This window comes from Rhodococcus sp. 05-2256-B1, assembly GCF_002258465.1.
Lineage (GTDB): Bacteria > Actinomycetota > Actinomycetes > Mycobacteriales > Mycobacteriaceae > Rhodococcoides > Rhodococcoides fascians.
On record NZ_NOZA01000031.1, the window covers coordinates 288,358 to 346,028 of the forward strand.

A 57,671-nucleotide genomic window follows, 5' to 3' on the forward strand; every position below is an offset into this window, starting at 1 on the left:
CCGACGATGCCGTCCTCGACACCGATGTCGGCCAGAGTGATGGTCTGCACCGTCTTCTTCTTGGCGGCCATGATTCCCTTGAACGACGGGAACCGCGGCTCGTTGATCTTCTCGGTGACGCTCACGATGGCGGGCAGCGTGGCTTCGAGTCCGAAGATGCCCTCGTCGGTCTCGCGCTCGCCGGTGACCTTGCCGTCTGCGACGGACAGCTTGCGCAGCTGCGTCAGGGCCGGGATCTGCAGGTATTCGGCGATGATCGCCGGAACTGCGCCGGTACGGCCGTCGGTGGCCTCGTTACCCGCGATGATGAGATCGGCAGGCTCGTCGTTCTCGAACGCGACGTTGCCCAGTGCCGCAGCCAGGGCGTACCCGGTCTGGATGGCGTCGGAGCCGTGCAGGCTCGGGTCGTTGAGGTGTACCGCGCTGTCCGCGCCCATCGACAGAGCCTTGCGGATCGCGTCGGTGGCGCGATCGGGGCCTGCGGACAGAACCTTGACCTCACCGCCCTGAGCTTCCTTGATGAGCAGGGCTTCTTCGACGGCCCGCTCGTTGATCTCGTCGAGAACGGCGTCTGCAGCCTCGCGATCGAGGGTGTAGTCACCGTCGCTGAGCTTGCGCTCGGACCATGTGTCTGGAACCTGCTTGATCAAAACAACGATGTTCGTCATGGGTCTGCGTCGACCTCCTGGTCATGTTCTGCTGATCGTGAGTGTTCTAACGGTTGCTGCAAGTCGAACGGTTGGTGCAGTTCTACGTTCTGCTACGAGGTTACCCCACCGTAGTTACTGGTGGGTAACTTACCTCCCTGCCCGATCGACCATACATCCGCACCCCGACTGTTATGGAGACCACGTTGGCTTACCTCATCGCCGGAGGCACTAACCTTCCGTCGGTGAACGATTCATCGGCTCGGACACCGGCACCGGAACCACTCCCCCTCACCGGCGAGCGGACTGTGCCCGGCATCGCCGAGGAGAACTACTGGTTCCGCCGTCACGAGGTGGTCTACCGCGCCCTCACAGAGCGGTGCCGCGACCGCACAGTGCTCGAAGCCGGATCGGGAGAAGGCTACGGAGCCAACATGATTGCCGAGGTTGCGGCCTGCGTCGTCGGCCTCGACTACGACGTCTCGGCCGCGACGCACGTCCACGCGCGCTACCCCGCGGTGACGATGGTGCGCGGCAATCTCGACCGCCTTCCGTTCGCGGATTCCTCGGTCGGTGTCGTCGTCAACTTCCAGGTCATCGAACACCTCTGGGATCAAGGAGCGTTCCTGGCCGAAGTGCACCGCGTCCTCGAGCCCGGCGGCACGCTGCTGATCAGCACACCCAACCGCATCACCTTCTCGCCCGGACGCGACACTCCCCTCAACCCCTTCCACACCCGCGAACTCGACGCGGCAGAACTGACCGAGTTGCTCGTCGCCGCCCGCCTCGAGGTCACCGAACTCACCGGAGTCCGGCACGGCAGCACGCTGGCCGCCCTCGACGCCAAACACGGCGGATCCTTCATCGACGCGCAGATCGAACGAGCACTCGCCGGTGAACCCTGGCCTGCCGAACTCGCAGAGGACGTCGCCGCGATCACCATCGCCGACTTCGACATCGCGGCCGATCGAATCGACGACAGCCTCGACCTGGTCGCCGTCGCCCGCAAGAGCTCGGCTGCGGTGATCGGGTGACATCCGGTGCCACCGTGCCGGGCATGTTCTCCCTCGTTCTGCACTCCCACCTGCCCTGGTTGGCCAATCACGGCAGGTGGCCCGTCGGCGAGGAATGGCTGTACCAGTCCTGGGCCGACTGCTACCTCCCACTGACCGCGGCACTGGAACGGCTGGCCGACGACGGTTACACCGACGTCCTCTCGCTCGGCGTCACCCCGGTACTCGCGGCCCAGCTCGACGATCCGCATTGCCTGGCCGGCATGCACCATTGGCTCGGAAACTGGCAGCTACGCGCGCACGAGGCAACCGACCCCACGCTCTCGATACGTGAACACCGGGCATCCGCCGCGGCTCTGGACCGCTTCGAGACGCGATGGCGACACGGCGGCTCGGCAGTACTTCGTCCACTGATCGACACGGGCATCGTCGAACTGCTGGGTGGGCCGCTCGCGCACCCGTTCCAACCGTTGCTCGACGAAAGACTGCGGCGGTTCTCCCTGAGCGAGGGCCTACGCGACGCCGCCGCCCGATGGGGTTTAACGCCCCGCGGTATCTGGGCACCGGAATGCGGATTCACCCCCGGTATGGAAACCGAATACGCGGCCGCAGGTGTCTCGCACTTCATGGTCGACGGCCCTGCCATGCGGGGCGACACCTCCCTCGGCCGGCCCGTGTGGGATTCGGACGTCGTCGCGTTCGGGCGCGACCTCCCGGTCAGCTACCGCGTCTGGTCACCGAAGTCCGGCTACCCGGGCCACGGTGCCTACCGGGATTTCCACACCTACGACCACGCGACCGGACTCAAACCGGCCCGGGTGACCGGCCGCACCGTCGACTCGAACGACAAGGCTCCCTACGAACCCGAGCGTGCCGCGGCAGCAGTGGACCGTCACGTCGCCGACTTCGTCGACGTGGTGCGTCGGCGCTTGATCTCCGAATCCGAGCGGATCGGCCGCGATGCCGTGGTGGTGGCCGCGTTCGACACCGAACTGTTCGGACACTGGTGGCACGAGGGGCCACAGTGGCTCGAAAAGTTGATGCGCGCCCTGCCCGCCGCGGGAGTCACCGTCGGAACGTTGAACGATGCCCGGGAACGGGGATACGTCGGAGCCCCACTCGAACTGCAGGATTCTTCCTGGGGATCGGGCAAGGACTGGCGCGTGTGGGCGGGCGACGACGTCGCCGACCTGGTGAAGCTCAACGCCGAGGTGTCCCGGATCGCGCTCGATGCCGTCGACGCCTCCCGTGCCGTCCGAAGCCGGGCGGGTGGCCCCGAACTGCGCAATCGAGTCGACGATCAGATTCTGCGTGAGACACTCATGGCCGTGGCCAGCGACTGGGCGTTCATGGTCAGCAAGGACTCCGCGGCCGGATACGCCCGAGAGCGAGCTCACGTCCACGCACATGCGCTGCGTGAAATCGCTGCCGCGCAGCAGCACCCGGCCCGAGCCGAAGAATTGGCGCGGCAATGGAATCACGCAGACGGACTGTTCGCGGCGCTGGACGCACGCAGACTGCCCGATGCACGCCGAGAAGGCCCAGGGGGGGCGTAGATGAGAGTTCTGATGGTGTCGTGGGAGTACCCACCCGTGGTGGTCGGCGGGCTGGGTCGCCACGTTCATCACCTCGCGACCGAGCTGGTGCGTTGCGGGCACGAGGTCGTCGTTCTCTCTCGCCGACCCACCGGCACCGACGCGTCCACCCATCCCACGTCCCACCACATCGAGGACGGCGTACTGGTGGTCGCCGTCGCCGAGGATCCGGCGCACTTCGTGTTCGGAGAGGACATGCTCGCGTGGACTCTGGCGATGGGGCACGCCATGGTGCGGGCAGGGGTCGCCCTCGGTAAACCCGGCCTCGGCGACGGCTGGCAGCCCGATGTAGTCCACGCCCACGACTGGCTCGTCGCACACCCGGCCATCGCTCTGGCCGAGTTCTACGACGTGCCGCTGGTCTCGACCATCCATGCCACCGAGGCCGGACGCCACAGCGGCTGGATCTCGGGCACCGTCAACCGCCAGGTCCATTCGATCGAATGGTGGCTCGCGAACGATTCCGACGCGATCATCGCGTGCTCGGCGTCGATGAAGGACGAGGTCACAGCCCTGTTCGACGTCGCCGAGTCGGCGGTCTCGGTCATTCACAACGGCATCGACGGATCCGCGTGGAGTTTCCGACGCCGACAGCCCCGCTCCGAGCCCGCGAAATTGCTCTTCGTCGGTCGTCTGGAATACGAGAAGGGCATCCAGGACGCCATAGCCGCTCTGCCACGCGTCAGACGAAGTCACCCCGGCACCACGCTGCACATCGCCGGCGAAGGCACTCAGTTCGGGTGGCTGGCAGGTCTGGCACGCACCCACCGCGTCGCCAGGTCGGTGTCGTTCCTCGGCAACCTGAACCACTCCGATCTGCTCGGATGGCTGCACGGCGCCGACGCCATCGTCCTTCCCAGCCGGTACGAACCCTTCGGCATCATCGCCCTCGAGGCCGCGGCAGCAGGCATTCCGTTGGTGGCATCGACGGCCGGCGGACTCGGCGAGGCGATCGTCGACGGCGTCACCGGGCTGTCCTTCGCTCCGGGTGATGTGGCCGCGCTGACGGCGGCGGTGCGGCGGGTGTTGGACAACGCCGATGCGGCGCAGGAGAGAGCCGTCGCCGCTCGTGAACGTCTCACCGTCGACTTCGACTGGAAGCACGTCGCGGAGTCGACGGCTCGGGTGTACCTCGAAGCCAAGCGCAAGGTTCGCCATCCGCTGGGTCGCCCGCACATCGTCGAACGCGCCCTGCCCGATCGCAGCTGACCCCATGTGAGTGGAACCTCGTAGTCCACTACGAGGTTCCACTCACATGGGTCTCAGCTCTCCCGCGCCGCCTCGCCCTGACCGAGAGCTTTCTTGCGCGCGATGTCTTCGAGTGCCGCGATGTACTTCGCTCGCTCGGCTGCGCCGGCCTCCCAGGCCGTCTTGCGATTGCGGACGACTTTGGCCGGGGCACCGACGGCGATGCTGTAGTCCGGAATCTCACCCTTGACGACGGCATGGGCACCGAGGACGCAGCCTCGCCCGATTCTGGTTTCCCGCAGGATCGTCACCTTGGCGGCGATCCAGGTGTCGGGTCCGATTCGTACCGGGCCCTTGACGATGCCCTGGTCCTTGATGGGCATGTTCACGTCGTCCATCCGGTGGTCGAAATCGCAGATGTAGCACCAGTCGGCGACGAGCGTCGACGCGCCGATCTCGATGTCGAGGTAGGTGTTGACGACGTTGTCCTTGCCGAACACCACTTTGTCTCCGATGCGGAGCGAACCCTCGTGGCACCGGATGGCATTGCCGTCGCCGATGTGGACCCACCGGCCGATCTCGAGGCGAGACAGTTCAGGGGTGGAGTGAATCTCGACGTTCTTGCCGAGGAAAACCATGCCCCGCAGGATCACGTGCGGGTTCGCGAGCTTGAACTTGGCCAGACGGTAGTACCGAACCAGGTACCAGGGGGTGTAGGCCTTGTTGGCGAGCACCCAGTCGAGGGACGCCCGCGTGAGAAACCGCGCCTGCTCGCTGTCGCGTCGTCTCGACCCACGCCAGCGTGTTCGCAGTGGCGCGTTCCACATACTCGTCATGGACGTTCACCCTAGTTTCTCGCTCGCCCGCTCTCTGCCGGCACCCGTCAGCGGGCTAGTGTTGTCTCTCGACCGATGCCCGGGCATCGGCGCAGCAGGCCGAGCGACCGCCGATCGAAAGGGCACAACGGACATCATGGGGAGTGCTCGAATGCGTGTCGGGTTCGGTGCAGGTTCGACGTCCGGAGCAGGCAAGGGTCTGACTGCAGTGGCTGCGACGGTCCTGTTGACCCTTGCCGGGTGCAGCACGGAACCTGCTGCCATCGAACCGCTCTCGCCCGACTCCTGGCCCGCGGCGCACGCGAACCTTCGCAACAGTGGCTCGACGGACGTATCGGTCGGTGCTCCACTGACGCTGGACTGGACTCGACCCACCGGCGGCACCGTGACATCACCGGTATCGATCGGCTCGAACGGTCAGATGTTCGTCACTGCCGCAACCGAATCGGGTTGCAATCTGTTCTCGTTCGAGATCGAGTCCGCCCGCAAACGCTGGTGCAACCGGATCGGCCCTTCCGTGGTGACCGCCACCCCCACCGTCGATTCTGCGATCAACGTCTACATCGGCGACGAAGGCGGGCTGAACTCGTACAACGATCACGGGCAATTACGTTGGCGTACACCGGTATACGGTGTTCCGAAATCCGCCCAGTTCTTGGGCGACGGCAGCGTGCTGTCGATCACCCAGATGGGTCAGGTCAGTGTCCTCGATTCCCAGAACGGCCAACTGCGAGTACCCATTCTCGATCTCGTTCCGGCCCCGGACTTCTTGACCGACCCCGATGCGGACTTCGAGCCGATGGACACCGGACTCGCCCAGTGCAGTTCGGGCGAATCCGAATGCGCTGTGCCCGCCGCGCCCGCGGTGGACCGCGACAGCGACGCCATCTACCTGACCCTGTGGCGACCGGGTTCGATTGCGCCGCAACTGGTCTCGCTGCAGTACTCCCGCGACGGCGCACCTGGCCTCGTCGAACGGTGGTCCTCGGAGCTCCTCCCTGCAGGCGTCGCGTCGAGCCCGGTGCTCTCCGAGGACGGATCGACGGTCTACATCGCCGACGTCGACGGGCGACTGACCGCATTCGACACCTCGGACGGGAAACAGAAGTGGACCGAGGGCACGGGACTCGGAATCGGAGGCAGTCCATCGATCGCCTCGGACGGCACCATCGTCCCGGCCGGCGGCGACGGCACCCTGATGGGACTTCGAGACAACGGCGACTCGGCCGAGCGCGTGTGGGTTCGCGACGACGTCGAACAGGCCGGGGCAGCAGCTCAATCCGCGGACGGGCGCGGCCACACCGTCGTTCGCGACGGCGACGGACTGGCTCTGCTCACGTTCGACGCGGCGACGGGCGACAGCATCGATTCGCAGCCCCTACCCGATGTCGTCGGCACCACCGTGGGCACGTCCGTCGGTCCCGACGGGCAGGTCGTCACGGCGAGCTACCTGGGCGAGATCTTCACCTACACCGGCTGACGGACCGCGCCCGGCTCGCAGACGAACGCCACGGCCGAGCGCTCGATGCGAGTGATGACGACCGACAGCGAGACCCGGCCCCGCAGCTTGAGTTTGGGCCTGAGCAACGCGGGATCCACATCGACTCCGCGCACCAGGATCTCCACCGCGCCACACCCCAGTCGATTCAGTTGCTGCCGAAGCACTTTCTCCGAGAATTTCGACTGTTCGAGGATTCGGAAACCACGCACTCCGACGGGTACGGCGTCGCCCGTCAGGTACGCGATCCTCGGATCCAATTGCCAGAGGCCGAATTTGGCACCGTAGTGCCGCACCAGTCCGGCCCGCACGACCGCACCGTCCGGATCCACGATGTATTCACCGGGCGGCCGAACGGGAATCTCGTCCGACTCGGCGTCGGTGATCTCGAGCGCACTTCCGTCGGATCGCAGGACCGCGGCACGACGCCGAATTTCGCTGTCGCCGAGACCTTCCGACCATAGGCACGCCTCGCGTACTCCCCCGTCGAGGGAGACCACCTCGATCTCACCGGACCAATCGAGGGCATCGAAATCCAGCCCGGGAGCGCATTTGACGACCAGATCTCGCCCCCGATACGCGTCGAGGAGATCCGGCAACGGAGGTTCGAGCGCTGCGGGATCGTGCCGTCGACGACCACCGACGCGTCGTCCGGGATCGGCCACGATCACGGTGCCCCGTGTCGTCGGGGTCAGTGCGTCGGCGCGCAGTACCGTCGCGGAAGGCACGTTGTGGGCAGCCATGCGCACCCGAATCGGGTCCAGGTCACTTCCCACCGCAAGTTCGGTCGTGTCGACCAACGCCGCCAGCTCGCTGCCGATGGAACAGGTGACATCGTGCACCCGCCGTCCGGCCAGGCGGTCCGCGCGCCTGCGAGCGACGGTCGTCGGCGTCGCCTGCTGCACCGCGTCGTCGGTGACGAGCCAGCCGTCGGACCCCAGCAGCTTCGCCCGTGCTTTCCGCCGCACCGTCACCGTCTCGACGAGGGCCGCAACGTGCTCGGGGTAGCGGGCACGTACCGAGGCGATATCGCGCAGCGAAGTTCGCGCATCGAGCTCGAGTCGGTCGACTGCACCGAGTGCCTCGGCACCGGCCTCGCTTCGCAGGAAGTCGAGGTCGGTGCCGGTGAAGTCATAGCCCACGGTTGGGACCGATCGATGGAGCGTCGGCCGTACGGCCGACGGTGGTGGAACGAATCAAGCGCGGGGCGCGGGCTTGGTTCCGGTGATCATCACGTTGTAGAACATGCCTCGCGGTACCACGTGCTGCAAGACCTTCTCGTCGACCCAGCTCAGCGTCTTCCACCCGTTGAACGCGAACTTGGCCCAGTTCCAGCCGAGCTTGCCTGCCGGAACGGCAGCCTCGAACGTGCGCACCGGCCACCCGAGCAGAGCGGCAGCGAATTCTTCGGTGTTCGCCTGAACGGCCTCGGCACCCGCCGACAACGCGATGTTCTCGAGGTCGGTCGGATCGAACGTGTGCAGGTCCACGACGGCCTCGAGTGCTGCAGCTCGCGAGGACTCGTCGAGTTCTTCCTGTGGTTTGCGCCAATCCGCCAGGAACGGCAGCTTGGTGGCACGAGTGGTCGCTTCCCAGGTGATACGGCCCAGCCAGCGAGCGTAGAAGTTACCCACCGTGGTCGGCTCGCCTGCGAAGACGAAGCGTCCACCGGGCTTGAGAACGCGCAGAACTTCTCGAAGAGACTGCTCGACGTCCGGGATGTGGTGGAGCACGGCGTGACCGACCACCAGATCGAAGGTGTCGTCGTCGTACGGAATCGTTTCTGCGTCGGCCACCCGGCCGTCCACATCGAGTCCAAGGTGCTCGGCGTTGCGCAGCGCGACCTTGACCATTCCGGGTGAGAGGTCGGTGACCGAGCCCTTGTCGGCAATCCCGGCCTGCATCAGGTTGAGCAAGAAGAAACCTGTGCCACAACCCAATTCGAGCGCACGACCGTACGGCAGAGCCGCTCGAGCCGATGCGTCACCGGACACCGCCTGGTCGAACCTGCCTCGGGCGTAATCGATGCAGCGCTCGTCGTAGGAGATCGACCACTTGTCGTCGTAGGTCTCGGCTTCCCAGTCGTGGTAGAGCACCTGCGCCAGTTTGGTGTCCGACCGCGCTGCCTCGACCTGCTCGGCCGTGGCGTGCGGATTCGGTGCCGGATCGACCTCGCGGTCTCGCGCCTCGGCCGAGACGAGAGGCGTCACAGAAGCAGTCGGTCGATTCGCACCGTCGTGGGGGCTTGCAGTCATGAGGCGAGCCTACTATCCGGTAGCCATGGAACAAGTTCGTCCACCGACCTCGATGCTCAACGCCCGGTGAAAGCGGCCTTACCCGGTCCGTTCGCGATGAAGGATTCCATCCCGACGGTGCGGTCCTCGGTGGCGAACAGGGCCGCGAACTGCTGTGCCTCGACGCGCAGTCCGTTGGTCAGGTCGACGTCCAACCCCTGATCTATGGACGCCTTGGCCGCAGCCAGAGCGCGTGACGCTCCGGTCGTGAACTGCCCCGCCCATGCGCGTGCCGCGTTGTACACCTCGTCCGGCGCGACCACCTCGTCCACCAAACCGATGTGCAGGGCCTCCTCGGCTCCGACGAAACGGCCGGTGAAGACCATGTCCTTGGCGCGACTGGGCCCGATCAGACGGGCCAGGCGCTGCGTGCCGCCGCCCCCGGGAATGACTCCGAGCAGCACCTCGGGAACGCCGAGCTTGGCATTGTCTCCGGCGATGCGTCGGTCCGCGCCGAGCGCGACCTCGAGTCCACCGCCCAGTGCGTATCCGGTCACTGCGGCCACGACCGGTTTGGGAATCGTGCTGAGCGAGCCGAGGGCGGACTGCAGTTCCGCCGCGATATCGGTCATCTCGATGACGGACATTGCCGCCATTTCCTTGATGTCGGCACCGGCCGCGAACACCTTTTCGCCGCCGTAGACGATGACCGCTCTGACGTCGGAGTTCACGGTGGCCTCGCGTGCCGCAGCCCGGATCTCCTCCTGCACCTGACGATTGAGCGCGTTCATCGGTGGGCGATCCAAGCGAATGGTGCCGATACCGTCGGATACGTCGAGAGTCACGAACTCAGCCATGGCCGAAGGCTACCGCGCCCGAGTTCAGCGATCCGACCAGGGATGGACCGTGCCCGCGTAGTACGCGTCCTCGCCGTCGAACTCCACTCGGACGGTGCCGTTCTCCCGGGTCAGGACGGGCAGGACCGCCGCGATCGTCTGCTCGTGATCGAGAACGTCGGCCACCGTGTCGAATCGGCCGAGCGCATCGAGCTGGCTCCACGTCGGTGGCAGCAGGACGGTGGTCCCCGAACGCCAGTCCGTCAACGCGTCCTCGGCCGAACGCCAGCTCACCGACGCGGCCTCGCTGGTCTCACCGTCGGCGTTCTGACCCTCGGGGAGCACGGCAACGAAGAACCTCGTGTCGTACCGTCGGGATTCACCGATCGGGGTGATCCAGTGCGACCACGGCCGCAGCAGATCTGCTCGCAGAACCAGATCGTGGTCGGTGAGAAACTGGGCGAACGACAGCTCCCGGCGTTCCAGTCGACCGCGTTCCGCAGAGAACGGGGCGGTGTCGGCGACCACCGAATCCGCCGTCGGACCGGCCAACAACACGCCGCACTCCTCGAACGTCTCGCGTGCCGCTGCGCACACCAGCGCCTGCGCCTTCCACTCGTCGGTGCCGAACCGGTCGGCCCACCACGACGGCGGCGGACCTGCCCACTCGATGTCCGCGGCCGCATCCGACGGATCCACGCCGCCACCGGGAAATACCGTCATGCCGCCCGCGAACGCCATCCCGCCGACGCGTTCGAGAAGGAACACCTCGATGCCGGGTTGTGATCGGCCGTCACGGATCAGGATGACGGTCGACGCATCACGTGCTGGAACGGGATCGGCGGCGGTGCTCGAGCTCATCTCCGCAACGTACCGCTGAGCCGGTGCGCCCGGGCACGGGGTCCGCTCTAGCGGCGGTGCGCCCCGGCAGCGCGCGTGCGCCGCGCGAAGTAGCGACCGTCGACGCGATCGAGGGTGATCGACTGGCTGAATGCCTCGGTCAGGTTCTCCGCCGTGATGACGTCGTCGACCAGGCCTTGCGCAACCACGCCGCCCTCCTTGAGGAGTAGTGCGTGGCTGAAGCCGGGCGGGATTTCTTCCACGTGGTGGGTGATCAGCACGGTCGCGGGAGCGTCGGGGTCGGCGGCCAGATCGGCCAACCGGGCTACCAGTTCCTCGCGGCCACCGAGATCGAGGCCGGCAGCGGGCTCGTCCAGCAACAGCAGTTCGGGGTCGGTCATCAGGGCACGGGCGATCAGTACACGCTTGCGCTCACCCTCCGACAGGGTGCCGTAGGTCCGCGTCGCCAGATGTTCGGCCCCGAGGCTCTCGAGCATCTCGACGGCCCGTTCGGTGTCGATCGCGTCGTACTTCTCCCGCCAGCGCCCCAACACGGAGTAGCCGGCGGACACGACCAGATCGGAGACCAGTTCGTCGGCAGGGATTCGGTGCGCCAACGAGGACGACGACAAGCCGATTCGAGGACGCAGTTCCGAGACATCGGTTCTGCCCATCACCTCACCGAGGACGTGAGCGACACCGGACGTGGGATGGATCTCGGCGGCAGCGATACGGAGCAGCGACGTCTTACCTGCACCGTTGGGCCCGAGCACGACCCACCGTTCGTCCAGTTCCACCTTCCAGGTGACGGGACCCACCAACGTCACGCCACCTCGGCGGACTACGACATCGGTGAAATCTACGAGCAGGTCGGGATCCGGTTCAGACACGGCTCCTATCCTCCCGCACACTCCCCGCGCAGACACGGCAGGATGTGCACGCGTGTCGCCCATTGACGATGTACCTCGCACCTCCCGCCGTCCCGTCGACGGGGTCACTCGCGTGAACCCGCCCGGGCAGCCGTTCCCTCTGGGTGCCACTGCACATCCCACTGGTACGCAATTCGCAGTCCACGCTCCCGGTGCGGATGGCGTCGAGGTATGTCTGATCGACCCGGACGGCGGCGAGCGGCGCGTGGAGTTGACCAACCGGACTTTCGGCATCAGACATGCCTTCGTCCCTGACGTCGGGCCAGGCGTGCGGTACGGCTTTCGCGCGCACGGCACCTGGGATCCCCACTCGGGCCGACGATTCAACGGGGCCAAGATCCTGCTCGACCCGTCCGCCCGCCAGGTGTCCGGTGACTTCGGGGATCCCGCGGCCCTGTTGGCCTACGAGGACGACCCGTTCGGAGCCCCCAGCAGTCGCGATTCCCTCGGCCACCTCCCGCTCGGCGTCGTCCGCGGACCGTCGGACAACGGCGACCGGCCGGTGAGGCCTGCCGTTCCCTGGGACAGAACCGTGCTCTACGAATTGCACGTCGGGTCGTTCACCGCGCGCCACAACGGCGTACCCGAACACCTCCGTGGCACCTACCTCGGGCTCGCGCAACCGGCCGTACTCGAACACCTGGCTCGAACGGGCATCACGTCGGTCGAATTGCTGCCGGTCCACACCACGTTCACCGAACCCGGGGTACGCGCTCGAGGGATGCGAAACCATTGGGGCTACTCCACGGGCGCGTATTTCGCTCCCGATCCGCGTTTCGCCGCCGTACGAGGCAACGAAGTGGACGAGTTCCGGACGATGGTCGACGCGTTGCACAGCGCAGGGATCGAAGTGATCCTCGACGTGGTCTACAACCACACGTGCGAATCCGCGGTCGACGGGCCGTCGATCAGTTGGCGGGGTCTCGACGCGCCGGGGTACTACCTGCTCGACGGTCGCGGATCCGACGTCGACCTGACCGGTTGCGGCAACACACTCGATTCGGCGTCTCCCGCCGTGGTCCGCATGGTGTGCGACAGCCTGCGGTACTGGGTGCAGGACATGGGCGTGGACGGATTCCGATTCGACCTGGCCAGTACGCTCGGCCGACCGGGCGGTTGGCGATTCGATTCTCGTGCACCGCTGTTGACGGCGATCGGTACCGATCCGGTGCTGTCGGGCGTCAAGTTGATCGCCGAACCCTGGGATGCGACCGGTGCCGGATATCAGGTGGGCAACTTCGGGGTCATGTGGTCCGAGTGGAACGACCGCTACCGAGATACCGTGCGAGGATTCTGGGCCGGCCATCACGGAGTGCGCGAATTGGCTTCCCGCCTAGCCGGTTCCGAGGACCTCTATGCCGGCAGCGGTCGACTGCCGTGGGCGTCGATCAATTTCGTCACCGCACACGACGGATTCACCGCACACGATCTGGTCTCGTACGAACGAAAGCACAACGAAGCCAACGGCGAAGAGAACAGAGACGGCACCGACAACAACTCCTCGGTCAACTACGGCGTCGAGGGTCCGACCGACGATCCCTCCGTCCTCGACGACCGTGGGCGACACGTCCGTGCTCTGCTTGCCACCCTGACGCTGTCGACCGGAACACCGATGCTGCTCGCAGGTGACGAACTCGGCCACAGCCAGGGCGGAAACAACAACGCGTACTGCGTATCTCACGATGCACCGGCATCCGACGCCTGGGCAGTCGACTGGGACAGCGCGGATCAGAACATGATTCGATTCGTGGCGCGCCTGCTGCGCGTACGTGCGAGCGCCCCGACACTGCGTCAGCAGGAGTTCTTCACCGGCCGGGCGACGCCGACCGGTCGACCGGACCTCGTCTGGTTCGATTCCGCCGGAATCGAATTCGATCACGACAGATGGAATGACGATTCGGTGCGCACGATCTCCGCCTGGGTCGACGGGTCCGACGTGCGTTCCTACGCCTCCGACGGCGGGCAGGTGGACGACGCGAGTTCGTTGCTGATCTTGCATTCCGGCGGTCCCGCCGAGATCACGCTGGCCTGCCCCAGTTGGTCGTCGTCTCGATTCGTGCCCGTCCTCGATTCCTCTCGCGTGGACGGCGTCCCACCCGATACCACTGCACTGGAGGCAGGTTCGAAGATTTCGGTGACCGGCTCGACCGTTCTCGTGTTCCGCAGCGCCGGTAGGTGAGTCATGAACAGCTGCACGAGCGGTCCTACCCCGAGCGCGTAGAGCACCGTACCCACACCGAGAGTTCCGCCGAGCAGCCAGCCGGTGAGTACCACTGTCAGTTCGATTCCCGTGCGAGTGAGGCGAATCGACCATCCGGTGCGCGCCACCAACCCGGTCATCAAACCGTCTCGGGGGCCCGGGCCCATTCCCGCACCGATGTAGAGCGCCGTGGCGAAGGCATTGACGACGATGCCCGACACCATCGCCAGTGTCCGAACGATCGGCCCGTCCAGATGGGGCAGGATCGCCGACGTCGTATCCACGGCGACAGCGATGACGATCACGTTGCTCACGGTCCCCAAACCCGGACGCTGCCGCAGCGGTATCCACATCAGGAGCACCGCCACGCCGGTGATGGCAGTGATGGTTCCGAAGCTGAGCGACAGGTGCCGCGACAGACCTTGGTGGAACACATCCCAGGGGTTGACGCCGAGCCCACCGGCGATCATCAGCGACATGGACGCGCCGTACAGCCACAGGCCGACGTAGAGCGCCGTCAGGCGAGACGGGAGACGACGGCCGGCGACGCGTAGCGGTGAGAAAGGCATGGTGTCAGTGTCCGGCCACTGGATACCTCGTTCGATAGCCAGTTGCGCGACAGTGGACCCCCGGCCGATGCTGCGTTACATCCGGACAGCGATCACGGTCGTCGAACCGGGAGCCACTTCGGTGAAACCAGCATCTCGGACTGCGACGGCGCGACCCGCGCGGACCTCGTCCAGCGCGTGCGTCCACTGCTCCGGATCCGCCGATCGAACCGAACAGGCGAAACCGGAATCGGCCCAGGCTCGACAGTCGTCGAGGCTCATCGCACCGGCCAGCAACATCGACGCATGACCCACCTGCGCCGCGGCCTTGCCCACCGTCATCGACAGGGACGCGTCGATCCACAGCACCGGCCCGGCGCTCGGCGGTGACTCTTCTTCGGCCGGTACGTCGGTGCCGCCGATCTGAAGACGCTTGATGCGCGGATCCAGATCGCCGACGCGGCCCGGCACGAAAGCACGGGCCGAAGCGTTCCCGACCTCGACCGTGACACCCGGAACTTCCTGCGCTGCAGTCCATTGCGCGCCGCGGGCACGGCGGGCCACCTTCCTGATCCGCGCCGAGGTCCACGCAACGAAAGGCTCGTGCCACGAGGCGTCGACACCGACCCGTGGGTCGAGGCACAGCGCCACGACGGCTCGGGCGGCGGCTTCGAGTAGGTCGTTGCGCACCGGCGGGTCGGCCTTGGGTATGTGCAGCACCATGGGCATGGCCAGAACCTCAGACGGGTCCTCGGGATCCTCGGCACCGCCGTAGCCGCGGGCCAATTCGGCGTGACGCGAGGCGAACGTGTTGGCGTCCGAGAACTGCTCGGGTTCAGCCGTATCGGACGTCGACTCGACACGGTCCCGATCGACGGAGTCGCCGACGGCGGGGGCGTCGGTCATGGGATCGGGACGCGGCGGACTCCCCCGTCGACGGCATCCGCGGCTTCGATCTCGTTTCGGGTGACCCCGAGAATGAACAGGACGGCATCCAAGTAAGGGTGCGAGATCGCAGCATCGGCGATCTCGCGAAGCGCGGGCTTGGCGTTGAACGCAACGCCGAGCCCGGCCGCGGTGAGCATGTCGATGTCGTTGGCACCGTCGCCGACCGCGACCGTCTGCTCCATCGGCACTCCGGCTTGGGCGGCGAACTCCCGCAGTGCGGTCGCCTTCGCAGCGCGGTCGACGACGTCGCCGATGACTCGACCCGTCAACTTCCCGTCGACGATCTCGAGTGTGTTGGCCTTCACGTAGTCGAGTTCGAGTTCGTGAGCCAGTCCCTCGATCACCTGGCGGAATCCGCCCGAGACGACACCGCAGGCGAAACCGAGACGCCGAAGCGTCCGGATGGTCGTTCGAGCCCCCGCCGTCAGCTCCAAGCTGTCGGCGACGTCGTCGATGACGGATGCGTCCAGGCCGGCCAGCGCTGCGACACGCTGTTCCAACGACTCGGCGAAGTCGATCTCCCCGCGCATCGCCGCCTCGGTGACGGCACGTACCTCGTCTTCGCGCCCGGCCCGGGCGGCAAGCATCTCGATGACCTCGCCCTGGACCAACGTCGAGTCCACGTCGAATACGATGAGTCGTTTCGACCTCCGTGCGATGCCGGCTCGCTCCACTGCGATGTCGACGCCGATTCCCGCTGCGATCGCGGCGAGGCCGGTGCGTAGCTGGAGGTCTGCCTCAGGCGAGGTGTCGGTGGCGGTGACCTGAAGTTCGAGGCCCGTCACCGGGTAGTCCGCGATCCCACGGATGGAATCGATGTTGGTCCCCTGCCGGGCCAATTCTCTCGAGATGGTGCTGAATGCTCGCGCGGTGACCGGACGGCCGAGCACGACGACGACATGCGTGGCCAGTGTGCGTCCACCGTTCTGTGCCGCGTCGATCTCGACATCGACATGGACGCCCACGGTGGCCATCGCGTCTTCGAGTTCTTCCTGGAGCGCCTCGGGATCGCGTGGACAGGTCAGCAACACACCGAGGGTCAGCCTGTTGCGGATGACCACCTGCTCCACGTCGAGCAGGCTGACGTCGTGCCGCGACAGGGCCGCGAACAGCACCGATGTGACACCTGGTTTGTCGGGTCCCGTCACCGTTACCAACACCGCAGTGTCGCTCGATCTCACCGAATCTCCCTTTCGCACTGTCCCCCCATTACTGGTGTGCCCTGCTCGTGTCCCGCGACTGCCGCCGAACGGGCCGGACGCGCAGGGAAGATTGTCGCAAGCGAAGAGCCCCGCCCGGTAGCCGGGAGGGGCTCTCGCTGTGCTGTGGACTACCGGGGATCCGGGTCGCCCGAACCTTCGTGATCGCTGGTCGCGATCGGAGCCCGGCGGGCCTGTTCGAGTACCGCGGTGGTCTTGCCACCATGAGCACCAGGACCGACGTGCGCTTCGGACCGCATCCGCTCGACCATGTGCGGGTAGTGCAGCTCGAACGCCGGACGCTCGGAACGAATCCGGGGCAGCTCGGTGAAGTTGTGCCTCGGGGGCGGGCACGAGGTGGCCCACTCCAGCGAGTTTCCGTAACCCCACGGATCGTCGACTGTGACGACCTCACCGTATCGGTACGACTTGAACACGTTCCAGACGAACGGCAGTGTCGAGGCACCGAGGATGAACGCACCGATGGTCGAGATGATGTTCAGTTCGGTGAAGCCGTCGGACGGCAGGTAGTCGGCGTAGCGACGCGGCATGCCTTCGTTACCGAGCCAGTGCTGCACCAGGAACGTGGCGTGGAATCCGAAGAACGTCAGCCAGAAGTGCCACTTGCCCAGAGCCTCGTCCATCATCCGGCCCGTCATCTTCGGGAACCAGAAGTAGATTCCTGCGTAGGTCGCGAACACCACGGTGCCGAACACCACGTAGTGGAAGTGGGCGACGACGAAGTACGTGTCGGTGACCTGGAAGTCGATGGGAGGCGAAGCCAACAGCACACCGGTCAGTCCGCCGAACACGAACGTGATGAGGAAGCCGATCGAGAACAGCATGGGCGTTTCGAGCGTGACCTGTCCGCGCCACATCGTGCCGACCCAGTTGAAGATCTTCACACCGGTCGGAACAGCGATGAGGAATGTCATGAACGAGAAGAACGGCAGCAGTACCGCGCCGGTGGCGTACATGTGGTGGGCCCACACGGCGATCGACAGTGCAGCGATGGCGATCGTCGCGTAGATCAGACCCGAGTAACCGAAGATCGGCTTGCGGGAGAACACCGGGAACACCTCGGACACGATTCCGAAGAACGGCAACGCGATGATGTAGACCTCGGGGTGCCCGAAGAACCAGAACAGGTGCTGCCACAGCAGCACTCCGCCCGTTGCCGGGTCGAAGAGATGCGCGCCCAGGTGGCGGTCGGCGGCAAGGCCGAGCAGTGCGGCGGTCAGCAGCGGGAACGCCAGCAGGATAAGAATCGACGTGACCAGGATGTTCCAGGTGAAGATGGGCATCCGGAACATCGTCATACCGGGGGCGCGGAGGCAGATCACCGTGGTGATCATGTTGACGCCACCGAGGATGGTTCCCAGACCGGCGACGGCGAGGCCCATGATCCACAGGTCGGCACCGACACCGGGCGAGTGCAGAGCAGAGGTGAGAGGCGTGTACGCCGTCCATCCGAAGTCGGCTGCGCCACCCGGGGTGATGAAGCCGGCCGTGGTGATCAGCGCACCGAACAGGTACAGCCAGTAGGAGAACGCGTTGAGACGCGGGAACGCCACGTCCGGCGCACCGATTTGCAGCGGAAGAATGTAGTTGGCAAAGCCGAACACGATCGGCGTTGCGTACAGCAGCAACATGATGGTGCCGTGCATCGTGAACAGCTGGTTGTACTGCTCGTTGGACAGGAACTGCATCCCCGGCACGGCCAACTCGGCGCGCATCAACAGCGCCATCAGTCCACCGACGAGGAAGAAGGCGAACGACGTCGCGATGTACATGATCCCGAGAACCTTGGGATCGGTTGTGGTCACCGCCTTGTGGATGAACGAACCCTTCGGTCCCATCCGCGGCGGGAAAGGCCGAGCAGCATCCACCGCGGGAGCGGGCCTAGGCGCTAGGGCAGTCACAGATCCTCCTGATTGCGCGTCCGACCCCGAATCACGAGGCGACGTCACTAGTCGTGCGCTACTCGAATCGTAGACCGTCGGACCGACGCTTGCCGAACCGGTCCTACCGTGTGTCGTATTGGATTCGATCGAACCATGGTTCGGGGTGCGATCTGCCTGCGCCGTCGGCCTTTACGAGCCCTCCGACACACCCCGGAACACCGTGCGAGCAGATGGCCGAGAAGGGTCCGCGGCAGTGCTCTGCGCGAGGCGATTTCCGTTACTGTGTGAGACCACCCGACCCGCAGAAAGAAGTTCCGCGTTGCCACTTCGACCACGACTCCCCCGCCGGTTCGCGCCACACACCACGGGCACGGCGGCCGCTGTCTGTCTGATGGCAGCCGTGGCGTTGACCGGATGCTCCGACTCCGCGACCGAGGACGACGCATCCACCATCGTTCGCAGTACGACGAACATTGCCGGAGCGGGGGTGGTCGGTAACAACCGGGACACCGTCGGACTGTGTCCCGCACTTGCCCCACTCGACCCGACTGGAGTCGAGGGCGATACGCGCCCCGTCGGGCACGCCGAGGGCATCAGTGCCATCCCGGCCGATCCACAGCGCATCGTCGTCCTCGACGCTGCAGGCCTCGACGCCAGCTGCGCGGTCGGGATCTGGGAACGCGTCGTCGGCGCGGCCACGCTCGACCCCGACTTCCGGGGAGACGGAGACCAGCCGCTGTACCTGGGTACCGGCCTGGCGTCGGTTCCGTCGGTCGGCCCGGTCGGTGCCCCCGACCTCGATGCGATCGCCGCCCTCGCCCCGGACCTGATCCTGGGGGCCGATTCTCTCGGATCCGATACCTACGATTCGCTGACTGCCATCGCGCCGACCGTGTTCACCGCGACCGGACAGGGATGGAAAGACACTTTTCTGCAGTCCGCAGCCGCCTTGGGTCGAGGCCAGGCAGGATTCGACCAGCTCGCGTCGTTCTCCGCGGATGCCGAACGCGTCGGTCGCGAGATCGATGCAACCCAGACGCAGGCGTCGGTCATCCGATTCGATGCCGATTCCGTCGAGGTCGACGGCCAAGATTCGTTCGCCGGCCAGGTGCTCGCCGAGGTCGGCGTGGCACGGCCACAGAATCAGCGTGACACCGGTTTCTCGGTCGAGCCCGGCAACCTGGAGCCCGTCGAGGGCGACATCGTCTACGTGCGATTCGCGGGTCCGGACGGCGAGACCTTCGGCCGTGAGGTGATGGACGGCGACGCGTGGCACGCTCTCGGCTCGGTCACCGACGGGCGGGTGTTCGCGGTGAACGACACGGTCTGGTCGGGCAGCGGGGTCGTCGCGGCGCGGGCCGTTCTGGCCGACCTGTCCGCTTCTCTGAACGCCTACGTGTCCTGACGCGATGCCTATCCCGGACTTCGTTCAGGCGCTGCGCAGCGTCGTCGGCACGTCCCCGCTGTGGCTGTCCGGCGTCAGCGCAGTCGTTCTCGACGACGATCGGCGCGTGCTGCTGACTCTGCGGGCAGACAACAACACCTGGGCCGTGGTGTCCGGAATCCTCGAACCCGGCGAGGAACCTGCACCCGCCGCGCTGCGTGAGATCGGTGAGGAGACCGGTGTGGACGCCACGATCGTGCGCCTGACGAGCGTCGACGTGACGGAGCCCATCACGTACCCCAACGGCGACGTCGCGCAGTATCTGGACATCACGTTCCTCGCTCGCTACACCGGCGGCACTCCTCATGTCGCCGACGACGAGAACCTCGATGTGGCCTGGTTCGAGCTCGATGGCCTACCCGAAAACCTCACGGCCACTTCGCGATTGCGAATCGAGAAAGCCATCGCCGACGACCCGTCGGCATGGTTTCGACGCTGACTCCCCTGCCGCACCGAGTACACAGCTCCACCGAACCGTCCCTGTTTCGATTCGTAATGTGATATCACTTTACTATCAACATCGAGAGGGAGGTTCTCATGTCCGCACCCGCTACCGTCGCCGAGAAGCCGACGGGTACACCGACCACGACCATCGCCGAGCGCACCGGCTGGGATCTGCCGGGCTGGTCGATGCTCGGCGTCGGTCTCGCGCTGTTTCTCGGCGGAATCGCCGCGTTCGCTCTCGGACTGGTCTTCTCCGTGGTGGGGCTCACGGTCGTCGGAGTCGTCCTGTTCGTGCTCTCGCTGCCGGCACTCATGGGATTGACTCTGGTGCAACCGAATCAAGCTCGCGTTCTGCAGCTACTCGGCAGTTCGTACAGCGGGACGCTGCGTACACCGGGGCTGCGCTGGACCAATCCGTTGACGTACCGCAGGGCCATCTCGACGCGAATTCGCAACCACGAGACCGGTCAATCGAAGGTCAACGACGCCGACGGCAATCCGATCGAGATCTCCGCCATCGTCGTCTGGCAGGTTGCCGATACCGCCCTGGCGTCGTTCCAGGTCGACGACTACGAGGAGTTCGTGGCCGTCCAGACCGAATCTGCCGTTCGGCATATCGCCGGTAGCTACCCGTACGACGCCGAAGGGCGAATGTCGTTGCGCGAGAACGCCGACGAGATCACCGCGGCCATGTCGGAGGAAGTACACGCGCGGGTGAGATCGGCCGGCGTCGAGGTGATCGAGACCCGCATCAACCGTCTTGCCTATGCTCCGGAGATCGCGCAGGCCATGCTGCGACGCCAGCAGGCCGGAGCTGTCATCGCGGCGCGTCAGCAGATCGTCGAAGGTGCGGTGGGAATGGTGGAGATGGCACTCTCGAAGCTCGAGGAGAAGCACGTCGTGGAACTCGACGAGGAGCGGAAAGCGGCGATGGTGTCGAACCTGCTCGTGGTGTTGTGCAGCGATCGCGATACCCAGCCCGTCGTCAACACCGGATCGCTGTACCAGTGAGCCATGGCCGTCGAGCGTAAGAAAATTCTGCTTCGGCTGGACCCAGCGGTGCACGACGCTCTTGCCCGCTGGGCCTCCGACGAGCTCCGAAGCACCAACGCTCAGATCGAGTTCCTACTGCGTCGAGCACTGAGCGAGCAGGGCCGAATGCCGAAGGAGGCCAAAGACATTCGCGCGCCGGGCCGCCCACCGAAGGAGTGAGCGGCCCGGCGCAAGGATGGGTTTCTAGAAGTCCCAGTCCTCGTCTTCGGTGTTGACGGCCTTTCCGATGACGTACGAGGAGCCCGACCCGGAGAAGAAGTCGTGATTCTCGTCGGCGTTGGGTGACAGAGCCGACAGAATTGCCGGGTTCACATCCGTCTCGTCCTTGGGGAACAGACCCTCGTAGCCGAGGTTGTTCAGTGCCTTGTTGGCGTTGTAGCGCAGGAACTTCTTGACGTCCTCGGTCAGACCGATCTCGTCGTACAGATCCTGGGTGTACTCGACCTCGTTGTCGTACAGCTCGAACAGCAACTCGAAGGTGTAGTTCTTCAGTTCCTCACGCCGCTCCTCGCTGACCTTCTCGAGACCCTTCTGGTACTTGTATCCGATGTAGTACCCGTGCACGGCCTCGTCACGAATGATCAGCCGGATGAGGTCTGCCGTGTTGGTGAGCTTGGCCCGCGAGGACCAGTACATCGGCAAGTAGAAGCCTGAGTAGAAGAGGAACGACTCGAGCAGAGTCGACGCCACCTTGCGCTTGAGCGGGTCGTCACCGTGATAGAAGTTCAGCACGATCTCGGCCTTGCGCTGAAGGTTGACGTTCTCCTCGGACCAGCGGAACGCATCGTCGATGTCGCGGGTGGAGCTGAGGGTGGAGAAGATGGAGCTGTAGCTCTTCGCGTGCACCGACTCCATGAACGCGATGTTGGTGTACACCGCCTCCTCGTGCGGAGTGATCGCGTCGGGAATGAGGCTGACTGCACCGACGGTGCCCTGAATGGTGTCGAGCAGCGTCAGTCCGGTGAACACGCGCATCGTCAGCTGCTTCTCGACGGCGGTCAGAGTTGCCCACGACGGGATGTCGTTGGACACCGGCACCTTCTCGGGCAGCCAGAAATTACTGGTGAGACGCTCCCAGACTTCGGAGTCCTTGTCGTCCTGGACCCGATTCCAGTTGATCGCGGTGACACGATCGATGAGCTTTGGCCGTGCGTTTGCCGCAGGTGTATGCGGGGTCTTGTCCGTGACTGTCATACCTATCCCCATTTGAGTGTCAAAGCGCGGGTTTTACCCAGTCGATCACAAGTGTGCCGAGCGAGTATCGGCGCCGCCCCGATTACGCTAAACCGATGGAGCAACCTACCTCGCACTAGGCCCAAGTTACACGAGTGTAGTTCCTGCCGGGTACCCAACTTGCTGATTTTGTCCCCCAAAACCTTTGTCGCACAAAAAAAGTGGCGGCGGACAATGTCCACCGCCACTTTTTGGCACCCTACAGAGACTGATCAAGCCCGCGGGCTAAGGATGCGCGGAGATCTCTACTTTTTACGTCGAATGGTCTCGGTCTGCGTGGTCCGCGGTGACTTCTTCGCGGCCGACGCCGGCAGGAACTGGCCGGTGACCGAGCTTCGAACGATCTTTGAGGTCTTCTTTGTCATAACTTCACCTCCTTCGGGGTCTTAAACCCCGCGGAGCCTCGCGCACGTCGCGAAGACGCTTCGTATACGCTCGGTATCCCGACATCAATTGGGACCTCGCTCTGCGGGGTATGAAGAGCCGGTCCGTGTCAGCGGATCGGCTCTTCGCGTTCCCCAACGATGGTTCGCCAGGGAAGCCTCGTTTACAGCATGCAGGAGACGCAGCCCTCGACCTCGGTGCCCTCGAGGGCCATCTGACGCAGACGGATGTAGTACAGCGTCTTGATGCCCTTGCGCCATGCGTAGATCTGCGCGCGGTTGATGTCTCGGGTGGTGGCGGTGTCCTTGAAGAACAGCGTCAAAGACAGGCCCTGATCGACGTGTTGCGTTGCGGCAGCGTAGGTGTCGATGATCTTCTCGTAGCCGATCTCGTACGCGTCCTGGTAGTAATCCAGGTTGTCGTTGTCGAGGTACGGTGCCGGGTAGTAGACGCGGCCGATCTTGCCTTCCTTGCGGATCTCGATCTTCGACGCCACCGGGTGAATCGACGAGGTGGAGTTGTTGATGTACGAGATCGAGCCGGTCGGCGGAACGGCCTGCAGGTTCTGGTTGTAAATTCCGTACTCCTGCACCGACGCCTTCAGTGCGGCCCAGTCGGCCTGGGTCGGGATGGCGACGTCGGAGTCGGCGAACAACTTCGCGACCTTCGGTGTCGCAGGCTCCCACACCTGGTCGGTGTACTTGTCGAAGAACTCACCCGACGCGTACTTGGAATCCGGGAAACCCTTGAAGTACTGGCCGCGAGCCTTCGCCAGCTGGTTCGACGCCTGGATGGCGTGGAACAGCACCGTGTAGAAGTAGATGTTGGTGAAGTCGATTCCCTCGGTCGAGCCGTAGTGAATGCGCTCGCGGGCGAGGTAGCCGTGCAGGTTCATCTGACCCAGGCCGATCGCGTGAGAGTCGTTGTTGCCCTGCTCGATCGACGGTACCGAGAAGATGTGGGTCTGATCCGACACCGCAGTCAGACCACGGATCGCCACCGCGATGGTCTTACCGAAATCGGGCGAATCCATCGTCTTGGCAATGTTCAGCGAGCCCAGGTTGCACGAGATGTCCTTGCCCACATGGCTGTACGAGAGGTCGTCGTTGAACGTCGACGGCGTCGAGACCTGGAGAATCTCCGAGCACAGGTTGGAGTGAGTGATCTTGCCCTTCACCGGGTTCGCACGATTGACGGTGTCCTCGTACATGATGTATGGGTAGCCGGACTCGAACTGCAGCTCGGCGAGAGTCTGGAAGAATTCACGCGACTTGATCTTGGTCTTGCGAATCCTCTTGTCGTCGACCATCTCGTAGTACTTCTCCGAGACATTGATGTCGGCGAACGGCACTCCGTAGATGCGCTCGACGTCGTACGGCGAGAACAGGTACATGTCCTCGTTCTTCTTCGCCAGCTCGAACGTGATGTCCGGGATGACGATTCCGAGGGACAGCGTCTTGATGCGGATCTTTTCGTCGGCGTTCTCACGCTTGGTGTCGAGGAACTTGTACACATCGGGGTGGTGCGCGTGCAGGTACACCGCGCCCGCGCCCTGGCGTGCCCCGAGCTGGTTGGCGTACGAGAACGAATCCTCGAGCAGCTTCATGATCGGGATGACACCGGACGACTGGTTCTCGATCCGCTTGATCGGCGCACCTGCTTCGCGAATGTTGCTCAGCAACAATGCAACTCCGCCGCCGCGCTTGGACAGCTGCAACGCGGAGTTGATGGATCGTCCGATGGACTCCATGTTGTCTTCGATGCGGAGCAGGAAGCACGAGACGGGCTCGCCGCGCTGCTTCTTGCCCGAGTTGAGGAAGGTGGGCGTCGCGGGCTGGAATCGGCCGGCGATGATCTCGTCCACGAGATCGGTGGCCAGGGCTTCGTCACCGGCCGCCAGCGTCAATGCCACCATGCACACACGGTCCTCGAAGCGTTCGAGGTAGCGCTTACCGTCGAACGTCTTGAGCGTGTAGGAGGTGTAGTATTTGAACGCACCGAGGAAGGTCGGGAATCGAAACTTCTTCGAGTACGCGTGGTTGATCAGGAACTTCACGAACTCACGTGAGTACTGGTCCAGAACCTCGGGCTCGTAGTAGTTCTCCTCGACGAGGTAGTCCAGCTTCTCGTCCAGGTCGTGGAAGAACACGGTGTTCTGGTTGACGTGCTGCAGGAAGTACTGATTGGCAGCTTCGCGGTCCTTCTCGAACTGGATCTCACCGTTGGGCCCGTAGAGATTGAGCATCGCGTTGAGCGCGTGATAGTCCATGTCACCGTCGCTGCGAACGGTCGCGGGTGCGGGTGCTGCGTCGGTGATGGTCGGTGCCACGGCGGTGCTCCTACTGGTCTGTGGTGGTTGATGCTCAGTGCGTGTGGGCAGCGCGACGGACTTCCCGTTCCCAGAAGTCTTCGAGTCCCTCGCGGACTCGCACTACGTCCTCGGGGGTGCCCATCAATTCGAAGCGGTAGAGATACGGAACCGCGCATTTCTGCGAGATGACGTCTCCGGCAAAGCAGAAGGAGTCACCGAAATTGGTGTTTCCGGCAGCGATGACGGCTCTGATCAACGATCGATTGTGCTTGTCGTTGAGAAACTTGATCACACGCTTGGGGACGTAGTTGGTGTCGCGACCGGCGTACGTCGTTCCTCCGCCGTACGTCGGCACGATCAGGACGTAGGGAGAGTCGACGCGAAACGTGCCGTCCGGATCTCGTAAGGGAATGCGCGTCGCGGGGATATCCAACTTCGATACGAAACGGTGCGTGTTCTCCGACGCGCTGGAGAAGTAGACGAGTGAGTTCGAGGACTGCTGGTGTGAACTCACCGCTCACTCACCTTCTCGATCTGTTCAAGCAGCGTTCGCCGCGAGGGTCTTGATGCGATCCGGGCGGAAACCGGACCAGTGGTCGTCACCGGCGACGACGACGGGGGCCTGCAGGTAACCGAGCGCCATGACGTAGTCACGTGCCTCGGGGTCCTGCGAGATGTCGATGACGGAATACTCGATACCCGCTTTGTCGAGGGCGCGGTAGGTGGCATTGCACTGGACGCAGGCGGGCTTGGTGTAAACGGTGATGCTCATGGTGTCCCTCTTTCCGTTGTCGCCGTCGGGTGCACCGATGGCGACGATGTGCTCTGCGTGTGGCACCGAGAACATCTCCCGCTCAGGGCGACTGCGACCTGCTCGAACCCACGTCGTTCGGGCTCTTCGAGTTGTGGTCTCTCGGCGGGTCAAACACTACACCTAGTGTCCCCCATCTGCCTAGAACACGAGATGTTGCGAACAACATGCGTGGTATTCGCTGGTCACGGCCGTGCGACCGACGCTCGTCCACCCCACATCGGCGTGTCGGACGTCACAAAACGAGGTGTCTTTCGTCACTACCGACCGTCGCCCCGACAGTGACGTTCCCCTACGACATCCGCGCACGACGACGGCCCCTCGGAATTGCTCCGAGGGGCCGTCACGTGGATCACGCGAGTGTCAGCGTTGACGCGCCTTGAACCGCGGCTCCTTCTTGTTGATCACGAACACGACCCCATGGCGGCGAACCACCTGGGCGCCGGGCTTGCTCTTGAGCGATTTCAGAGAATTTCTCACCTTCATGAGACCAGGCTACATGAAAACGATTCCCGATACCATCAAGCGGTCACGCGCTGACGAGTTCCTTCGACGCCTTGACCAACTCGGCCACGACGTGGCCGATCTCACCGGACACCTCGGCGTTCTCACGCGGGTGAGCGGTCCCGAACTTGTCGATGGTGCCGCCGATGGAGAGCTGGACGTCCTCGAGTACGGATCCGCCGGCGATGCGGACGGCCTTGCTCGTGTCCTCGTGGGCCCACTTGGCACCGTTGCCGCTCGGCGATGCGCTGATGACCACGACCGGCTTGCCCACCATGGCACCGGCACCGTAGGGACGTGAGAGCCAGTCGATGGCGTTCTTCAGCACGGCCGGAATGGTGCCGTTGTATTCGGGCGTGACCAACAGCAGCGCAGAAGCCTTCTCGGCAGCGGCGCGCAGAGCGAGGGCGGCCGCAGGCACGGAGCCATCGACGTCGATGTCCTCGTTGTAGAAGGGAACGTCGCCCAGCCCGTCGTAGACCACGATCTCGGCATCGGCCGGTGCGACGGTGACTGCAGTCTCGGCAATCTGCTTGTTCACCGATTCGGCGCGCAGGCTTCCGACGAGAACGAGTACGTGTGCGTCTGACATGAAATCTTCCTTCGAAAGTTCGGATGACGTGATCGTCGTGTCAATTCATACCATCCAAGCGGACCGCGGTCCACTTGTATTCCTCAGCGAGGTACCCTGAACAGGTGACCGGTCCGATGCTGCCCGTAGTAGGCGAAGACTCCGAACGCTGTGACGCTGCCCGCAACCGCCGGCTGCTCCTCGACGCCGCGACGGAGCTGGTGGCGACCCTCGGTGCCGACGCCGTCACCATGGAGGCCGTGGCAACGAGGGCCGGCGTCGGCAAAGGCACCGTGTTCCGGCGCTTCGGCAACCGCGCCGGGTTGATGCGAGCCCTGTTGGATCACACCGAGAAGATGTTGCAGAGCTCGTTCATGTTCGGCGAACCGCCGCTCGGGCCCGGTGCCGATCCCATCGACCGCCTCGTCGCGTTCGGTCGGGCACGGCTGGAGTTCGTCAGGGTTCAGGGTGAGGTGCTGCGGGCCGCGGAAAGCTCGGCCGACGCTCGGTATTCGGCTCCGGCGCACATGGTCAATTTCACACACGTTCTGTCTTTGCTCCGTGCAGCCGGCGTGGAGGGAGACCTGGAACTTCTCACCTATTGGCTGCTCACACCCCTGGAAGCCACGTTGGTGCTGCACCAGTACCGAGACCTCGGAATGACGATGGATCGTCTGGCCGACGGGTGGGAAGATCTGGTGCGCAGAGCAACTCGCGTCCCATAGCGGTTGTCGGTCACGTCGCGAGGATCGACAGTGCCGCCGAATGCAAGGCAGTTCCGTACGAACGGCCGTGTCCGGCCGCATGTACGGCCAGAGGATGCAACTGGTGGAGGGCGGTCCGGTCGCGCCACCCCGTCCGCAGCGGGTGCACGGACTCGTAGCCGTCGACCATGGCGTCCAGATGAGGACAGCCGAACAGTGCCGCCATCGCCAGATCCGTTTCGCGATGGCCGCCGTGTGCCGCGGGATCGATGAGCACGACACCCGCATCGGTCCAGAAGACGTTGCCGTTCCACAGGTCTCCGTGGATTCGACTGGGCGGTTCACCGTCGTCGAACTCGCCGTCCGCCACCCGTCCGCACGCCGCCTCGACGGTCGCCGCCTCGGACTGCGTCACGTTTCCGGCGTCGACCGCGATCCGCAGATACGGCAGCACTCGCTCGGCGGCGTAGAACGAACCCCACGTGGCGTGGACAGTGTTGGTCATGGGCCGCGAGCCGATGAACAACTGCCCGGGAAACGGTGTGCCGTCCGGGCGATTCGGCGGAGCCCCGAATCCGGCCGCGCCGCCGTCGTGCATCCGGGCCAGTGCGCGCCCGAATCGACGGGCCGCGATCTCGGTGGGACGCGCGGCCGTCAACCGCTCGAGTTCGATGAACGTCGGTCCGCGATCGAGAACACCGACGACAGGCACCCCTGTCTCACCGAGCCACGCGAGTCCCGTCGCCTCGGCCTCGAAGAAGTCCGGGTGCGCGCGGGTATCTCGCTTGACGAAGGTATCCGTGGATCCGCTCACGTCGAACGACACTACGCATCCTTCTCGACCCGAACGCGTACCCGCACTCGTCATTAGGATGATCGGATGGGACACATCAACTCGGAATTGCGCTCCGGAATCATGCGTGAGCTGGCGGTACAGTCGACCATCGATCCGGTGACGGAGGTCCGCAGGCGCGTGGACTTCCTCAAGGACTACCTCGCGTCGACACCGGCCTCCGGTTTCGTACTCGGGATCAGCGGCGGACAGGACAGCACGCTCACCGGCAAGCTCGCACAACGGGCGGTGACCGAACTACGTGCCGACGGGCACGAGGCCGAATTCGTCGCCGTACGGCTCCCCTACGGTGTGCAGGCCGACGAGGACGACGCGGCGATCGCACTGAAGTTCATCGATCCCGACCGCACGGTGACGGTGAACATCAAGGAGGCCTCCGATGCCGCAGCCGCTGCGACCGCCGAGGCTCTGGGAACCGGCGAGGTCCGAGATTTCGTGCGCGGCAACATCAAAGCACGTCAACGCATGGTCGCCCAGTACGCGATCGCCGGCGAACTCGGCTATGTGGTCGTCGGCACCGATCACGCGGCCGAGGCGGTCACCGGCTTCTTCACCAAGTTCGGCGACGGCGGGGTGGATTTGACACCTCTGACCGGCCTGACCAAGCGACAAGGCGCTGCGCTGCTGCGCGAGCTCGGTGCGCCCGAAAGTACCTGGCGCAAAGTCCCCACCGCGGATCTCGAAGACGATCGACCGGCTCTGCCCGACGAGGAAGCACTCGGCGTCACATACCAGCAGATCGACGACTACCTCGAAGGCAAGGACGTCACCGAGGAAGTGGCCGACAAACTCGAGAAGATGTTCGCCGCGACGCGGCACAAGCGAACCGTTCCAGTGACACCGTTCGACGATTGGTGGAAGAACGGTCACTGACCGACCTTCGTCGGCGGCGATCGGTGACGATCAGCCGCCGGCGAACGGCGGCAGTACGTCGACTCTGCTGCCTACGGACCGCCCCAGATCGCGGGTCAACTCGTCTCCGACCAGATACGCCGACACCCGCAGAATCGGTTCCATCGGGGCTCCGTACCGAGAACGGATGGCCTCGCGCAATTCTCCCAGCGTCGCACCGGCCGGCAGAGTGAGGTGTTCCGACTCGCAGCCGGACGCGTCGACGGCGGCTGCGAAGTACCGCACCTCCACCTGCATCGTTCGACTATCGGTCGTGCTGGGCTGTGTCTCAACCACCGATTGCTCCCATACTGCGGGTCGGTGGCACGAAGCCCTCGGCGTCGATGCCGTGCCCGGCCCATTTGTTCCACATGGCTCCGCGCCATACTGCTGCCAGCTCGTCATCGGTGGCACCGCCCCGCAGCGCCGCGCGAAGATCCGTCTCGTCGTCGCTGAACAGGCAGGACCTGATGGTCCCCTCGGCGGTGAGCCTCGTGCGATCACAGTCGCCGCAGAACGAGCGCGTGACGGACGCGATGATTCCCACGGTTGCCTCCGTGCCGTCCACGCTCCATTCCTCGGCGGGAGCGGACGGATCGGCGCGACCCACTTCACGAAGATCGAAAGCAGTGGACAGCTCGTCGAGCAACGTCTGGGCGTCGATCATGTTGTTGCGGGCCCATTCGTGATCGGCGTCGAGTGGCATCTGCTCGATGAATCGAAGCGCGACCCCCTCGTCCAGACACCACCGGAGCAGATCCACGGAGCCGGAGAGCGTATCTCGCATCAGTACGGCATTGACCTTCACCGGACCGATGCCCGCCTTCTTGGCCGCTCGGATACCGGCCAGCACCGACGGCAGACGATCGCGTCGAGTCAAGCGCGCGAACTGTTCACGATCGACCGAGTCCAACGACACGTTGACGCGCGTCAGACCGGCCTCGGCGAGGGCCTGCGCACGATGTTCCAGACCGACGGCATTGGTGGTCATGGACAACGGAACGCCGTCCGCCACAGCGGAGCACGAACGAAGGATCTCGTCCAGGTCTCGGCGCATCAGAGGCTCACCGCCGGTGAAACGCACGTCGCGTATTCCCAACAGGCGCACGGCAACCGAGACGACCCGAGCGATCTCGCCAGCGGTCAGTAGGTCGGCTGCGGGGATTGCCGGCAGCCCCTCCTCCGGCATGCAATACGTGCACCGCAGCGAGCACTTCTCGGTGATCGAGATGCGCAGATCGCGTGCCACCCGCCCGAAGCGATCGATCAGATGCGGCACGTCGGGACGATCGTCCACCGGGCCGAACGACGACCCCGAGGAAGCTGCGCCTATACGTGGGATCCCGAGGGACGTGACACTGTCCACCGTCACCTCACACCTCGAATCCGTCTGTTCCTGCATGTCTCACATCGGCTTGTCTACCCAGTATGCCGCAGCCCACACGCGCCCGTCGTGTCGGCGTGCCTAGGATTGGCAGCCATGACGGCTGAGCACACTCGAGCGATCACCGGACCTGCACTGTGAGCGCCGTATCCGTCGAGGAGCACGCAGCAGCGATCGAGTGGCTGCTCGCAGACTTGGGCACCCGAGCAGCTCAACGAGTGCCGCTGACCGACGCACTGGGGCGGGTGGCATTCCACGACGTGACCTCCCCCGTCGATCTACCTCTGTTCCGGAATTCGCAGATGGACGGTTATGCGGTCGATTCTCGCTCGGTGCAGTCTGCGCCCGTGACGCTTCCGGTATCGACGATCATCGCTGCCGGACCCACCCGACCCTCGACGCTCACGCCCGGTAGCGCAGCCAAGATCATGACCGGTGCACCGATACCCGACGGAGCGGACGCCATCGTCCCCGTGGAGGACACCACGGTGACCACCGCAGGTGCGGTGACCGTCGAACGAGCCCGCGTCGCAGGCGAATTCGTGCGCGAACAGGGTAGCGACGTACGCGCGGGAACGATCCTGATCGACGCGGGCAGAGTGCTCGAGCCCCGGCACATCTCGGTTCTCGCGGCCGTCGGACTGGCCACCGTCGACGTACGGTCGCGTCCTCGTGTGGCCGTGGTGACCACCGGAGCAGAGTTGGCCGACGCAGGCGAGACGCTCTCGCCCGGTCAGATCTTCGACTCGAACGGCATCACTCTTGCCGCGCACCTGCGCGCGAGCGGTGCCGACGTGGTTACCGTCGCACGCAGCACCGACGATCCGGAACGCTTCCGAAGCATCCTCACCTCCGCAGCCGCATCGGCGGAGCTCATCATCACCTCCGGTGGAGTGTCGATGGGCGACTTCGAGGTGGTCAAGGACGTTCTCGCGCCGCTGGGTGGACAGTTCGGATCGGTTCGGATGCAACCGGGTGGACCGCAGGGCATCACGATGTTCGACGGCACTCCGGTCCTGAGTTTCCCCGGCAACCCCGTCAGCACCGTGGTGTCGTACATCATGTTCGCGCGCAACATCGTTCGGCGATCTGCCGGCCTGCCACCGGTCTTGTCGGGCCCTGCGACTCTGTTCCAGTCGATCACCTCGCCGCCGGGCAGGCGTCAACTGCTCCGCGGGAAATTGCGTGACGACGGCCGGGTCGAACTGGTCGCCGGACCGGGGTCCCACCTGGTGGCCGCACTGGCGTGGGCCGACGTGCTCATCGACATCGCCGCCGAGACGACCGAACTCGCCGCAGGATCACCCGTGGAGGTATGGCCGCTGTGACCACCGAAGTTCCGCAGAACCCCCTGTCGCACCTCGACGACGAGGGCCGCGCCCGCATGGTCGATGTGGCGCACAAGAAAGAGACCTCCCGAACCGCTGTGGCGGCAGGCGAGTTCGTCACCACGCCCGAGGTCATCGGGTTGGTGCAGGCGGACGGCATGCCGAAGGCCGATGTCCTGGCGACCGCTCGGATCGCCGGTATCTCGGCTGCCAAGCGCACGTCCGATCTGATTCCGCTGTGCCATCAACTCGCGCTCTCGTCGGTCAAGATCTCCTTCGGATTCACCGACACCTCCATCACGGTCGAAGCCACCGCGCGCACGACCGGTAGGACCGGCGTCGAGATGGAAGCCCTCACCGCCGTCGCGGTTGCCGGGCTGACCCTGCACGACATGGTCAAGGCAGTCGACCCGGGTGCGACGATGAACGGCGTCCGGCTGATCACCAAAGACGGTGGTAAGCATGGACATTGGCAGCGTGATGCGAAGGCGACCGCCCCCGACGACGACGCTCGGCCGTCGGAGGGGACGAAGTCGGCGGTCGTGCTCGTGGCCTCCACCGGCGGTGCTCGCGGAACCCGCCCGGACACCACCGGCCCGTCCATCGCATCCTGGCTGACCGATCGGGGCTTCGCGGTGCGCGGCCCGCTGGTGTACGCCGATGCCGACATCGAGGCCGGACTGCGCGACTCGCTACGCGGCGAGCCGTCGCTGATCATCTCGACCGGCGGAACCGGCGTCTCCCCTACCGATGCAACTCCGGAGGCCACGGCGGCACTGCTCGACATCGAGATGCCAGGAATAGCAGACCAGATCCGCGCCAAGGGAACCTCCGCGACGCCGCACGCGGTGCTGAGTCGCGGAGTGTCCGGGTTGATCGGACGTACCCTCGTCGTCAATTTGCCCGGATCACCGGGAGGCGTGAAAGACGGCTTGGCCGTTCTCGATCCGCTCCTCGATCATGTACTCGCCCAGATCTCAGGAGGAGGACCCCACGATGACTGAACTCGTCGCCCGCATCTCGAACGAGCCGCTGACGACCGCCGAGGTAGAGGCCGCGGTACAGGATTCGCACCACGGTGCCGTGGTGCTGTTCAGCGGAATCGTTCGTGACCACGACGGTGGCCACGCCGTGGAAACTCTCGAATACCGCGCCCACCCCGATGCGGAACGCTTCTTGAGCCGATGCTGCTCGGAGGTCTCGTCCGAAACCGGTCTTGCGGTCGCTGCCGTGCATCGCGTCGGGGACTTGCGGGTCGGCGATCTCGCGCTCGTGGCCGCAGTCGGATCGGCTCATCGCGCCGAGGCGTTCGAGGCGTGCGCCCGACTGGTCGAACGCATCAAGGCCGAGGTACCCATCTGGAAACGGCAGGGCTTCGAAGGCGGGCGCACCGAATGGGTCGGACTGTAGAAGACCTACGCCGGCTCGAGGTATCGATGGACCGGCAACATGGCCGAGGCGTCGACTGCGTCGTCAGGGCCGCGCACGCAGGCCCGCAGTCGATGTTCGACCGCGTCCGCATCGAGTTCGGTGCCGATCAGCACCAGTGATGTCTGCTGGGCTTCACCCCGTGACCACGCTGCACTCTCGAACCGGATGTGTCGCCCTACCGTCTGCACGATGAACTTCTGCTGGTGTCCCGGCAGGTCGAAATGCACGACACCCTTGATGCGGTAGAGGTTTCCGGTCGGGTTCTCCAGAAATTCGATCAGCCGACGCGGCTCCATCGCTGCTGTGCTGACGAACTCGGTATGCGAGTACTGCGCATGCAGGTGTCGGTGGTGTCCGTGCTCGTGGCAGCTGTCGTCGTCGAGGTGCTCACGCAGAAGTTCGTCGAAGGACAACTGCACGGGTAGTGCGGATTCGACCGGCCCGTTCTGGGGCCGGTCGAACAACAACAGAGGATCGACGCGTCCGAACGACACAGCTGCGACAGGGACGTCGCCGACAATGGACCGAACCGTCGACACCACCGCAGAGCGCTCCGAATCCTCGACGGCGTCGGACTTGTTCAGTACCACCAGATCCGCCAATTGCAGATGCTGATCGATTTCGGGATGCAGGGTGCGGGTAACCGCGAATTCGACCGCGTCGACGACTCCCACCAATCCGCCGTACACGATGAACTCGTTCTCACTGCCGCGCACCATTCGAATGAGATTCCGTGGCTCCGCCAATCCGCTGGCCTCCACCACGATCACGTCTATGGCCGAACGGCGGTGTGCCAGCGTATCGAACATCGCGTCCATGTCACTGATGTCCACCGCACAGCAGATGCATCCGTTGCCCAGTGACACCATCGAATCGACCTGTCCTGCAACGAGCATGGAATCGATGTTGATCGCACCGAAATCGTTGACCACGACGCCGATCCGAATTCCCGCATCGTTGCGCAACAGATGATTGAGCAGAGTGGTCTTGCCGGCACCCAGAAAGCCGGCAACGATTACCACCGGAATTCGTCGACGCGCCACGCCGGTCGAGACTACCGGGCGGCGAGAATTCGATTCAGGAGGCCTCGAGCGAAGGTGGAGACGCTGCTGACGTTCTCGTCGGTCACCAATCCCTTCAACCCGTCGACACCGAACGATTCGACATACGGCGAGACGCTTTCGAGTAGTCGAGACAAGGCACTACGACCCGCTACGGACGTCGACGTAGCGGCGGGGACAGTCGCGCTCGTCGGCGTCGGCGCAGAGGCGGTGGGAACTGCGACGTCCGGCGACGAGGCAGCCTCGGCTCCGAGAAGATAGTCGATGATGCCGGTGGAGATGGCGATCGCATGCTTCACCTGACCGTCCGAGCCCTCGAGCACCGCCGCGTCGTCCGGGTTGGAACCATTGCCCATCTCGACGAACACCAACGGAACAGTCGTCAGTGCGGGCCCCGCGACGTCGGATCGTTCCTGGATCCCGTCGACAACGCCCGAGTAATTGGCGGGATCGAACCCGGCGCGAACGTAGGAATCTCTCATCAGCTTCGAGGCCGAGCGCCCGCCCTCGGACTGAGCCGCATCGGCCGCCGCATTCGGAATCGGCAGTGTCGGCACGATCAGATGGAATCCGTGCTTGTCGGTGTCGGTCGTCGTGCTCGTCGAGTCCGCATGAATGCTGACGGCCACATCGGCTCCGGACGCGCTGGCAGCGCGAGCCCGATCGTCGACGCACCCGCCCCATCCGGCGTCGTCGACGCGGCTGGTCTTCACCGTCGCACCGAGACTCTCCAGACTGGACCGAACCAGCTCCGAGACCTTCCAGTTGATGGTGTGCTCCGGCACCCCGTCCACCGTGGTCATGCCCGTGGTCTGGCAATCCTTGGTACCGCCGCGCCCGTCGTCGACCTGCCGTTGCAGATTCTCCGAGTGAGCTGTGCCCTGGTGACCCGGATCGAGGAAGACCGTCTTTCCCGTCAACTCTCGTCCGGCCGATTCCGTGCCGGGTGTCGCCGACGGCGCGGTGGCGGGCGTGGACGGGTCGGCCGATGCCGGTGCGCCGACGAGCGCTCCAGCACCCAGTAGACCTGCGCACATCAGCGTCACCGCAGCCGACCCGGCTGTTCGTGAAGATTTCATCGACTCGTGGGCGCTCCGGTGGAGCCGGTCGCGCCACTCCCCTCTCGGCACCTCGGACGCCGTCGAGCCACGCGGTTCCCATTGGCATCAGGAGCTACCGTGCGTCACAACAGACACTTGCTGCTCGAGTGAACCAGAAATCGAACCATTCGAGTCCCTGATCGAATTTCGTTAGCCAAAGGAGTGCATTTCGTGATCGATTCGTTGCGATCTGCCCAGCCTTCTCATGTTTCCCACGACGGCGACACGAGTGCCGCGAAACTCCGAAATCGGCCGCCGGCTCGAACCGACCCCGAGAACGAATTTCCTATCAATACCGGACAGTTTGTCTTTGTTCACCGCAACAGCGATCCCTCGCACTGCGCACACACTTAATGCCTGCGCCACGTCGGTTTCGACGAATACATCTGCAGATTCTGTGGCAATGCTGCGAAACCGGTAACAATCGATCGGCCAGCATGGATATACACATTGTTCGGCCGTATAGTCGACACAGTTCGATCTGGACATCCCCCCGCATCATTCCCTGCACCATTGGAGAGCTTCAGCATGGCCAGAAAAGTCTATGTGCAACTAGTCGATGACATCGACGAAAAACCGATCGAATCCGGTGGCGAACACATAACCTATTCGGTCAACGGAGTCAGCTACGAAATCGATCTGAGCGACAAGAACGCCAAAGAATTCCACCGCAAGCTCGACTATTACATCGAGCACTCGACGAAGGTGGGTGGAAAGCGACAGAAGAAGTCGACTTCCCCGGCTACCGGGGCGAAGCGCGACGCCAATCAGACCAAAGCCATCAGAGAATGGGCGAAGGCGAACGGCCACAACATTTCTGCGCGCGGAAGAATACCCGCCGAAGTGGAGCAGGCGTTCGACGCAGCTCACTGACTCCCGCCTTCCGAATCGGCGTCTCAGGACTCACGCTGCAGACGCCGATTCGGTGGCCGAAGCCATAGACACAACAAAAGCGCCGCCCGATGGGCGGCGCTTTTGCTTTCTCGGTGGAGCTAAGGGGACTCGAACCCCTGACCCCCACACTGCCAGTGTGGTGCGCTACCAGCTGCGCCATAGCCCCGAGTACTGCGTGCTCCCGCTCATGCGGTTGCTCGAACGAAGTTACACCATGGCTCGCGGCAGCAACAAATCAGCTGGTGCGGCCCGTACTCGATGCTCCGGTACGGGCCCCCGCGCTCGACCCCGATCAGCCGACCGTAGCCAACCATTCCGAGTCGCCCAGCGCGTCGACCACCTGTCCGTCCACCAGAACACCCGGAGTTCCGCGTGCGCCCGATGCGGCCAAGGCGTCCCGACCGGTCGTCGCGTCCGCCACCGCTGCGTCACGCTGAGCGCCCGTGGTGATGCACTCCACCGCAAGATCGCTCGCTCCGTTCGACGTTGCCAGCTCCGCCAGCTCGGCATCGGTTCGGTCGGAGTCGCTTCCTTCCTCCGGCTGGAATTCCGGGTCGAACAGCGCGGCGTGGAAAGCCGAGTAGACCCGCGCATTCTCGGTGGCGGCCACGCAGTGCGACGCCGCAACGGCCCGCGTCGAATAGTCACCCGAGGCCGAGCTCGCATCGAGGAAATTGATCAGGTGGTAGTTGACCGAGACAACGCCGTCGTCGATTTTCTGAGCCAATTCCTGGCCGTGCTTCACCTCGAGATCACTGCAGAATGGGCACATCGGGTCCTCGTAGATATCGATGACGCGCTGCGCGCCCGGACGAGCCAATACGACGACACCGTCTCCCGGCAACGACAATTCGACCTCGGGATTCTTGACCGATCCGTACCCGTCGTTCCGGGGCGCGTCGCTGCCTCGCTGCCACAGGATCGCTACCACGACGACCGCGACCACCACGAGGAATGCAATACCGCCCAGAATGTACGTCACGGTGTTCGACGAGGCCTGCGGAGTGTGTTTCGTGCTGGATGTCTTCTTCTCGCTCACAGAGCGAATACTACGGACGTATCCGTCAGCTGCGCTCGCGCTCGAGGGTGTCCGGAACGCGCGACCACCACAACCCCGCCAGTAGAAGCAGTGCGCCCGTCACGGCGAAAGCCGGACCGAACGAGACCCGTTCCACGATCATTCCGGCCACGATCGGGCCGATCACAGCGCCCACGTCGGACGCCATCTGGAAGGCAGCCAGCACGGGTCCTCCACGCGCCTTGGAGCCGATCACGTCGGCGACCGAGGCCTGCTGGGCAGGACTCATCAGGCCCGATCCGATTCCGGCGATCAACGACACCGCGAGGAACAACACCGGATCGTGGACATAGCCCATCACGACCGTTCCCAGGCCGCACACCGCCAAACCGCCCAGCATGAACGGTTTGCGTCCGCGTACGTCGGACAGGCGACCGGCACTGGTGAGAACCAGAGCGTTACCCACTGCGAACACCGTGAGAGCAATCCCGACGAACACCTCGGACCGCTGCATTGCCTCGACGACGAACAACGGCACCAGCGCCACCCGGACACCGAACACGGCCCATCCGTTCGCGAAATTCGACGCCAGGGCGGCCCGATAGGACGGGATTCGCAGAGCAGCGAGCAACGACATCGTCGGCGGCGCAGTTCCCTTCTCCGGCTTGACCAGATCGGAATTGCCGAGGGTGAAGTACACGACGGCAGCGGCGATCACCAGAGCCACGGCATAGATGACGAACGGCACCCGCAGACCGAAACCGACGAGCGCGCCGCCGACGAGCGGACCACCGATGGTTCCCAGTAAGAAAGCGGTCGCGTACAGCCCGGAGATGCGGCCTCTACTGGTAGGTGGACTGATTCTGATCAGCAGTCCGAGAGCAGACACCGAGAACATCGTCGACCCGATCCCGCCGAGTCCGCGAAACACCAGCAGCTGCCAGTACGTCTGAGCCAGAGCGCACGCACCGGTGGAGACCGCCACGATCAACAGTCCGATCAGGTAGACGGGTCGTTCGCCGAGCCGCTGAACCAGAGCGCCGCTCGCAGGCGCGAACAGCAACCGCATGAGAGCGAAGGCACTGATCACTGCCGATGCGGCCGTGTATCCGACGCCGAATTCTCGAGCGAACTGCGGCAGGGCAGGCGCGACGATGCCGAATCCGAGGGCGATGACGAACGCTGCCGAGACCAGTACCCAGATCTCCGGTGGGAGTTTGCCTCCGGGTTGGAATGCCGGCTCGGGGGCCGAGCTGTCGTGGTCGGGTGTCGGTGAGTCGGTCACGAGCTCTCGAGAGCGGACGAGACCAATTCACGTGCTGCAGCCTGGACCTCGGCGAGGTGTTCCTTGCCCTGGAACGACTCCGCGTAGATCTTGTAGACGTCCTCGGTTCCCGACGGACGAGCTGCGAACCAGGCGCTCTCCGTTGTCACCTTCAGCCCTCCCAGTGCGGCCCCGTTTCCGGGAGCCTCGGTCAGCGTCGCGGTGATCGGCTCCCCCGCCAATTCGGTGGCGGTGATCTGGTCGGGCGACAACTTGGCGAGCACAGCCTTCTGCTCCCTGGTTGCCGGAGCGTCGACGCGGGCGTACGACGGATCGCCGTACTCGGCTGTGAATTCTGCGTAGCGTTGCGACGGTGTCGATCCGGTGACCGCGGTGATCTCCGAGGCCAACAGCGCCAGAATGATTCCGTCCTTGTCCGTGGTCCACACTCGGCCGTCGTGCCGCAGGAACGAGGCACCGGCGCTCTCCTCGCCGCCGAAGCCGAGCTCGCCGTCCAGCAGGCCCGGCACGAACCACTTGAACCCGACCGGGACCTCGAGCAGCTTTCGTCCGAGACCGGCGACGACGCGATCGATCATGGAGGAACTCACCAGCGTCTTGCCGACTGCCGCCGTCGGTGACCACCCGGGCCGGTGGGTGAACAGATAGTCGATCGCGACCGCGAGGTAGTGATTGGGGTTCATCAGACCACTGTCGGGAGTGACGATGCCGTGTCGATCGGAGTCGGCGTCGTTGCCCGTGGCAATGTCGAATCGATCCCGGGCTGCGATCAGTGATGCCATCGCGTTCGGCGACGAGCAGTCCATTCTGATCTTGCCGTCCGTGTCCAACGTCATGAAGCGGAACGTGCCGTCGACCAACGGATTGACGACGGTCAGATCGAGGTTGTGTCGTTCGGCGATCGCATCCCAGTAGTCGACACTGGCACCGCCGAGCGGATCCGCACCGATGCGAACTCCGGCGGCGCGGATCGCATCGAGATCGAGCACGTTCGGGAGGTCGTCCACGTAGGTGCCGAGGAAGTCGTACCGCGAGACGCTTCCCGCGAACGCCTGCGCGAGAGTCACGCGCTTGATTCCGGTAATGCCCTCGCGGAGAAGCTCGTTGGCGCGGGCAGCGATCACCGACGTCGCATCGCTGTCGGCCGGTCCACCGTGCGGAGGGTTGTACTTGAACCCGCCGTCACGCGGCGGATTGTGGGACGGTGTGACCACGATGCCGTCGGCTTTCGCGGTCGGCCCCGACTCGTTGTACCGGAGAATGGCATGACTGACGGCGGGCGTCGGGGTGTAGCGATCCCCCGAGTCCACCAGAACGTCGACGTCGTTGGCTGCCAACACCTCCAGAGCCGTCGTCCACGCGGGCTCGGACAATGCATGGGTGTCTCGACCGATGAACAGTGGCCCGGTGATACCTTGCGCGGAACGATATTCCACGATGGCCTGCGTGGTGGCGACGATGTGCGCCTCGTTGAACGCCGAATCCAGGCTCGAACCTCGATGACCCGAGGTCCCGAACACGACCTGCTGACTCGGCTCCGACACGTCCGGAATGCGCGAGTAGTACGCCGTGACGAGTTGCGAGAGATCGACCAGATCCTCCGGCAGTGCAGTGGTTCCAGCTCTCTCGTGCGCCACGATGCGCCTCCTCAATCCTCGAACGAACCGAATCCGGTCGACGAACCGAATTTCTCGTTCAACCCTAACGCCGCTGCCCCACCCGCGAGCTACTTGCTCTGCCGTTTCGGTGGCCGCGGCAGAAAATAGCTGGTTCGCTGCTGATATTCGCGATACCCCGGACGCTTCTCCATGCTCCGTTCCAACAGCCGAGCCCCGGTGGCGAACACCAAGAAGTACGTCATCGCGACAGGCGACAGAATCGTGAACACCCCAGGCCACGCCGAGGCCGAGACGAGGAACAGTCCCCACCACACTGCCGAGTCGCCGAAGTAATTGGGATGCCGCGTCCAGGACCACAGACCTCGGTCCATGGTCTTGCCCTTGTTCGACGCGTCGGCCTTGAACGCCTTCAATTGCGCGTCGCCCACTGCCTCGAACGTCCATCCGAGTAGCCAGACCACTACGCCGAGTACGACGACGGGTAGAACCGATCCGTGTGAAACGGCGGATACCTGCAGTGGAAGGGACACGAACCACAGCGCAACCGCCTGCGTCAGATAGATCTTCCGCAGGGCATACCAGGTTCTGTTGCCGGTGGCCTTGGACAGCAGCTCGGTGTACCGCGGATCCTCACCGTGTCCGCGTGAGCGCTGCACCATGTGCAGCGCAAGACGAAGCCCCCACACTCCGACGAGCACGACCAGCAGGAGTCGTCGCCACAGATCACCTGTGCCGGTCGCAGCGGAGATCAGCGCGATCAGAACGAAGCCGCCACCCCACGTCACATCCACGACATTGTGTCGTCCGATACGGGCACCGACGAGGGCGGTGACCATCATCAGGACAGCGGTACCGCCGAGACTCGCCAGTGACACGGTGAAGAAGTCGGACCAATTCACCGCGCGGCCACCCACACCGGGCGGACCGGTTCCATCCTGGACGACCCGTCGACCGGGCGAACGGACAAGATCTGGTCGACGCCCATCCTGTTGTCCCGGAATGCCATTCCCCCGCCGATCAGGTACAGCCGCCAGACGCGAGCGACCTCCTCCCCGACCATGGCCACCACCTCGCCGTACCGCGCCTCGAAGCGCTCCGTCCAGACATCGACGGTCCGCACGTAATGCTCCCGCAGAGCATGGACGTCGCGAACCTCGAGTCCGGCCTCCTCGATCATGGCCACGGTCCGCCCGACCGGGCGCATGAACATGTCGGGCGCGATGAACGATTCGATGAATGCCCCGCCGCCGGGGTTGTCGCCTTCTCTTCGCGACATCTGCTGGATCAGTACTCGCCCACCCGGCTTGACGTTGGTGTGCAGTGCGGCGGTGTAGGTCGGGTAATTGGCCTCCCCCACATGCTCACCCATCTCGATCGACGCCACCGCGTCGAAGGGCCCGTCCGGAATCTCCCGATAATCCTGGATTCGGATCTCGACGTTGTCCTGCAGTCCTCGGTCGGCGATTCGCTTGTCGATGAAGGCTTTCTGTTCGCGTGAGATGGTCACTCCGACGACCTGCGCTCCGTATTCCTGTGCCGCATGCAGGCTGAGAGACCCCCAGCCGCAGCCGACGTCGAGGAACCGTTGCCCGGATCGTTTGTCGAGCCCGATCTTTCGGCACACGAGGTCGAGCTTGTCGCGCTGGGCATCATCGAGGGTGTAGTCCGACGAATCCGAGGTCCAGTACGCCGACGAGTACGCCATGTGCGAATCGAGGACCAGTTCGTAGAAGTCGTTCGACAGGTCGTAATGGTGGCTGATCGCAGCGCGGTCGCGGAGCAACGAGTGCAGCCGCCCCTTCACCGAGGCCTGCGACGCAGGTGGCGGTAGTGGGCGGCCGAACACGCCGAGATCCTTGGCCAGCCGCGCCAGCCGCAGTAACGATGCCGCCCCCGGTCGTACTGCCGAGAGCCGGCGCTCACGGACAACACCCCAGACATGATCGAGAGCCGCGGCAAGATCGCCGTCGACGTCCAATTCCCCGGTGACGTACGCCTGCGCAGCACCGAGTTCACCAGGGCTCCACAGCAATCGACGAAGAGCGCTGGGGCTCCGCAACAGCACTCTCGGTGCCAGGGCGTCGCCGGCAACGGATCCGTCCCACGCCTGCAGCCGGACGGGAAGCGGGCCACCCACCAGGGGTTCCATCAACTCGGCAATTCGGTGTGCAACACCGACGCTGCGATCGGTCCGGTCCACGGTACTTGTCGAGGTGGTCATCGGTCGTCCCTTCGATCGAGCACGATCTGCTGAACATCGAGGTACCCGGATCGGAATCCGGCCTCCGAATAGCAGAGGTAGAAGTGCCACATTCGCGCGAATACATCGTCGAACCCGAGACCCTGTGCCTCGCTGCGGTATTCACGGAAGCGACTGTCCCACAGGGCCAGGGTTCGCGCGTAGTGATCACCCATGGACAGGCGTTCGCGAACCCGAAGCGAGGTGTGCTGCTCGGTCACCTCCTCGATGGCCCGCACCGACGGCAGGAACCCGCCGGGAAAGATGTACTTGTGCACCCACGTGTACGTATTGCGGGTGGCCAGCATCCGGTCGTGCGGCATGGTGATGGCCTGGATCGCCACGCGTCCGCCCGGTGCCAGATGTGCATCGATCGTCTCGAAATAGGTTGCCCAGTACTGATGACCGACGGCCTCGATCATCTCGACCGACACGATGGCGTCGTATTGACCGTCCACCAACCGGTAGTCGAGGAGATCGATCTGTACTCGATCGCTGTATCCCGCTGCCGCGCAACGCTTACGCGCGAGCTCCTGCTGCTCCACCGACAGTGTCACCGACCGGACCGTCGCACCGCGAGCGGCCGCGCGAATGGCCAGCTCGCCCCATCCGGTGCCGATTTCGAGGACCCTGGTTCCTTCGCCGACGCCTGCGCGATCGAGTAGCCGGTCGATCTTTCGGCGCTGGGCGTCGGCAAGCTCCACGCTGTCGTCGGGTCCCGATCCGGCGAACAACGCACTCGAGTAGGTCATGGTCTCGTCGAGGAAGAGCTCGAACAGGTCGTTCGACAGATCGTAGTGACGCGAGATGTTCGATCGTGTGTTCTTCGTCGTATTGCGCTCACTCCGTGGAGGTTTCGGGACGTAGAGCCCACGGAGTCGCTGCAAGGGCTCGGGAATCAGCGACGCCATGCGACGAGCGAAGACCTCGAGCACAGCGGTGAGATCCTCGGCATCCCAGTCTCCGGCCATGTATGCCTCACCGAATCCGATGAGGCCGCTGTCGCCGACGCGCGCGGCGAAGTCGTGTGGCCGATAGACCGTCATCAACGGTGCGTCGGACGATCCGGCCCCGAGCACTGTGCCGTCCGGCATCGCGACTCGGACCTGCAATCCCGCGACCGCACGACGGAAGAGAAAGTCGGCAACGGGCGCGGCGACCGCAACTTTCACGCCACCGGGAACGTGGGCGATCTGGGGCCAGACCCGAGGATCGACGAGCGGGCGCGGCCCGGCACCGGACGGGTGCGACACGGAATCGGTTCGAGACACCGTTGTCATCTGTGAGCTCCTTCCTTCTGAACTCTCCGCGCCCCCGGAGGGGCAGGTTTCTGCACGATCTTCAGACCCCGCGCCCAGAGCCGAATGCCTTGCCAGCGAATCTGTATCACCACTCGCAGCGGTGCCATCGGGATCTCGAGTGCGGTACGAAGAATCGATCGCGTCGTCACCTGGCGGCGACGGCCGACGACGGTCGCCACGAACGGAGGGTGACCGAGACGTTCGAGGACGATCGACAGCCGGAGTGTGGCGTCCGGCTCGGGCAGCTGCATGGAGTACTCGCCGTCGACGTCGTTGAACGGTGAGACGTAGAACTCTTTGGCAGTCCGTGCCTCGCCGTGACGACCGGTGTCCAACAGATACCGGTATCGCTCGCCATAGGTGTTGTGCACCTCGGCCACCACGCAGCCGAGGTCTCCGTTTCGGTCGTGACACCAGTACACAGTCAATGGGTTGAACGTGTGCCCGAACACCCGCGCGCTGGCCAACATCGTGATGCGACCGCCGCCGAGATCGATTCCGCTCTCTGCCAAGAAGGCATCGACGTTCTGGCGAATGGTGGCACCAGGGTCACCCAGGTGGTCGCGGGAATCGAATGACGCGAGTGGCCGCAGGATCCGCGGCAGTTCGGGAAGTGCGTCGAGGTCGACGAACCAGCTGTAGCTCTTGTACGAGAACGTATTTCGTATCGGTGCTCGTCGGACGTGATCGATCCGAGTGAGATACAGCGCCGCCCCGTGCGCCCGGGTGTTCGGCAGAACCGACGTCAGAGCCACGAGGCCCCCACCCGTTGCGCGGCGCGCGCTCCGGACAACGCACCGTCCTCGTGGAATCCCCACCCGTGGTACGCCCCGGCGAACGACACCGTATCGGTATCCAATTCGGGCAGCCGACGCTGCGCTGCGACGGATTCGGGGGTGTACTGCGGGTGCTCGTAGGTCATCTCGTCGAGCACCGTGTTCGGGTCGATGCGATCTGCTCCCCCGAGGGTGACCAGCATCCTTCGATCGCTGTCACCCAATCGCTGCAACCTCGTCAGGTCGTAGCTGACCAGAACTCGATCGGGTTTGGCGCTACAGGACGGGAGGTGGTAGTTCCACGACGCTCTCGCTCTGATGTTTCGTGGCAGCACCGACGAGTCGGTGTGCAGTGCAGTGTGATTGACCGAATACGGCATAGCTCCGAGAACGCTGTGTTCGAGCGCAGTCGGCTCCGCGAGCATCTTCAGCGCGGCACCGGGGTGGACTGCGATCACGGCGGCGTCGAACGTGCGCAGGTCGTCGTGGCCGTCCCGGATCTGCACCGAATCCACGGACCGGTAGACAGCATGTACCGGATTGCCGAGCAACACCTCGTCGATGTGCTCCGCAACCCGACGAACGTATTCGATCGACCCGCCGGTGACGGTACGCCAGGTGGGAGATCCTGTGACGGTGAGCATTCCGTGGTGGCGGAGAAAAGTGAACAGGTAGCGAGCCGGGTAGGCGAGAGCAGTGTCCGGATCGCACGACCACACCGCGGACACCAACGGTGTCATGAAGTGGGATTCGAAGTATGCGGAGAACGAGTGCTGCTCCAAGAATTGAGCGAGCGTCGTCTCGGTGTCCGCGGCGTCCTCGCGCTCGAGTAGCTCGGTCGCCAGACGATGAAAACGCTTGACGTCGAGCAGCATCGAGACGAAGCGAGGCCGCAGGACCGCGGTCCGCTGCGCGAGAATGCCCCGCATTCCCTGTCCGCCCGAGTATTCGAGCCCGCAGCCGTCGCACCGAACGGACATGCTCATGTCCGAATCCTGCGTCGGCACGTCGAGCTCGTCGAACAGACGGAGCAGCGTCGGATACGTGCGGTCGTTGTGCACGATGAACCCGGTGTCGACGCCCACCGGACCACCGGGGCCGTCCACGAAGTGGGTGTCCGCATGGCCGCCGAGCCGAGAGTCGGCCTCGTACAACGTCACCGACGAGTTCTTGGACAGCGCGTATGCCGCCGTGAGGCCGGCCACCCCGCTGCCCACGACGGCAACACGGCGGGTCACGACGATTCTCCCCTGCAGCCCGTCGACGCACCGGATTCGCTCGAATCGGTTCGCACTTTTGACTCGTCGGCGATACGGAGAACGAAGTCACGAGTGACGCGCGACCACACGCGCGGATCACGCAGCATGAAATGGCCTCCAGGCACCGAGAGATATTCGGCGTCGGCACCGTTCGCCATTGCGCGTTCGGTCGCACGACGGGAGGTTCGCGGGTCGGTCCACCGGTCGGCAGTTCCGTGCACCACGAGCAGCGTGCGCTTCTCGTCGAATCCGTCGGCCTCCGTACCCTGCGGCCACCACGGAGCAAGCGCAACGACACCCGCGATCGACGGGTCGTCGATCAGCGCAGCAGCTGTGCGCCCGCCCATCGAGTGCCCCACCACGACCACAGGAACTCCGGGATTGCGGTCACGAATGCGGCGCAGCGCCCACCGCGCGTCCTCTACCGGCGTCCGTTCGGGGGCGTTCCAGCCGCGGAATCGATATCGCAGTTGTTGGACCGAGATGTCGCGGCTACGTCCGGCCCGCCGAAGCGTCCAGGTGAAGGGCCACATTCTCAACCCCGCCAGGTGCCACGGACTGCTGCGCGCGCGACTCACGTCCTTGCCACCGCTCAGAACCAATACCACCATCGACGGCGACGACAGCCGCTTCCCCGTGTAGAGAACTGGGGTCCGCTGGTTGCTCATGCTCTCTATTCGGCACCGAGCCCCCTGCGGGTGGGACCGGGTCGACAGCAGTGTTTGTGAGGTGTCCGACACAAAAAAAGACCGGGCCGAGAGAAAGTCTCTCGGCCCGGCCTTCACAGTGGAGCTGCCGGGAATCGAACCCGGGTCCTCTGCTGCATTGCCAGGGCTTCTCCGTGTGCAGTCCGCTATGCCTCTACTTGGATCTCCCGATCTCGCGAACAAGTCAGGATGACGATCCCAGCCACTGTTTGATGTTCCTCATCATCCCGCGGCCGGATGAATCGGTGAGCCCTCTAGCTGATGCCAGTACCCGGGCCGAGGGCAAGCCCGGACTGACAGACACGCAGTCGCTACTTAGGCAGCGAGTGCGTAGTCGCGCTGATTGGAATCGGCGCTTATAAGGTTGCGATGACGCTTACGGTGGTCTCTCGCCTGCACCGACACGCTTCCCCTGACTCAACATACAAAGTCGAAACCGTTCAGCCCCGTATGTTCCCGGACACCGTGTCCGGGCTGTTCAGTGTAACGCGTCGATCGGCCATATTCATCCCGTTAACGGCCGGCAGGTCCCTGCGCCGCGGCTGCACCGGCGTCGGACTCGACTCGATCCACTACTGTCCGCAGCATTCGACGAGCAACGGCCCTGCGTACGGGCAACGACGCGTACCACACGGCTCGCCCGGCCAATCCGCGAGGAAAGAACACGAGTCGCTGTTCGATCGTCGGCTGCTTGGCGGTGCCACCGACCGTGAGATCCAACCACGCCTCTCCTGGCAGCCGTCGCGACGACTTCAGCCGGGTGGTGTGTTCGGTTCCCGAGGCGGACGCATCCGGCCCCGTGGCGTCACGGTGCCAACCGGCAAGCACCTCGGCGTCGGCCAATCGTTCGAGCGCGGGCCGAATGGTGCTCGAACGCGCGCCGCTTCGGGCCACCCGGGTATCGGTGTAGACGACCTCTCCAGCCCAATCAGGGTCGGAGGGAAGCGGATCCGACGGGGCCGCAGTTCCGGTGGCGTCGGTCCACCGTGTCTCGACTTCGCCGTCGTCGATCTTGCGTAGAGCCAGCCGCACCGAATCTCGGTAGCCCGTCAAGCCTTCGGCCGGACGTGGAACGACGGCGTCGATATCCATTTCGTGACCGACGGCGTCGTACTGCAACGATTCGATGAGCGGCATCGCCAATCCGCGCGGAATCGGCGTCACCAACCCGATCCAGTGACCGGCCAGGCGAGGCGTCAACACCGGCAGCACGATGATGCGACGCTGGCGCAGACCGGCCACGTCGGCGTAGATGTTCATCATCTCGCCGTACTGCATGACGTCCGGCCCGCCGATGTCGTACGTGCGGGATTCGGTGACCGGAGCACTCGCGGCCCCGATGAGATAGTGCAGCACGTCGCGTACGGCAATCGGCTGAATACGGTTGTGTACCCACCGTGGGGTGGTCATCACCGGCAACCGATTGGTCAGGTGGCGAATCATCTCGAACGAGGCCGAACCGGACCCGATGACGACGCCCGCCTGCAGCACGATCGTCGGGACACCCGACTCGATCAGAATACGACCGACCTCGGCGCGTGACTTCAGGTGTGGCGACAGCTCACCCGTCGGCGGATGCAGGCCCCCGAGGTACACGATGCGACCGACGCCGCAATCCGCTGCGACGGTGGCTACGTTCTCGGCGCTGTCGCGTTCGGTGTCGGCAAAATCGGAATGGCCCGCGGTGCCCATCGAGTGCACCAGGTAGTACATGACGTCGACGTCGCTGAGCGCCTCCTTCAGTGACTCCCGATCACTCAGGTCACCCTGGACGATCTCGACGTCCGCCGCCCACGGAACGTTGTCGAGCTTGCTCGGGGTCCGAGCCAACACGCGAACTCGGTAACCCTCGTCGAGCAGGCGCGGTGCCAGACGACCGCCCAGGTATCCCGTGGCACCGGTGACCAGCACACGCGGCCGAGACGACGCGTTCTCGGATGTGGGGACATCGGAGGTAGAACCGGAAGCAGTCATAAACGGGTTCATTACCCGTGCGCGGGCAAGTTCAACCCGCGAGCGCGATCATCGCGATTGCCCCGAGCGCCAACGCCATTCCCACCTTGTGCAGTGCGCCGACCCGTTCGCCGAGCATCACCATCGCCAGCAACACCGTCGCAGCCGGATACAGCGAGGCGATGACGCTAACCAACGACAGCAGACCGCCCTCGTACGCGTAGATCATCGCGGCGTTGGCGACCACGTCGAGCACGCTGACGAACGCGGCAAGTTTCAGCACGCTGCCGTGGGGCGGTACGAAATGCCCCGACGCCAACGCGACTGCCCAGACCACCGCGGTGGCCGATGCGCGGGACGCCGCGAGGGGCCACAGCCCACTGCCGTCACCGATCTGATGCAGGAAGATGAAGGCGAAGGCGAACGTCACACCCGACCCGACCGTCAGCCAGGCCACGGTGCGGGTGAACTTCATGTCGCGGCCGCCCGCGACCTCGCCGGTCACCTCGTCCGGTGACTCCCTGCTGACCAGCACGACGGCCACCAGGGCAACGGCGATGCCCACGAAGGCGATGACGCCGGGACGCTCACCCATCGACAACCCGACCAGAACGGGGATTCCGGCGACCAGCACTGCCGTCACCGGGGACACCACAGCCATCGGCCCGGCCGCGAGCGCGAGATAGAACCACCACACGGCGACGCCGCCCGCTACACCCGACGCCAGGCCCCACAGCATCGCGGGGAGTTCGATGGTGCCGCCGACGAACGGGGCGACGAGCAGCACGATGACGAGTGACAGCGGGTAGGACACGATGACCACCCGCAGGGCTGCGACTCGACGGGACGCGACACCGCCGACGAAATCGCTCACCCCGTAGCCCACGGCAGCTACCAGAGCGAGCAGGACAGCGGTCAGCGCATGCCCTTCACTCGACGCCCGAGCTCACGAGTGACTTCGCGTTCGGCGGTGCGCTTGGCTAACGACTGTCTCTTGTCGTAATCCTGCTTGCCTTTGGCCAACGCCAGTTCGACCTTGACCTTGCCGTCCGAGAAGTACATCGACAGCGGCACCAACGTCAGGTTTCCCTCTTTGACCTTGCCGGCCAGGCGGTCGATCTCGCGACGATGGAGAAGAAGTTTGCGGTTTCGACGCGGCGCGTGGTTGGTCCAGCTTCCGAGTGTGTATTCCGCGATGTGCAGCCCGCGCAGCCAGATCTCGCCGTCGTCGACGGTCGCGAAGGCGTCGACGAGGGAGGCCTTGCCGTCGCGCAGGCTCTTGACCTCGGTGCCGACGAGCGCGACTCCGGCCTCGACGACGTCGAGTATGGAGTAGTTGTGCCGTGCCTTGCGATTGGTCGCAATGGCCTTGCGGCCCTTCTCTCTCACTGCAGGGCCCTTTCTCGAGCGTTCGATGCGTGACGCCGCCTCATCGGCAACCGCTCCAGCATAGAACCGATCGGCAACCGAATTTATTCGCGCACGTAGAGGCGCAATGTGATGTAGGCGGTGACCGCCGCCATTCCCACTCCGACGAGTGCCAGGAACGGTGAGACCAACAGCACGTCACTGTTCGATATCCGGGCCAGAATATTGGCCTGATACACGTCGGAGAGGACGTCGTCGATGAACATGTTCTTCGCGGTGAACAGCCCGGCAATCGCCAGGGCCGAACCGACCAGAGCTGCGACCACGGCTTCGAGGAGGAACGGCAGCTGGGTGTACCACCGGGTGGCGCCGACCAGCCGCATGATTCCGACCTCGGTTCGTCTGGTGAACGCGGCGATCTGGACCATGTTGGCGATCAGGAGGATCGCAGCGATCGCCTGCACGGTGGCAATCGCGAACGCTGCGTTGCGTACTCCGTTGAGGACGCTGAACAACCGCTCCACCAGGTCTCGCTGGTTGAGCACGCTCTGCACGCCCGGACGGTTCTCGAAGTTGTCGTTGATCACTCCGAATCGCTCCGGGTCGCTCAGACGCACCTTGAACGAGGCCGGGAAACTGTCGGCACTGACCAACTCGGCCAGTTCGGGTTGGTCCTTGAACACTCGCTCGGTCGCGTCCTTCACCGCGTCCTCGCGGTTGAGGTACTGCACCGAGACCACGGAGGGTGTGTTCTCGAGATCCGAGCGCAACGTAGCGCACGTCTCCTGGGCACAATCTGCGTCGGTGGCAGAGATGTCGTCGGTGAGGAAGATCTGCACCTCCACCCGGTCGAGGAAGATCTGCTGGGTCTTTCCTGCCATCTGCACCACGAGCAATCCGCCGCCGAACAGACCGAGGGAAATAGCGGTCGTCAAGATCATGGCGATCGTCATGGTGATGTTGCGGCGAAGCCCGGTGAAGACCTCACTGAAGATGAAACTTGCGCGCATCGCGGAATCCGAGCCCTTCGATTCGTTCGGTCGAGAAGTCTGAGCGGTCGAGTTGGGTGGTCGGTGTCAGCGGCCGACGCCGTAGACCCCTCGGGCCTCGTCACGAACGACTCGTCCGTTGTCCAGTTCCACGACGCGTCGACGCATGGAATCGACGATGTGGTTGTCGTGGGTCGCCATCAGCACGGTGGTTCCGGTGCGATTGATGCGCTCGAGCAGCAGCATGATGTCCTGACTGGTGTCCGGATCGAGGTTTCCGGTCGGCTCGTCGGCGAGCAACACCAGCGGCCGATTGACGAACGCCCTGGCGATCGCCACACGCTGCTGCTCACCACCGGACAACTCGTTGGGCAGACGGTCGGACTTGCCGCCGAGTCCCACCAGATCCAGCACCTCGGGAACAGTGCGCTTGATCATCGATCGAGGCTTGCCGATCACCTCGAGCGCGAACGCGACGTTTTCCACCACGGTCTTCTGCTGCAGCAGTCGGAAGTCCTGGAACACGCACCCCATGCTCTGTCGTAGCCGCGGGACGCGACGAGCAGCGAGCCGGTTGACGTGGAAATCCGCTACATGGATATCGCCGGACGTCGGCGTCTCTTCCTTGAGCAGCAAGCGCATGAATGTCGACTTGCCCGAACCCGAGGGCCCGATCAGAAACACGAACTCGCCTTTGTCGATGGAGACCGTCACCTTGTCCAGAGCGGGCCTGGTCGAGGTCTTGTAGGACTTGGACACATTCGAGGTGCTGATCACGGGTCGCCAGTGTAGTCCTTACCCGCCGGTAACCGCCGGAAGCGAGCGGGTGCCGCGGCGAGTCCCGAGAGCCGGTAAAGAGTGCGTCAGCGCGACGACGTCGGTGCAGGCCGGGACGGGATGAGCGACTGAATCGCCGGCGGGATGGGCACGCCGAACGGGGCAGTCGTCGTGGTCGGCGGGGCGGTGGTCGTCGTCGACTGGGTACCGGTGTCGTCGGCGCTCGTCGACGACTCCGGGTCGGTGGTCGTGCTGGGTGTGGTGGTGGTCGACAGACGTGAGGGGGTCGGTACGTACGTCTGCGATTCGCTCGGTTGCGTGAGCTCGTCCGGGCTCACCGCAACCGGCCCCTGAACCGCTTCCCCGTTCCTCTCGGCGATATCTGCGCTGACCTGCCCGTACAGCAGAGCGGTGAGCACGAAGCAAATTCCGAACGCCACGGTGGAGGTTCGGACGCGGCCGTAGATCTTGGCCGGAATGCGCCACTGCCGCCAATTTCGTTGCGAGCGTTCGGTTCCGGTATCGGGTGTACTCACTGGTCTTCCGTTCGATCTCGTCCCGATGATTCCGGTGCAACCCCGGCCGTGCTGACGTCGGGGGCAACGTTGATGCCCTCGGGCTGCAGCGCAGCGGCGACTCTCACACGCAGCTCTCGTCCCACCTGGAATTGCTTGCCCGGCAGCGTCCGCGCGACCAAGCGCACGTTGACCTGCCCCACCTCGATGCTCTCCACGCCCATCACGGTCGGTTCGTCGAGTAGGAGCGGACGCAAGTGTGAATCTGCGAACGCATCGCGGCCGACCGCACGCAGAAGCGCATTCACCTGAGTCAGATCGGCGGTACTGGGGACAGGAACGTCGACGACGGCGCGAGCCCAATCCTTGGACAGGTTGATCGCCTTGACGATCTGCCCGTTCGGCACGGTGATGACCTCGCCGTCGACGCTACGGACCCGCGTCACTCGGAGCGTGACGTCCTCGACGGTGCCCTCGGCATCCTCGGCGGAGCCGTTGACGGCGATCTGCACCACGTCACCGAAGCCGTACTGCCGTTCGGTGATGATGAAGAAGCCGGCCAGGATGTCTTGCACCACGCGCTGAGCACCGAAGCCGAGGGCTGCACCGATGACAGTCGCGGGTGCCACGAGTCCACCGACCCCGAAGCCGAACCGGCGCAGCACCTCGATGGTGACCAGGATGTAGATGAGCGTGACCAGCACCCAGGTGATGACCTGAGCCAGAGCATGACGGTGTTTGGCGGCTTCCGACCGGACGAGCGCGTCGCTGTGCTGGTAGTTCTGGTCGATGCGGGCAGTGATTCGAGATCCGGTCCACGTGACGAACCGCGCGGCCAGTAGCCCGCCGAGGATGTACAGCACGATTCCGAGGCCGTTGAGCTTGACCTCGGGCGTCACGTTGAGCCAGGCCGTCATCGGTTACTGCTCCCCTCGCATTCGCCAGCGAATTCCCGATTCCAGGAAGCCGTCGATGTCTCCATCGAGAACAGTAGACGGATTGTTGACCTCGTACTCGGTACGCAAATCTTTGACCATCTGGTACGGGTGCAGCACGTACGAGCGCATCTGATTACCCCAGGAGCTGCCGCCGTCACCCTTGAGCGCGTCCATCTCGGCCCGCTCTTCCTTGCGCTTGACCTCGAGCAGCTTGGCCTGCAGCACGCGCATGGCCGACACCTTGTTCTGCAGCTGCGACTTCTCGTTCTGGCAGGTCACGACGATTCCGGTCGGAATATGCGTCAACCGGACGGCGGAGTCGGTGGTGTTGACCGACTGCCCACCTGGCCCGGACGAGCGATAGACGTCGACCCGAATGTCGTTCTCGGGGATTTCGATGTGGTCGGTGGTCTCGACGACCGGAAGCACCTCGACCTCGGCGAACGACGTCTGGCGTCGACCCTGGTTGTCGAACGGGCTGATCCGGACGAGCCGGTGCGTGCCTTGCTCGACCGACAGCGTTCCGTAGGTGTACGGGGCCTTGACGGCGAACGTCGCGCTCTTGATTCCGGCTTCTTCGGCGTAGGACGTGTCGTAGACCTCGACGCCGTACCCGTGCTTCTCGGCCCAGCGGATGTACATGCGCATGAGCATTTCCGCCCAGTCGGCGGCGTCGATTCCGCCGGCACCGGAGCGAATGTTCACGAGGGCGTCGCGGGCGTCGTACTCACCGGACAGCAGCGTTCGAACTTCCATGGCAGCGATGTCCTCTCGGAGCGAGGCGCGTTCGGCGTCGGCGTCAGCGGTGGCGGACGCGGCGGCCTCGCCCTCTTCGCCCTCGGCCAACTCGTACAGAACCGGCATGTCCTCGAGGCGCTGCCGGAGCTCCTCGACGCGGCGCAGTTCGGCCTGCGCATGGGAGAGCTGGCTGGTCACCTGCTGAGCGTGTTCCTGGTCGTTCCACAGGTCGGGTGAGGCGGCCTGATGTTCCAGCTCGTCGATGCGTCGCCGCAGCTCCTCGACGTCGAGAACGGACTCGACTGTGGACAGAGTGGTGTCGAGCTCGGCGAGGTCTGCAGAAACGTCGGGATGCACGAGAGTCAAGGTTACCGGCACACGAACCCGTCCCCGACCGCCCCCGAAGACGCATGGTCATCCAGGGGTTCGAACCGTGCTGATTCGAACCCTGTTCGGGCACATCGTCCGCTGTTAGCTTTCGACGCGTCGACATATGCGCACGTCGACATCACTGCCGCCGCACGATGCCAGCGACATTCGATGGACACAGGAGTCTCGTATGACCGTCACCGACCAGTACCTCGAGAACAACAAGGCATACGCCGCCCAGTTCGACGGCCCTCTACCGCTGCCGCCGTCGAAGCACGTCGCGGTGGTCGCGTGCATGGACGCCCGGCTCGACGTCTACCGGATTCTCGGCCTGGCCGACGGGGAAGCACACGTGATCCGCAATGCGGGTGGGGTGATCACCGACGACGAGATTCGTTCGCTGGCCATCAGCCAGCGGCTGCTCGGCACCAAGGAGATCATCCTGATCCACCACACCGATTGCGGCATGCTCACGTTCACCGACGACGAGTTCAAGAACGACCTCCAGGAAGAGACGGGTCTGAAGCCCAACTGGGCTGCCGAATCGTTCCCCGATCTGAACCGCGACGTTCGGCAGTCCTTGGCGCGCATCGAGCTCAGCCCGTTCGTCACGAAGCACGAGTCGCTTCGCGGGTTCGTCTTCGATGTTGCCACCGGAAAGTTGAACGAAGTCACCGGATAGGCCCGGCCACCCGTATTGCCGCGTACGAGCAGGCCCGTGCGCGGCGATAGTCTTCTGCGGTGACCGACTACTCTGCCGATCTGCATCTCGCCCTCCGGCTCGCCGACGAAGCCGACGTCATCACCCGTGGACGATTCCTCGCCATGGACCTGACGGTGGACTCGAAGCCGGATCTCACACCGGTCAGCGACGCAGACCTGGCCGTGGAAACGATGATTCGGGCGGAGCTCGGTTCGGAGCGTCCCGACGATGCTCTGCTCGGCGAGGAGTTCGGTGGCACGGCTACGTTCAGCGGCCGCCAATGGGTCGTCGATCCGATCGACGGCACCAAGAACTTCGTGCGCGGCGTACCCGTGTGGGCAACGCTGATCGCGCTGCTCGAGGACGGCGTCCCCGCAGTCGGAGTGGTCAGCGCCCCGGCGCTGCATCGCCGATGGTGGGCCGCCGAGCAGCTGGGATCGTGGACGAGCGTCGGCGACGAAGCCGCCCGTCGAATCAACGTGTCGAAAGTCGATTCACTTTCCGCGTCCAGTCTGAGTTTCTCCAGCCTGTCCGGCTGGGCCGACCTCGGAACCAGAGACCGCTTCGTCGGACTGACCGATGACGTGTGGCGAGTCCGCGCCTACGGCGATTTCTTCTCCTACTGCCTGCTCGCCGAAGGAGCCCTCGACATCGCCGCCGAGCCGGAGGTCTCCTTGTGGGATCTGGCGGCACTCGATGTTCTGGTGCGCGAGGCGGGCGGGACCTTCACCTCGCTCGATGGACGCGTCGGGCCGCACGGCGGGAGCGCGGTAGCCACGAACGGGCTGCTGCACCAGGACGTCCTCGGCCGCCTCTCCCCCGCTGCGTGAATCGGTCGGCACTCACCGGAGACGGACGGTGAGAACAGCGAGGCGTCAGAGGACTGCGGCCAGAACCAGGGCCAGGAGCGGAGTGATTCCCTGCACGAACGCGGGCCGGAAGTACTTCGCTCCGCCGGTGGCGAGCACCAGAGCCGCGCCGACGATGCTGGCGCATGCGAAGTAGACGATCGCGTCGCCGGCCGAACCGCCCACGATGAGGCCGACCACGATGCCGATGCCGAGAAACAGGTTGTAGAACCCCTGATTGAAGGCCATCGGTTTGGTGATGTCTGCGTCGTTCTGACTGGCGACACCGAACTTCGCCCACACGGCCGGCTTGGACCAGAGCACGCTTTCCATGACGAAGATGGCGACATGGAGTACCGCGGCGAGGGCGGCGAAGACCTGAGCTATCGGATGCACGGGAAACAGCCTGTCACATCGGTACGACGCAGGATACGAAAGACCCGCCACGGTGTCGTGCGCCACCAGTACTTACTCGACAGTAGACAGCTAACTTACTCGGGAGTAAGATCTGTGAAGTCCGTGCCCGACGCCGAGGAACTGGTGATCATGAGCAAGCAAGACAGTGTGGTCGACGCGAAGGCCCCCAAGGTGCCCCGCGATACTTCTGCGGTTGGCCTCAACCCGTTCAAGAGAGATGCGATCGGAACCGCCATGCGCGTTCTGACGGCCATCACCGGGTCCGAACTGGCGGAGAAGTACAACCTCCGACAGACGATCGACCGCGTCACGTACGAGAGCACCAAAACCGGTTTCAAGACTCTCGGCGCTGCCAACCGTACGTTCGCCAAGGTCACCGGAGGCGGCAAGCCCAAGCGTCTCGACGACGGTGCCGCGAAGAACCTGAGCTACTTCGACCTGACCCCCGACGACGAGCAGCGCATGATCGTCGAAACGGTCAAGGAGTTCGCCGAGGAGATCCTCCGGCCGGCCGCCTTCGAGGCCGATCACAACGCCTCCTCGCCCGAGGACCTGGTCCGCCGATCCGCCGAACTCGGCATCACGCTGATCAACGTCCCCGAGGAGCTCGACGGTGCCGCCAGCGAGCGCGGTGCGGTCACCAACTCCCTCGTCGCCGAGGCTCTCGCCCACGGCGATATGGGCCTGGCCCTGCCTATCCTCGCGCCCAGCGGTGTCGCTGTCGCCCTCACTCAGTGGGGAACGGATGCGCAGCAGAAGACGTACCTTCCGGCATTCGTCGGCGAGAAGGTGCCGAACGCAGCAGTGGTCGTCAACGAGCCCCGCGCACTGTTCGATCCGTACGCGCTGCAGACCAAGGCGGTGCGCTCGCCCAGCGGATACAAGCTCAACGGAGTCAAGAGCCTCGTACCCGCGGCCGGCAGCTCGGAGCTGTTCGTCATCGCGGCGGAACTCGAAGGTCGCCCGACTTTCTTCATCGTCGAGTCCGACTCCAAGGGCCTCGTCGTCGAAGCGGATCCGAGCATGGGTCTGCGCG

Annotated in this window: 57 protein-coding genes, 1 tRNA gene, 1 other RNA gene and 1 pseudogene (2 of these 60 only partly in view); 18 read left to right on the forward strand and 42 right to left on the reverse strand. The window is 64.5% G+C overall.

Features of this window, described 5'->3' with window-relative positions:
• A protein-coding gene (locus CH285_RS21355; protein WP_027496624.1) for an electron transfer flavoprotein subunit beta/FixA family protein crosses the window boundary here: on the reverse strand, window positions 1–668 show its 5' portion. Its footprint begins 133 nt before the window's first position; 668 of the gene's 801 nt are visible here — the first part of the coding sequence; the start codon lies at window positions 666–668; its stop codon lies beyond the left edge, outside the window.
• Window positions 669–841: 173 nt separating this feature from the next.
• On the opposite strand from CH285_RS21355, the gene CH285_RS21360 reads away from it, so the two are divergent.
• Genes CH285_RS21360 through CH285_RS21370 form a run of 3 tightly spaced genes read left to right on the forward strand, consistent with a single transcriptional unit; the run spans window position 842 to window position 4,464 of the window.
• On the forward strand, window positions 842–1,681 hold the full coding sequence (locus CH285_RS21360) for a class I SAM-dependent methyltransferase (RefSeq protein ID WP_037219263.1): 840 nt from the start codon (window positions 842–844) through the stop codon (window positions 1,679–1,681).
• A 23-nt stretch (window positions 1,682–1,704) separates the two neighbouring features.
• Complete coding sequence (locus tag CH285_RS21365) at window positions 1,705–3,216, forward strand: 1,4-alpha-glucan branching protein domain-containing protein (protein WP_094643084.1); 1,512 nt, start codon at window positions 1,705–1,707, stop codon at window positions 3,214–3,216.
• Window positions 3,217–4,464 carry a glycosyltransferase family 4 protein gene (locus CH285_RS21370; protein ID WP_094643047.1) on the forward strand — a complete coding sequence of 416 codons (1,248 nt, stop codon included), beginning with the start codon at window positions 3,217–3,219 and terminating at the stop codon, window positions 4,462–4,464.
• A 53-nt stretch (window positions 4,465–4,517) separates the two neighbouring features.
• On the opposite strand, the gene CH285_RS21375 is transcribed toward CH285_RS21370, so the two are convergent.
• Window positions 4,518–5,279, reverse strand: a complete 762-nt coding sequence (locus CH285_RS21375) for an acyltransferase (protein WP_094643048.1) — start codon at window positions 5,277–5,279, stop codon at window positions 4,518–4,520.
• Window positions 5,280–5,430: 151 nt separating this feature from the next.
• On the opposite strand from CH285_RS21375, the gene CH285_RS21380 reads away from it, so the two are divergent.
• Window positions 5,431–6,759, forward strand: coding sequence for an outer membrane protein assembly factor BamB family protein (locus tag CH285_RS21380; RefSeq protein WP_094643049.1), 1,329 nt, complete (start codon window positions 5,431–5,433; stop codon window positions 6,757–6,759).
• Here the strand turns inward: CH285_RS21380 and CH285_RS21385 are convergent.
• From CH285_RS21385 to CH285_RS21405, 5 genes are read right to left on the reverse strand one after another with little or no spacing between them, the layout of a single operon-like run.
• The gene (locus CH285_RS21385; protein ID WP_094643050.1) at window positions 6,747–7,919 is read right to left on the reverse strand and encodes a THUMP-like domain-containing protein; all 1,173 of its coding nucleotides are present in this window, start codon (window positions 7,917–7,919) and stop codon (window positions 6,747–6,749) included. The genes CH285_RS21380 and CH285_RS21385 overlap by 13 nt on opposite strands.
• A 54-nt stretch (window positions 7,920–7,973) precedes the next feature.
• Window positions 7,974–9,032, reverse strand: a complete 1,059-nt coding sequence (locus CH285_RS21390) for a class I SAM-dependent methyltransferase (RefSeq protein ID WP_032370757.1) — start codon at window positions 9,030–9,032, stop codon at window positions 7,974–7,976.
• A 56-nt stretch (window positions 9,033–9,088) separates the two neighbouring features.
• A complete protein-coding gene (locus CH285_RS21395; RefSeq protein WP_094643051.1) occupies window positions 9,089–9,868 on the reverse strand; it encodes an enoyl-CoA hydratase/isomerase family protein in 780 nt (259 codons plus the stop codon).
• Window positions 9,869–9,892: 24 nt separating this feature from the next.
• Window positions 9,893–10,708, reverse strand: a complete 816-nt coding sequence (locus CH285_RS21400) for an NUDIX hydrolase (protein ID WP_094622403.1) — start codon at window positions 10,706–10,708, stop codon at window positions 9,893–9,895.
• Between the two features lie 47 nt (window positions 10,709–10,755).
• Complete coding sequence (locus tag CH285_RS21405) at window positions 10,756–11,577, reverse strand: ABC transporter ATP-binding protein (protein WP_027496614.1); 822 nt, start codon at window positions 11,575–11,577, stop codon at window positions 10,756–10,758.
• Window positions 11,578–11,638: 61 nt separating this feature from the next.
• Between CH285_RS21405 and glgX the strand changes: the two genes are divergently transcribed.
• Window positions 11,639–13,795, forward strand: coding sequence for a glycogen debranching protein GlgX (gene glgX / locus CH285_RS21410; protein WP_094622509.1), 2,157 nt, complete (start codon window positions 11,639–11,641; stop codon window positions 13,793–13,795).
• A gap of 11 nt (window positions 13,796–13,806) precedes the next feature.
• Here glgX and yczE read toward each other — a convergent pair.
• The 4 genes and pseudogenes from yczE to ctaD all read right to left on the reverse strand — a co-directional run.
• Window positions 13,807–14,385, reverse strand: a pseudogene (gene yczE, locus CH285_RS28820) (membrane protein YczE); the annotation flags it as partial.
• Between the two features lie 75 nt (window positions 14,386–14,460).
• Window positions 14,461–15,270: an aminoacyl-tRNA hydrolase gene (locus CH285_RS21420; protein ID WP_094643052.1), complete on the reverse strand. Its 810-nt coding sequence runs from the start codon at window positions 15,268–15,270 to the stop codon at window positions 14,461–14,463.
• The gene (gene serB / locus CH285_RS21425; protein ID WP_094643085.1) at window positions 15,267–16,493 is read right to left on the reverse strand and encodes a phosphoserine phosphatase SerB; all 1,227 of its coding nucleotides are present in this window, start codon (window positions 16,491–16,493) and stop codon (window positions 15,267–15,269) included. Before serB ends, CH285_RS21420 begins: the two co-directional genes overlap by 4 nt.
• A gap of 149 nt (window positions 16,494–16,642) precedes the next feature.
• Window positions 16,643–18,433, reverse strand: a complete 1,791-nt coding sequence (ctaD, locus tag CH285_RS21430) for an aa3-type cytochrome oxidase subunit I (protein ID WP_027496609.1) — start codon at window positions 18,431–18,433, stop codon at window positions 16,643–16,645.
• Between the two features lie 373 nt (window positions 18,434–18,806).
• Here ctaD and CH285_RS21435 point away from each other — a divergent pair, with 373 nt between their 5' ends.
• The 4 genes from CH285_RS21435 (at window position 18,807) to CH285_RS21450 (ending at window position 21,515) form a co-directional block, all read left to right on the forward strand.
• Entirely contained in the window at window positions 18,807–19,820 is a 1,014-nt protein-coding gene (locus CH285_RS21435) for an iron-siderophore ABC transporter substrate-binding protein (protein ID WP_052067034.1), read from the forward strand.
• Window positions 19,821–19,824: 4 nt separating this feature from the next.
• Window positions 19,825–20,298, forward strand: a complete 474-nt coding sequence (locus tag CH285_RS21440; protein WP_027496607.1) for an NUDIX hydrolase — start codon at window positions 19,825–19,827, stop codon at window positions 20,296–20,298.
• A 98-nt stretch (window positions 20,299–20,396) separates the two neighbouring features.
• A complete protein-coding gene (locus CH285_RS21445) occupies window positions 20,397–21,314 on the forward strand; it encodes an SPFH domain-containing protein (RefSeq protein WP_027496606.1) in 918 nt (305 codons plus the stop codon).
• A gap of 3 nt (window positions 21,315–21,317) precedes the next feature.
• The gene (locus CH285_RS21450) at window positions 21,318–21,515 is read left to right on the forward strand and encodes a hypothetical protein (protein ID WP_027496605.1); all 198 of its coding nucleotides are present in this window, start codon (window positions 21,318–21,320) and stop codon (window positions 21,513–21,515) included.
• Window positions 21,516–21,539: 24 nt separating this feature from the next.
• Here the strand turns inward: CH285_RS21450 and nrdF are convergent, their stop codons facing one another.
• From nrdF to CH285_RS21480, 6 genes are all read right to left on the reverse strand, one after another.
• Window positions 21,540–22,550: a class 1b ribonucleoside-diphosphate reductase subunit beta gene (nrdF, locus tag CH285_RS21455; protein WP_094643086.1), complete on the reverse strand. Its 1,011-nt coding sequence runs from the start codon at window positions 22,548–22,550 to the stop codon at window positions 21,540–21,542.
• Window positions 22,551–23,136: 586 nt separating this feature from the next.
• Window positions 23,137–25,302: a class 1b ribonucleoside-diphosphate reductase subunit alpha gene (nrdE, locus tag CH285_RS21460; RefSeq protein ID WP_032370748.1), complete on the reverse strand. Its 2,166-nt coding sequence runs from the start codon at window positions 25,300–25,302 to the stop codon at window positions 23,137–23,139.
• 34 nt (window positions 25,303–25,336) lie between these two features.
• Window positions 25,337–25,798 carry a class Ib ribonucleoside-diphosphate reductase assembly flavoprotein NrdI gene (gene nrdI, locus CH285_RS21465; protein WP_094643053.1) on the reverse strand — a complete coding sequence of 154 codons (462 nt, stop codon included), beginning with the start codon at window positions 25,796–25,798 and terminating at the stop codon, window positions 25,337–25,339.
• A 24-nt stretch (window positions 25,799–25,822) separates the two neighbouring features.
• Complete coding sequence (locus CH285_RS21470; RefSeq protein ID WP_032398330.1) at window positions 25,823–26,056, reverse strand: redoxin NrdH; 234 nt, start codon at window positions 26,054–26,056, stop codon at window positions 25,823–25,825.
• A gap of 402 nt (window positions 26,057–26,458) precedes the next feature.
• Complete coding sequence (gene ykgO / locus CH285_RS21475) at window positions 26,459–26,581, reverse strand: type B 50S ribosomal protein L36 (RefSeq protein WP_032387197.1); 123 nt, start codon at window positions 26,579–26,581, stop codon at window positions 26,459–26,461.
• Between the two features lie 43 nt (window positions 26,582–26,624).
• Window positions 26,625–27,191: an NAD(P)H-dependent oxidoreductase gene (locus CH285_RS21480; RefSeq protein ID WP_032366346.1), complete on the reverse strand. Its 567-nt coding sequence runs from the start codon at window positions 27,189–27,191 to the stop codon at window positions 26,625–26,627.
• Window positions 27,192–27,295: 104 nt separating this feature from the next.
• Between CH285_RS21480 and CH285_RS21485 the strand changes: the two genes are divergently transcribed.
• Window positions 27,296–27,895: a TetR/AcrR family transcriptional regulator gene (locus CH285_RS21485; RefSeq protein WP_027496598.1), complete on the forward strand. Its 600-nt coding sequence runs from the start codon at window positions 27,296–27,298 to the stop codon at window positions 27,893–27,895.
• Between the two features lie 10 nt (window positions 27,896–27,905).
• Here the strand turns inward: CH285_RS21485 and CH285_RS21490 are convergent, their stop codons facing one another.
• Window positions 27,906–28,688 carry a fructosamine kinase family protein gene (locus CH285_RS21490; protein WP_032366571.1) on the reverse strand — a complete coding sequence of 261 codons (783 nt, stop codon included), beginning with the start codon at window positions 28,686–28,688 and terminating at the stop codon, window positions 27,906–27,908.
• A gap of 66 nt (window positions 28,689–28,754) precedes the next feature.
• On the opposite strand from CH285_RS21490, the gene nadE reads away from it, so the two are divergent.
• Window positions 28,755–29,600: an ammonia-dependent NAD(+) synthetase gene (nadE, locus tag CH285_RS21495; protein WP_094643054.1), complete on the forward strand. Its 846-nt coding sequence runs from the start codon at window positions 28,755–28,757 to the stop codon at window positions 29,598–29,600.
• Window positions 29,601–29,630: 30 nt separating this feature from the next.
• Here nadE and CH285_RS21500 read toward each other — a convergent pair whose 3' ends face one another.
• Both CH285_RS21500 and moaA read right to left on the reverse strand, forming a co-directional pair.
• A complete protein-coding gene (locus CH285_RS21500) occupies window positions 29,631–29,876 on the reverse strand; it encodes a MoaD/ThiS family protein (RefSeq protein WP_027496595.1) in 246 nt (81 codons plus the stop codon).
• 31 nt (window positions 29,877–29,907) lie between these two features.
• The gene (gene moaA, locus CH285_RS21505; protein ID WP_094643087.1) at window positions 29,908–30,960 is read right to left on the reverse strand and encodes a GTP 3',8-cyclase MoaA; all 1,053 of its coding nucleotides are present in this window, start codon (window positions 30,958–30,960) and stop codon (window positions 29,908–29,910) included.
• 179 nt (window positions 30,961–31,139) lie between these two features.
• On the opposite strand from moaA, the gene CH285_RS21510 reads away from it, so the two are divergent.
• The 3 genes from CH285_RS21510 to CH285_RS21520 are packed head-to-tail and all read left to right on the forward strand — an operon-like array spanning window position 31,140 to window position 33,740.
• A complete protein-coding gene (locus tag CH285_RS21510; protein ID WP_094643055.1) occupies window positions 31,140–32,330 on the forward strand; it encodes a molybdopterin molybdotransferase MoeA in 1,191 nt (396 codons plus the stop codon).
• Complete coding sequence (gene moaCB / locus CH285_RS21515; RefSeq protein WP_255032404.1) at window positions 32,327–33,334, forward strand: bifunctional molybdenum cofactor biosynthesis protein MoaC/MoaB; 1,008 nt, start codon at window positions 32,327–32,329, stop codon at window positions 33,332–33,334. The genes CH285_RS21510 and moaCB overlap by 4 nt, the downstream gene beginning before the upstream one ends.
• Window positions 33,327–33,740, forward strand: coding sequence for a molybdenum cofactor biosynthesis protein MoaE (locus CH285_RS21520; protein ID WP_027496591.1), 414 nt, complete (start codon window positions 33,327–33,329; stop codon window positions 33,738–33,740). Before moaCB ends, CH285_RS21520 begins: the two co-directional genes overlap by 8 nt.
• A gap of 5 nt (window positions 33,741–33,745) precedes the next feature.
• Here CH285_RS21520 and CH285_RS21525 read toward each other — a convergent pair whose 3' ends face one another.
• Together CH285_RS21525 and CH285_RS21530 are read right to left on the reverse strand one after the other, a co-directional pair.
• Entirely contained in the window at window positions 33,746–34,804 is a 1,059-nt protein-coding gene (locus CH285_RS21525) for a CobW family GTP-binding protein (RefSeq protein ID WP_032366342.1), read from the reverse strand.
• Window positions 34,805–34,815: 11 nt separating this feature from the next.
• Entirely contained in the window at window positions 34,816–35,901 is a 1,086-nt protein-coding gene (locus CH285_RS21530; protein WP_230591971.1) for an N-acetylmuramoyl-L-alanine amidase, read from the reverse strand.
• Between the two features lie 549 nt (window positions 35,902–36,450).
• Here CH285_RS21530 and CH285_RS21540 point away from each other — a divergent pair.
• A complete protein-coding gene (locus CH285_RS21540) occupies window positions 36,451–36,795 on the forward strand; it encodes a histone-like nucleoid-structuring protein Lsr2 (RefSeq protein ID WP_027496587.1) in 345 nt (114 codons plus the stop codon).
• Between the two features lie 114 nt (window positions 36,796–36,909).
• Here the strand turns inward: CH285_RS21540 and CH285_RS21545 are convergent.
• The 19 genes from CH285_RS21545 to prfB form a co-directional block, all read right to left on the reverse strand.
• Window positions 36,910–36,982, reverse strand: a tRNA-Ala gene (locus CH285_RS21545).
• Between the two features lie 126 nt (window positions 36,983–37,108).
• On the reverse strand, window positions 37,109–37,855 hold the full coding sequence (locus CH285_RS21550; RefSeq protein ID WP_032366341.1) for a DsbA family protein: 747 nt from the start codon (window positions 37,853–37,855) through the stop codon (window positions 37,109–37,111).
• Window positions 37,856–37,880: 25 nt separating this feature from the next.
• Window positions 37,881–39,038 (reverse strand): MFS transporter, encoded by a 1,158-nt coding sequence (locus tag CH285_RS21555; protein ID WP_051365365.1) that lies wholly within the window; start codon window positions 39,036–39,038, stop codon window positions 37,881–37,883.
• Between the two features lie 77 nt (window positions 39,039–39,115).
• Window positions 39,116–40,756: a phosphoglucomutase (alpha-D-glucose-1,6-bisphosphate-dependent) gene (gene pgm / locus CH285_RS21560; RefSeq protein ID WP_027496584.1), complete on the reverse strand. Its 1,641-nt coding sequence runs from the start codon at window positions 40,754–40,756 to the stop codon at window positions 39,116–39,118.
• Window positions 40,757–40,845: 89 nt separating this feature from the next.
• A complete protein-coding gene (locus CH285_RS21565) occupies window positions 40,846–41,577 on the reverse strand; it encodes a DUF1295 domain-containing protein (RefSeq protein ID WP_094643089.1) in 732 nt (243 codons plus the stop codon).
• A gap of 56 nt (window positions 41,578–41,633) precedes the next feature.
• The gene (locus tag CH285_RS21570; protein WP_052068857.1) at window positions 41,634–42,959 is read right to left on the reverse strand and encodes an SAM-dependent methyltransferase; all 1,326 of its coding nucleotides are present in this window, start codon (window positions 42,957–42,959) and stop codon (window positions 41,634–41,636) included.
• Window positions 42,956–44,257 (reverse strand): SAM-dependent methyltransferase, encoded by a 1,302-nt coding sequence (locus CH285_RS21575; protein ID WP_032370739.1) that lies wholly within the window; start codon window positions 44,255–44,257, stop codon window positions 42,956–42,958. The genes CH285_RS21570 and CH285_RS21575 overlap by 4 nt, the downstream gene beginning before the upstream one ends.
• The gene (locus tag CH285_RS21580; protein WP_052068856.1) at window positions 44,254–45,033 is read right to left on the reverse strand and encodes a DUF1365 domain-containing protein; all 780 of its coding nucleotides are present in this window, start codon (window positions 45,031–45,033) and stop codon (window positions 44,254–44,256) included. Before CH285_RS21580 ends, CH285_RS21575 begins: the two co-directional genes overlap by 4 nt.
• The gene (locus tag CH285_RS21585) at window positions 45,024–46,310 is read right to left on the reverse strand and encodes an NAD(P)/FAD-dependent oxidoreductase (protein ID WP_080729274.1); all 1,287 of its coding nucleotides are present in this window, start codon (window positions 46,308–46,310) and stop codon (window positions 45,024–45,026) included. The genes CH285_RS21580 and CH285_RS21585 overlap by 10 nt, the downstream gene beginning before the upstream one ends.
• Complete coding sequence (locus CH285_RS21590; protein ID WP_080729273.1) at window positions 46,289–46,981, reverse strand: alpha/beta fold hydrolase; 693 nt, start codon at window positions 46,979–46,981, stop codon at window positions 46,289–46,291. The genes CH285_RS21585 and CH285_RS21590 overlap by 22 nt, the downstream gene beginning before the upstream one ends.
• 116 nt (window positions 46,982–47,097) lie before the next feature.
• Window positions 47,098–47,468: a transfer-messenger RNA gene (ssrA, locus tag CH285_RS21595) on the reverse strand.
• Between the two features lie 65 nt (window positions 47,469–47,533).
• Complete coding sequence (locus CH285_RS21600; RefSeq protein WP_255032403.1) at window positions 47,534–48,994, reverse strand: SDR family NAD(P)-dependent oxidoreductase; 1,461 nt, start codon at window positions 48,992–48,994, stop codon at window positions 47,534–47,536.
• Between the two features lie 31 nt (window positions 48,995–49,025).
• A complete protein-coding gene (locus CH285_RS21605; protein ID WP_094643057.1) occupies window positions 49,026–49,880 on the reverse strand; it encodes a DMT family transporter in 855 nt (284 codons plus the stop codon).
• Between the two features lie 8 nt (window positions 49,881–49,888).
• Window positions 49,889–50,362 carry an SsrA-binding protein SmpB gene (gene smpB / locus CH285_RS21610; RefSeq protein ID WP_027496576.1) on the reverse strand — a complete coding sequence of 158 codons (474 nt, stop codon included), beginning with the start codon at window positions 50,360–50,362 and terminating at the stop codon, window positions 49,889–49,891.
• Between the two features lie 83 nt (window positions 50,363–50,445).
• Window positions 50,446–51,351, reverse strand: coding sequence for a permease-like cell division protein FtsX (gene ftsX, locus CH285_RS21615; RefSeq protein ID WP_032366335.1), 906 nt, complete (start codon window positions 51,349–51,351; stop codon window positions 50,446–50,448).
• A 66-nt stretch (window positions 51,352–51,417) separates the two neighbouring features.
• Window positions 51,418–52,107, reverse strand: a complete 690-nt coding sequence (ftsE, locus tag CH285_RS21620) for a cell division ATP-binding protein FtsE (RefSeq protein WP_027496574.1) — start codon at window positions 52,105–52,107, stop codon at window positions 51,418–51,420.
• Between the two features lie 86 nt (window positions 52,108–52,193).
• A complete protein-coding gene (locus CH285_RS21625) occupies window positions 52,194–52,643 on the reverse strand; it encodes a hypothetical protein (RefSeq protein WP_027496573.1) in 450 nt (149 codons plus the stop codon).
• Window positions 52,640–53,539, reverse strand: a complete 900-nt coding sequence (locus tag CH285_RS21630; RefSeq protein WP_027496572.1) for a mechanosensitive ion channel family protein — start codon at window positions 53,537–53,539, stop codon at window positions 52,640–52,642. Before CH285_RS21630 ends, CH285_RS21625 begins: the two co-directional genes overlap by 4 nt.
• Window positions 53,540–53,542: 3 nt before the next feature.
• Window positions 53,543–54,655: a peptide chain release factor 2 gene (gene prfB / locus CH285_RS21635; RefSeq protein WP_027496571.1), complete on the reverse strand. Its 1,113-nt coding sequence runs from the start codon at window positions 54,653–54,655 to the stop codon at window positions 53,543–53,545.
• Between the two features lie 202 nt (window positions 54,656–54,857).
• On the opposite strand from prfB, the gene CH285_RS21640 reads away from it, so the two are divergent.
• Window positions 54,858–55,349: a beta-class carbonic anhydrase gene (locus tag CH285_RS21640; protein ID WP_027496570.1), complete on the forward strand. Its 492-nt coding sequence runs from the start codon at window positions 54,858–54,860 to the stop codon at window positions 55,347–55,349.
• Window positions 55,350–55,408: 59 nt separating this feature from the next.
• A complete protein-coding gene (gene hisN / locus CH285_RS21645; protein ID WP_032372675.1) occupies window positions 55,409–56,200 on the forward strand; it encodes a histidinol-phosphatase in 792 nt (263 codons plus the stop codon).
• Between the two features lie 45 nt (window positions 56,201–56,245).
• On the opposite strand, the gene CH285_RS21650 is transcribed toward hisN, so the two are convergent.
• Complete coding sequence (locus CH285_RS21650) at window positions 56,246–56,614, reverse strand: DUF1304 domain-containing protein (protein WP_027496568.1); 369 nt, start codon at window positions 56,612–56,614, stop codon at window positions 56,246–56,248.
• 144 nt (window positions 56,615–56,758) lie between these two features.
• Here CH285_RS21650 and CH285_RS21655 point away from each other — a divergent pair, with 144 nt between their 5' ends.
• Window positions 56,759–57,671: the 5' portion of an acyl-CoA dehydrogenase family protein gene (locus tag CH285_RS21655; RefSeq protein WP_032366564.1), read on the forward strand. It continues 497 nt past the right edge of the window; only the first 913 of its 1,410 coding nucleotides appear in the window; the start codon lies at window positions 56,759–56,761; its stop codon lies beyond the right edge, outside the window.

What these genes read in the sequence shown, in the direction of transcription:
- CH285_RS21360 (WP_037219263.1), top strand. Translation starts at nt 842, where the DNA reads ATGGAGACCACGTTGGCTTACCTCATCGCCGGAGGCACTAACCTTCCG.
- CH285_RS21365 (WP_094643084.1), top strand. Translation starts at nt 1,705, where the DNA reads ATGTTCTCCCTCGTTCTGCACTCCCACCTGCCCTGGTTGGCCAATCAC.
- CH285_RS21370 (WP_094643047.1), top strand. Translation starts at nt 3,217, where the DNA reads ATGAGAGTTCTGATGGTGTCGTGGGAGTACCCACCCGTGGTGGTCGGC.
- CH285_RS21375 (WP_094643048.1), bottom strand. Translation starts at nt 5,279, where the DNA reads ATGACGAGTATGTGGAACGCGCCACTGCGAACACGCTGGCGTGGGTCG.
- CH285_RS21380 (WP_094643049.1), top strand. Translation starts at nt 5,431, where the DNA reads ATGCGTGTCGGGTTCGGTGCAGGTTCGACGTCCGGAGCAGGCAAGGGT.
- CH285_RS21390 (WP_032370757.1), bottom strand. Translation starts at nt 9,032, where the DNA reads ATGACTGCAAGCCCCCACGACGGTGCGAATCGACCGACTGCTTCTGTG.
- CH285_RS21395 (WP_094643051.1), bottom strand. Translation starts at nt 9,868, where the DNA reads ATGGCTGAGTTCGTGACTCTCGACGTATCCGACGGTATCGGCACCATT.
- CH285_RS21400 (WP_094622403.1), bottom strand. Translation starts at nt 10,708, where the DNA reads ATGAGCTCGAGCACCGCCGCCGATCCCGTTCCAGCACGTGATGCGTCG.
- CH285_RS21420 (WP_094643052.1), bottom strand. Translation starts at nt 15,270, where the DNA reads ATGACCGACGCCCCCGCCGTCGGCGACTCCGTCGATCGGGACCGTGTC.
- CH285_RS21435 (WP_052067034.1), top strand. Translation starts at nt 18,807, where the DNA reads ATGGCAGCCGTGGCGTTGACCGGATGCTCCGACTCCGCGACCGAGGAC.
- CH285_RS21440 (WP_027496607.1), top strand. Translation starts at nt 19,825, where the DNA reads ATGCCTATCCCGGACTTCGTTCAGGCGCTGCGCAGCGTCGTCGGCACG.
- CH285_RS21445 (WP_027496606.1), top strand. Translation starts at nt 20,397, where the DNA reads ATGTCCGCACCCGCTACCGTCGCCGAGAAGCCGACGGGTACACCGACC.
- CH285_RS21450 (WP_027496605.1), top strand. Translation starts at nt 21,318, where the DNA reads ATGGCCGTCGAGCGTAAGAAAATTCTGCTTCGGCTGGACCCAGCGGTG.
- nrdF (WP_094643086.1), bottom strand. Translation starts at nt 22,550, where the DNA reads ATGACAGTCACGGACAAGACCCCGCATACACCTGCGGCAAACGCACGG.
- CH285_RS21470 (WP_032398330.1), bottom strand. Translation starts at nt 26,056, where the DNA reads ATGAGCATCACCGTTTACACCAAGCCCGCCTGCGTCCAGTGCAATGCC.
- ykgO (WP_032387197.1), bottom strand. Translation starts at nt 26,581, where the DNA reads ATGAAGGTGAGAAATTCTCTGAAATCGCTCAAGAGCAAGCCCGGCGCC.
- CH285_RS21480 (WP_032366346.1), bottom strand. Translation starts at nt 27,191, where the DNA reads ATGTCAGACGCACACGTACTCGTTCTCGTCGGAAGCCTGCGCGCCGAA.
- nadE (WP_094643054.1), top strand. Translation starts at nt 28,755, where the DNA reads ATGGGACACATCAACTCGGAATTGCGCTCCGGAATCATGCGTGAGCTG.
- CH285_RS21500 (WP_027496595.1), bottom strand. Translation starts at nt 29,876, where the DNA reads ATGCAGGTGGAGGTGCGGTACTTCGCAGCCGCCGTCGACGCGTCCGGC.
- CH285_RS21520 (WP_027496591.1), top strand. Translation starts at nt 33,327, where the DNA reads ATGACTGAACTCGTCGCCCGCATCTCGAACGAGCCGCTGACGACCGCC.
- CH285_RS21530 (WP_230591971.1), bottom strand. Translation starts at nt 35,901, where the DNA reads ATGAAATCTTCACGAACAGCCGGGTCGGCTGCGGTGACGCTGATGTGC.
- CH285_RS21540 (WP_027496587.1), top strand. Translation starts at nt 36,451, where the DNA reads ATGGCCAGAAAAGTCTATGTGCAACTAGTCGATGACATCGACGAAAAA.
- CH285_RS21565 (WP_094643089.1), bottom strand. Translation starts at nt 41,577, where the DNA reads ATGATGGTCACCGCCCTCGTCGGTGCCCGTATCGGACGACACAATGTC.
- CH285_RS21570 (WP_052068857.1), bottom strand. Translation starts at nt 42,959, where the DNA reads ATGACCACCTCGACAAGTACCGTGGACCGGACCGATCGCAGCGTCGGT.
- CH285_RS21575 (WP_032370739.1), bottom strand. Translation starts at nt 44,257, where the DNA reads ATGACAACGGTGTCTCGAACCGATTCCGTGTCGCACCCGTCCGGTGCC.
- CH285_RS21590 (WP_080729273.1), bottom strand. Translation starts at nt 46,981, where the DNA reads ATGAGCAACCAGCGGACCCCAGTTCTCTACACGGGGAAGCGGCTGTCG.
- CH285_RS21600 (WP_255032403.1), bottom strand. Translation starts at nt 48,994, where the DNA reads ATGACTGCTTCCGGTTCTACCTCCGATGTCCCCACATCCGAGAACGCG.
- ftsX (WP_032366335.1), bottom strand. Translation starts at nt 51,351, where the DNA reads ATGCGCGCAAGTTTCATCTTCAGTGAGGTCTTCACCGGGCTTCGCCGC.
- CH285_RS21630 (WP_027496572.1), bottom strand. Translation starts at nt 53,539, where the DNA reads ATGACGGCCTGGCTCAACGTGACGCCCGAGGTCAAGCTCAACGGCCTC.
- CH285_RS21640 (WP_027496570.1), top strand. Translation starts at nt 54,858, where the DNA reads ATGACCGTCACCGACCAGTACCTCGAGAACAACAAGGCATACGCCGCC.